This is a genomic window from Bacillus sp. JJ1122 (genome assembly GCF_036964885.1).
Lineage (GTDB): Bacteria > Bacillota > Bacilli > Bacillales > Cytobacillaceae > Mesobacillus.
This window is the reverse complement of the sequence record NZ_JBALQL010000020.1, coordinates 78916-126007: the sequence shown is the minus strand read 5'-3', so window position 1 is coordinate 126007 and position 47092 is coordinate 78916. Positions and strand designations below refer to the sequence as shown.

Annotated in this window: 37 protein-coding genes; 27 read left to right on the top strand and 10 right to left on the bottom strand. The window is 41.5% G+C overall.

Features of this window, described 5'->3' with window-relative positions; all coding sequences use genetic code 11:
• The first annotated feature begins 153 nt into the window (after positions 1 to 153).
• Entirely contained in the window at positions 154 to 978 is an 825-nt protein-coding gene (locus V7201_RS12160; protein ID WP_335377005.1) for a cupin domain-containing protein, read from the top strand.
• Positions 979 to 1151: 173 nt separating this feature from the next.
• Here the strand turns inward: V7201_RS12160 and V7201_RS12155 are convergent, their stop codons facing one another.
• Genes V7201_RS12155 through V7201_RS12145 form a run of 3 tightly spaced genes read right to left on the bottom strand, consistent with a single transcriptional unit; the run spans position 1152 to position 4832 of the window.
• Positions 1152 to 2237, bottom strand: a complete 1086-nt coding sequence (locus V7201_RS12155; protein ID WP_335377004.1) for a Ger(x)C family spore germination protein — start codon at positions 2235 to 2237, stop codon at positions 1152 to 1154.
• On the bottom strand, positions 2230 to 3315 hold the full coding sequence (locus V7201_RS12150) for a GerAB/ArcD/ProY family transporter (RefSeq protein ID WP_335377003.1): 1086 nt from the start codon (positions 3313 to 3315) through the stop codon (positions 2230 to 2232). Before V7201_RS12150 ends, V7201_RS12155 begins: the two co-directional genes overlap by 8 nt.
• A 20-nt stretch (positions 3316 to 3335) precedes the next feature.
• Positions 3336 to 4832, bottom strand: coding sequence for a spore germination protein (locus tag V7201_RS12145; RefSeq protein ID WP_335377002.1), 1497 nt, complete (start codon positions 4830 to 4832; stop codon positions 3336 to 3338).
• Positions 4833 to 5125: 293 nt separating this feature from the next.
• Between V7201_RS12145 and V7201_RS12140 the strand changes: the two genes are divergently transcribed.
• The 4 genes from V7201_RS12140 to V7201_RS12125 all read left to right on the top strand — a co-directional run bounded on the left by V7201_RS12140 (position 5126) and on the right by V7201_RS12125 (position 7106).
• A complete protein-coding gene (locus tag V7201_RS12140; RefSeq protein ID WP_335377001.1) occupies positions 5126 to 5359 on the top strand; it encodes a hypothetical protein in 234 nt (77 codons plus the stop codon).
• A 27-nt stretch (positions 5360 to 5386) separates the two neighbouring features.
• Positions 5387 to 5530, top strand: coding sequence for a hypothetical protein (locus V7201_RS12135; protein WP_335377000.1), 144 nt, complete (start codon positions 5387 to 5389; stop codon positions 5528 to 5530).
• Positions 5531 to 5928: 398 nt separating this feature from the next.
• Positions 5929 to 6105, top strand: coding sequence for an amino acid transporter (locus V7201_RS12130; protein ID WP_335376999.1), 177 nt, complete (start codon positions 5929 to 5931; stop codon positions 6103 to 6105).
• A gap of 350 nt (positions 6106 to 6455) precedes the next feature.
• Positions 6456 to 7106 carry a pyridoxamine 5'-phosphate oxidase family protein gene (locus V7201_RS12125; RefSeq protein WP_335376998.1) on the top strand — a complete coding sequence of 217 codons (651 nt, stop codon included), beginning with the start codon at positions 6456 to 6458 and terminating at the stop codon, positions 7104 to 7106.
• 124 nt (positions 7107 to 7230) lie between these two features.
• Here the strand turns inward: V7201_RS12125 and V7201_RS12120 are convergent, their stop codons facing one another.
• A complete protein-coding gene (locus V7201_RS12120; RefSeq protein WP_335376997.1) occupies positions 7231 to 7770 on the bottom strand; it encodes an MEDS domain-containing protein in 540 nt (179 codons plus the stop codon).
• A 471-nt stretch (positions 7771 to 8241) separates the two neighbouring features.
• On the opposite strand from V7201_RS12120, the gene V7201_RS12115 reads away from it, so the two are divergent.
• From V7201_RS12115 to V7201_RS12060, 12 genes are all read left to right on the top strand, one after another.
• Entirely contained in the window at positions 8242 to 9195 is a 954-nt protein-coding gene (locus V7201_RS12115) for an ABC transporter permease subunit (protein ID WP_335376996.1), read from the top strand.
• Positions 9188 to 10078, top strand: coding sequence for an ABC transporter permease subunit (locus V7201_RS12110; RefSeq protein WP_335376995.1), 891 nt, complete (start codon positions 9188 to 9190; stop codon positions 10076 to 10078). The genes V7201_RS12115 and V7201_RS12110 overlap by 8 nt, the downstream gene beginning before the upstream one ends.
• Positions 10079 to 10356: 278 nt before the next feature.
• The gene (recQ, locus tag V7201_RS12105) at positions 10357 to 12489 is read left to right on the top strand and encodes a DNA helicase RecQ (RefSeq protein WP_335376994.1); all 2133 of its coding nucleotides are present in this window, start codon (positions 10357 to 10359) and stop codon (positions 12487 to 12489) included.
• A 141-nt stretch (positions 12490 to 12630) separates the two neighbouring features.
• Complete coding sequence (locus V7201_RS12100) at positions 12631 to 13110, top strand: hypothetical protein (protein ID WP_335376993.1); 480 nt, start codon at positions 12631 to 12633, stop codon at positions 13108 to 13110.
• A gap of 186 nt (positions 13111 to 13296) precedes the next feature.
• Positions 13297 to 13719 carry a hypothetical protein gene (locus V7201_RS12095; RefSeq protein WP_335376992.1) on the top strand — a complete coding sequence of 141 codons (423 nt, stop codon included), beginning with the start codon at positions 13297 to 13299 and terminating at the stop codon, positions 13717 to 13719.
• Positions 13720 to 13873: 154 nt separating this feature from the next.
• Positions 13874 to 15226, top strand: coding sequence for a TrkH family potassium uptake protein (locus tag V7201_RS12090; protein ID WP_335376991.1), 1353 nt, complete (start codon positions 13874 to 13876; stop codon positions 15224 to 15226).
• 155 nt (positions 15227 to 15381) lie between these two features.
• The gene (locus V7201_RS12085) at positions 15382 to 15846 is read left to right on the top strand and encodes a BsuPI-related putative proteinase inhibitor (RefSeq protein WP_335376990.1); all 465 of its coding nucleotides are present in this window, start codon (positions 15382 to 15384) and stop codon (positions 15844 to 15846) included.
• Positions 15847 to 16035: 189 nt separating this feature from the next.
• Positions 16036 to 16380 (top strand): DUF3221 domain-containing protein, encoded by a 345-nt coding sequence (locus V7201_RS12080; RefSeq protein ID WP_335376989.1) that lies wholly within the window; start codon positions 16036 to 16038, stop codon positions 16378 to 16380.
• Between the two features lie 69 nt (positions 16381 to 16449).
• Positions 16450 to 17820: a 23S rRNA (uracil(1939)-C(5))-methyltransferase RlmD gene (gene rlmD / locus V7201_RS12075; RefSeq protein WP_335376988.1), complete on the top strand. Its 1371-nt coding sequence runs from the start codon at positions 16450 to 16452 to the stop codon at positions 17818 to 17820.
• 188 nt (positions 17821 to 18008) lie between these two features.
• Entirely contained in the window at positions 18009 to 21791 is a 3783-nt protein-coding gene (locus V7201_RS12070; RefSeq protein WP_335376987.1) for an AAA domain-containing protein, read from the top strand.
• Positions 21784 to 22542, top strand: coding sequence for a hypothetical protein (locus V7201_RS12065; RefSeq protein WP_335376986.1), 759 nt, complete (start codon positions 21784 to 21786; stop codon positions 22540 to 22542). The genes V7201_RS12070 and V7201_RS12065 overlap by 8 nt, the downstream gene beginning before the upstream one ends.
• A gap of 292 nt (positions 22543 to 22834) precedes the next feature.
• Positions 22835 to 23818: a tRNA dihydrouridine synthase gene (locus V7201_RS12060; RefSeq protein ID WP_335376985.1), complete on the top strand. Its 984-nt coding sequence runs from the start codon at positions 22835 to 22837 to the stop codon at positions 23816 to 23818.
• Between the two features lie 221 nt (positions 23819 to 24039).
• Here V7201_RS12060 and V7201_RS12055 read toward each other — a convergent pair whose 3' ends face one another.
• Positions 24040 to 25206 (bottom strand): hypothetical protein, encoded by a 1167-nt coding sequence (locus V7201_RS12055; RefSeq protein ID WP_335376984.1) that lies wholly within the window; start codon positions 25204 to 25206, stop codon positions 24040 to 24042.
• A 447-nt stretch (positions 25207 to 25653) separates the two neighbouring features.
• Positions 25654 to 27396, bottom strand: coding sequence for an ABC transporter ATP-binding protein (locus V7201_RS12050; RefSeq protein WP_335376983.1), 1743 nt, complete (start codon positions 27394 to 27396; stop codon positions 25654 to 25656).
• Between the two features lie 345 nt (positions 27397 to 27741).
• On the opposite strand from V7201_RS12050, the gene V7201_RS12045 reads away from it, so the two are divergent.
• Complete coding sequence (locus tag V7201_RS12045; protein WP_335376982.1) at positions 27742 to 28932, top strand: ABC transporter substrate-binding protein; 1191 nt, start codon at positions 27742 to 27744, stop codon at positions 28930 to 28932.
• Between the two features lie 174 nt (positions 28933 to 29106).
• Here V7201_RS12045 and V7201_RS12040 read toward each other — a convergent pair whose 3' ends face one another.
• Together V7201_RS12040 and V7201_RS12035 are read right to left on the bottom strand one after the other, a co-directional pair.
• Entirely contained in the window at positions 29107 to 29676 is a 570-nt protein-coding gene (locus tag V7201_RS12040; RefSeq protein ID WP_335376981.1) for a DUF6143 family protein, read from the bottom strand.
• Positions 29669 to 30211, bottom strand: coding sequence for a DUF6143 family protein (locus V7201_RS12035; protein ID WP_335376980.1), 543 nt, complete (start codon positions 30209 to 30211; stop codon positions 29669 to 29671). Before V7201_RS12035 ends, V7201_RS12040 begins: the two co-directional genes overlap by 8 nt.
• Before the next feature lie 417 nt (positions 30212 to 30628).
• Between V7201_RS12035 and V7201_RS12030 the strand changes: the two genes are divergently transcribed.
• The 3 genes from V7201_RS12030 (at position 30629) to V7201_RS12020 (ending at position 34260) form a co-directional block, all read left to right on the top strand.
• Positions 30629 to 32302, top strand: coding sequence for a M4 family metallopeptidase (locus tag V7201_RS12030; RefSeq protein ID WP_335376979.1), 1674 nt, complete (start codon positions 30629 to 30631; stop codon positions 32300 to 32302).
• A 446-nt stretch (positions 32303 to 32748) separates the two neighbouring features.
• On the top strand, positions 32749 to 33987 hold the full coding sequence (sstT, locus tag V7201_RS12025; protein ID WP_335376978.1) for a serine/threonine transporter SstT: 1239 nt from the start codon (positions 32749 to 32751) through the stop codon (positions 33985 to 33987).
• A 138-nt stretch (positions 33988 to 34125) separates the two neighbouring features.
• Entirely contained in the window at positions 34126 to 34260 is a 135-nt protein-coding gene (locus V7201_RS12020; protein WP_335376977.1) for a hypothetical protein, read from the top strand.
• A 450-nt stretch (positions 34261 to 34710) separates the two neighbouring features.
• Here V7201_RS12020 and V7201_RS12015 read toward each other — a convergent pair whose 3' ends face one another.
• On the bottom strand, positions 34711 to 37752 hold the full coding sequence (locus tag V7201_RS12015; RefSeq protein WP_335376976.1) for an efflux RND transporter permease subunit: 3042 nt from the start codon (positions 37750 to 37752) through the stop codon (positions 34711 to 34713).
• Positions 37753 to 37974: 222 nt separating this feature from the next.
• Here V7201_RS12015 and V7201_RS12010 point away from each other — a divergent pair, with 222 nt between their 5' ends.
• Positions 37975 to 38706, top strand: a complete 732-nt coding sequence (locus tag V7201_RS12010) for a sulfite exporter TauE/SafE family protein (protein WP_335377026.1) — start codon at positions 37975 to 37977, stop codon at positions 38704 to 38706.
• Between the two features lie 485 nt (positions 38707 to 39191).
• Here the strand turns inward: V7201_RS12010 and V7201_RS12005 are convergent, their stop codons facing one another.
• Positions 39192 to 40547: a helix-turn-helix transcriptional regulator gene (locus V7201_RS12005; protein ID WP_335376975.1), complete on the bottom strand. Its 1356-nt coding sequence runs from the start codon at positions 40545 to 40547 to the stop codon at positions 39192 to 39194.
• Between the two features lie 364 nt (positions 40548 to 40911).
• On the opposite strand from V7201_RS12005, the gene V7201_RS12000 reads away from it, so the two are divergent.
• The 5 genes from V7201_RS12000 (at position 40912) to V7201_RS11980 (ending at position 46946) form a co-directional block, all read left to right on the top strand.
• Entirely contained in the window at positions 40912 to 41631 is a 720-nt protein-coding gene (locus V7201_RS12000; RefSeq protein ID WP_335376974.1) for an EAL domain-containing protein, read from the top strand.
• A gap of 32 nt (positions 41632 to 41663) precedes the next feature.
• A complete protein-coding gene (locus V7201_RS11995; protein WP_335376973.1) occupies positions 41664 to 42119 on the top strand; it encodes a chemotaxis protein CheW in 456 nt (151 codons plus the stop codon).
• A gap of 26 nt (positions 42120 to 42145) precedes the next feature.
• Positions 42146 to 43843 (top strand): methyl-accepting chemotaxis protein, encoded by a 1698-nt coding sequence (locus V7201_RS11990; protein ID WP_335376972.1) that lies wholly within the window; start codon positions 42146 to 42148, stop codon positions 43841 to 43843.
• 550 nt (positions 43844 to 44393) lie between these two features.
• Positions 44394 to 46313 carry a ribosomal protection-like ABC-F family protein gene (gene abc-f / locus V7201_RS11985; protein WP_335376971.1) on the top strand — a complete coding sequence of 640 codons (1920 nt, stop codon included), beginning with the start codon at positions 44394 to 44396 and terminating at the stop codon, positions 46311 to 46313.
• 144 nt (positions 46314 to 46457) lie between these two features.
• Entirely contained in the window at positions 46458 to 46946 is a 489-nt protein-coding gene (locus V7201_RS11980; protein ID WP_335376970.1) for a TspO/MBR family protein, read from the top strand.
• The last annotated feature ends 146 nt before the right edge of the window (positions 46947 to 47092 follow it).

Here is a 47092-nt window from a genome sequence, read left to right as displayed (position 1 = left end):
ATGCTTCCTTTTTTTTTAGAAGTGATTCCTATACAACTATAACGCTGAGCTTTACGCAAAGAGAAGCGAAGGGTGCGTCCCTCTGCTTCTTTGGGCACATTCCCTTCAAAAGTGCATAGGATAAATTGATAATCTGTGAAGGGATTGAGAAGAATGTACAATAATCCATATATGTATTCATATCCGCAACAACAATATCAATATCCTTATAATGTGAATGTACCTGTTTATAACTATGGAAGTCAGCCTGTTCAATGGGGTTTTCCTAATGAGTATGCAAACTCTTACCGTTTTCCAAATGGTGACGGCAACATTGTATTAAAAGATTATGGTCCAAACCCATATTCCGTTAATATCAATGAAGCAACGAAGCAAAACAATACGTATCGAACCGCTTTATGGACAGGAAATCATTTGCAAGTTACGTTGATGAGTATCAATGTTGGGGATGATATCGGGCTGGAAATTCATCCTGCTGTTGATCAATTTTTACGTATTGAACAGGGCCAGGGAATTGTTCAAATGGGCAAGAGTAGAGATAACCTAACCTATGAAAAAAATGTCGCTGATGATTTTGCCATCATGATCCCTGCAGGAACATGGCATAACGTCAAAAATACAGGCAATATCCCGCTCAAACTTTATTCAATCTATGCTCCACCTAACCACCCGTTTGGCACGGTTCATGTAACCAAAGCTGATGCAGCGGCTGAGCATGGAAGCAACGGGAATGGCAATGGAAATACAGTTGCTTTTGGTAAGACGCCAGACGAATGGGTAAAGTACACCGAATTCCTGGTGAATGAAGGATTAGGGGATGTGAAAAGAGGAATAAATGCCTTACACATTCTTCAAGAATTCATTCTAATGGGAGTTCTCGTCGGGAAAGGGTACACTCCTGAAAAAGCATATGAAACAGTAGAAGCATGGGAAAAAACAGGAAAATCCAAACTCCTGCAGCAAAGCAAAAATCTGTAGAAATGACGGAAGCATAGGGACGTGCCTTATGCTTTTTTTTTATTGAAGCTTTCATCGGATCCTTTAATACTGTGACACTGAACTTTACTCTAAAAGAAGCAAAGAGTACGTCCCTCTGCTTCCTAAAGCTAGCGTTAACTACAGGGAATAGACAATTCCTTGACGGTGGTATATTAATCGATCGTTCCTGTTTGCTTAATTTCAACATTTGCGTTAACAGAAACTTTTACATCTGGATAATACATTTCCCATTGTTTTTTATTAAATGCTCGAAAATGTTCCTTATATTTTGCTCCTAAACCTAATGGATCAACTTGCTGTTCCTTGAGTTTTGTAATAATATGAACAGCTTTTTTTTCTAACTCTTGTTCTATCTCTTTTTGATATTTTTGTTTATCAAATGACTGCCTTTGTTTCTCTGATGGTGCAAATTCTTGAAGTTTTGATTTCATTTTAAGATTAATGATAAATTCCGGTCTGCCCTGAACAATTTTGACTTTATACTCAGGATTTGAATAAAGAGTTTCCAGAACCACCCTATCTCCATTTTTCAACATAAATTCTTGCATACCATTAGTTCTGTTTTTTTCAACTAGTGTCTTGAATATATATATATCTTCCATTGGTATAGAGGTAATATATTTATCATATTTAAAAATCCCAATGCCTGTAATTCTTATGCTGCCATTTACATTTTTTATTATGGGTAAATACGGATCCTGTCCTATTTGAAATAATTGAAATAAAAAAGTTTGTAAATTGGTTCGTGGAAGTTGCCCTAATTCCATGTTTTGGTCAAGCAATTCCTGGACGTAAAGGGAGATATTCTCATTCTTATATTTTTCCATGTTTAACAACTCTTTAGAATTGCCATCGACTATTGCCATTTGAACAATACTTCCGATAGATGGATCACGGTTTATGGTATCTACATAATCATTTATGCCGTTTTCCGCCAATGTTGTCCCATAAATGGCTAATCTAAGTTGTCCGCTAACTAAGCGATGTTGTGTTTCATTATTTATTTTAGTCCGCATTTCTTTACTGGAATGTCCGAAGGCTGATTTGACCTCAGTATGTGAAGAATTGTTTTTTTTATAAATTGGAAATACAAGCGTTCCCTCTATGCCTCCATCGTTTGTCAAATCATAGCCGACACCTTGTATGAAACCAACCTCATTTACAATATTGGTTGGGAGTAAAGAACAACCTGATAAAAAGATAATGATGAATATCCAAATTGCTGCGCGATTAACCACTTTGATTCCCCCTTTTAAGCAAAGTAAAATACATCAGGAGCAGAGGGATATATACATAAAATAGGCTTAAATTCATAAGTGTGACATATTTATCAAGCAATTCCCTGAGGTTATCGTTTGATAATTGACAAATCAATACACTTACAGAACTGAGAAATATCAAGGCATACTTCTGCTTTATATTGTATATTTTCTTTAATCCTCTGCTTGAGCACCATAACAAAAGTGAAATCAATGCAGTGACAATTATTAAATACATAGAGATATACAGATATTCAAATCGCTCTAAATAAGAGAATTTCATTATTTTTATAAGAGAAAGCTCAGGCCAAATCGTCGTTTTTAACTGCTCTTCACTATAAAAAGTAAAAGAAACAATAGTAGAAACTGTATAGAGTACTGTAGTAAAAAGTACACCAAGATGAGCATATTTTTTGGAATCATCTGGATTTCTAATAAATGGATAGTACATTAATAATGCCTCAGTCCCTGCTATGGTGTACATAGAGCTTTTAATCGAGTCAGCCATATCTATAAAAGAATGATTCATAATGGGCAGCAAGTTTGAAAAATGAGCAATCTTTAATGGGAAAAAATATAAAATCAGTATTAATAGTTGCGGAAATATAAATGACAAAAAGGACATACCGACTACAACCCGGAATCCTCCTGAAATACAATAATACACTAACAAGAGGATCAGCATTGAGAGGACCCAGGACGGTAACGTTGGAAACATCCAGACTTGAATAATCTCTATGAATTCAAGCAAAACAGATACACTTGCTAAACCGTAATAAATGATAATAAAAAAACTCAGGAACCTTCCAAGAAACTTACCGAAAGCAGCATTATGAACATCAATAATATCTCCATTTGCTTTTCCCAACAGTTTATACATAAACCAAACGGAAGCCTGGACCAAACACCCTGCGGCTAAGACACCGATCCATGCATCATATCCTGCTTTATCTGCGATCGTCCTTTGAAAACTTAAAATTCCAACACCGACCTGGGAATTGTATATGATAAAGAAAACTAAATAAGGGGAGACTTGGTGCCTTATACTTATTTTCAATATTTAATCACCCTATAAAATTATTCATAAAAATCATTCATTGGCTCAGGCTTTTTTTTGCTGTCTACGAATTTTTTCTTTTTTTGTGGTCTTAAGATTTGTGGATTAAATTTTTGCATGGAAAAAGGGAGTCTTACCCATAAATCTTGAAATGATGTTTTTCGTAAAGGATACTGGCTTAAATAAGGACGTCCAAGAGAGGTTAACCTTAGTAAATGTATCCCTGTATATATTAAGCATAGAAAAACACCTATTAAGCCCAGCCAGGCAGCAAGAAAAATGACCGGAAACTTAATAAAACGGATGGTATTACTAAATTTATATACAGGAGATGTGTACGAAGCTAATGTTCCCATCCCAACGATAATTAACAATACATTACTGGTTAATCCTGCTTCAACAACTGCTTGTCCAATTACAATACCGCCTACAACACCAAGTGATTGTCCAATTTTCAGTGGCAAACGAATTCCTGCCTCCTTTACCATTTCAATCATTAGTTCTAAAAAGAGTGCCTCTAGAAATGGGGGAAAGGGGACAGTTGCTCTTGATCCTACAAGCGGTTCAAGTAAATGAGCTGGTATCAATTCGTAATGATAGGTCATGATTGCCACGTACATCGGAGTGATGAGAGTTGAGATAAAAAAGGAAGCAAATCGCAATAGCCGAAAAAAATTGCTAATAATCCAAGAATAGCTATAATCCTCTATTGCAATAAAGGATTCCATAAAAGTGACTGGCAGGATAATTAAGTTTGGTGATCCGTCAACCGCAATAATAATTTTTCCTTCAGTTAGACCAGCTGCCACCCGGTCTGCTCTTTCCGTTGAAATGGACTGTGGAAACAAAGAATTTGAATTGTCCTCAATCATGGAAGTGATATAGGAACTATCCTGAATATGAACATATTGGATATCTTTGATCCTTTGGATTACTGTGTTTATATTTTCCTGATCAGCGATGCTTTTTACATATAATACTGCTACTCTTGTTTTTGATAATTTACCGACTTTCATTTCCTTGACGATAAGTTCTGATATAGGTAATCTTTTTCGGATTAGGTTAATATTTGTATCTAATTCCTCAATAAATCCAATCTGCGGACCTATTGCAGAGGCTTCTGTTGTTGGTATTCCTACGTCGCGAAATTTACTGTTTGCAATATTCACTAATAAACAATGATCATCATTAGGATGTATTTGAATAGCCATAAATCCATTCAGAATGTTTTGGATAATTTCATCTGTATCCCTGGTAAGGATGATTTCTTGAATTGGAATGATGCTCTTTAACTCTTTTAAGGAAAACTGCTCCTGTAAATAGGGAAGAACATCTTTATGCAAAATATCAGATGAAATAAGCGTGCGAAAATAAGATATCCAAAATGGATCTCCTTCTGTTGAAGATGTATGAGAATGGACGAAGTCATTTGAGTTAGAAAAACTTTCAACCCAATTTTGATTGTTTGTATTGTAGGGGCCCAATCCACCATTATTTCCGCCGCTTTTAAACTTCATAGAATAACCTCTGCAAATGATTTTTTCTTATTTTGTGTGAGGTGTGAGAATTTATACCAATTTATAAGCATGGGGACGTATCTTATGCTTCCTTTTTTATTGAAGCTTCCATCGGATCTTAAAATACTATGAAGTTGAATTTTACTCAAAAGAAGCGAAGGGTACGTCCCTCTGCTTCTTTTCTATCCCGTTGAACTTCACTCTAAAAGAAGTTAAATGGAAAAAGGAGGAATTCGAGTAAGGAATGGAGAATCGGAATGTTGAGAAGTTTTAAATGGTAAAGGAGAGTAAAAATGAAAGAATTGCTAGGGATTTTCATTGTGGTACAGGCAATACTTACTGGACTTATCCTTTATGGTCTGAATTCCATTTCAGATTCGATAATAATCTCAGCAGCACATCAAAAGCATCCACTCAATACACTCGCTTGGGGCGGTGGTTTAGAAACCAGCACCTACATTGTACTGGGGGCAATAGTAATAGTGGGGGTTTATCTAATTTTAACAAAAGATAATAAGGGCAAATGACAGCATAATACTTAAGGAGCTGATCAGATGGTCGATTTTTCAAAAGAACTGAAAAGACTAATGGAAAAGCATCCAGTCCTTACAACAATGGTGTTAACATTATGGATTTGGTATGCATCCTACCGTCTGGGAGGTAACGTTGGGGAGTTTATTGGCAATATAATGAACTAAACCCTGAAGTGCATTGTCAATGAAGGATGAAGAATAACGCTTTATTTGAAATGCTTATTAAGCTAAATTAATAGGTCGGATTGCTGAAAATGTCAGATTGGTGGAGGTGTGGGTGTGACCAAGTTTATAGATGATTTGGCTGGTGCAATATATGATTTCATAAAATTTATCCTCACCAGCATCAGTTATATTATAGGTGGTATGTTACTCGTTGGCACACTCATGTATCTAATTGCATTTTTGTTTATAAGACTTAATTAAACCTTATTTTTCGAAAATGGGTGTTTTGATCTAAGAAAGATTAAGGCACTTTTTTGTTGGAAATCTTATTGAGGTAAGTGCGGGTTAACTTAAGGTGGAATTACCTGGGGAAATATTGAATATCTAGGAGGGTTAACATGTCCGATAAAAAACCCATTAATGATGCAATGGAGCACATGAGCAATATCGAAGGATACCCTACTGATGTAGATTTAAAAAAGCTGCCAAAACCCTTAAGATATTTTGGATATTTCATGATAGGTTTCTTTTCACTATCAATACTCTTTATTATTATTGCTAAGTTATTGACATAACAATCGATTACTTACCGGCTGCTATATGTCGGCTTTCTTAATAAACAAATGATTCATCAAGCGATATTATTAGGAGGTTAAAATGGGAGTTATAATACCAATATTCTCTGTATTATTATCCGCGGGAGTCCACTATTATTTGGGTAAGTCAGGTTTTGGATGGGGGAAAAATATTGATGATGATTAGAAGCATGGGGACGTATCTTATGCTTCCATTTTTTTGTTGAATCTTTCACCGATTCCAAAAAAACTAGAAGCTGAACTTTACATATAAGAAGCGAAGGGTACGTCCCTCTGCTTCCGTTATTCAAAGGTTTTTACTATAGTATAAATAAATAGAAGTTTTAAAGGTGGTTTTTGAGATTAAGAAGTTTGAAGGTATTATCTCTACTGTAGAAGAATTTGAATTGTTCCGTACCTCTGTTGGAACTCCAAGTGAAAGGGCAGCGAATAAAGTGATTTCTTTTATCGACGAGCATGTCAGTGAATTCATTTCAAATTCGCCATTTTTGACGATGGCTACTGCTAACTCAGAGGGGCAATGTGATGTTTCGCCAAGAGGGGACCATCCGGGATTTGTGTCTGTGATTGACGAGCAGCACTTGTTCATTCCAGAGCGTCCAGGCAATAAGAGAATGGATTCAGCACAAAACATCATCACCAACCCTAATATCGGACTCATCTTTTTGATTCCTGGACTGGGAGAGACGTTAAGGGTAAACGGGAAAGCGTATATATGCCGTGATCCTGAGCTTCTTGAAATGAGTGCGGTAAATGGACGAGTGCCGCTATTCGGGATCCTGGTTGAAGTGCAGGAATGCTATGTACACTGTGCAAAAGCGTTAATCCGCTCATCCCTGTGGAAACCAGACTTATGGCCTGAAAAAGAAACTCTGCCATCCGTTCCACAAATGCTAGTCGATCATGCAAAAATACCGAATGTAACATCAGAGGAAGTGGCCAAGTCTTTACAAGAAGGTTATGTGAATAGGCTTTATTAAAGAAGCATGGAAAGGGGAAGCATGGGGACGTATCTTGTGCTTCCTTTTTTTATTAAAGCTTTTCTTGGTTCCTATAATACGATGACGCTAGAAGAAGCAAAGGAAACGTCCCTCCGCTTCTTCTTTATTTCTTCTCATTAATAAGAAGGTTGTGGCAAGTTAGGAGGCCTTCTTTAAACTCCTGACTGACTCTTTCTGAATCGTAGGCACAAACGGAAAGCAGTTTTGTTTCGGAAACAATTTTATCGGCTTCATTTTCTGAATCCAATAATTTTTTACTTACTTCCCGCTCATCACGCCATTCTATATGAGCCCAGCTTCGTACAACCAAATCGAGTACGGGATAACCTGCAATTAATTTCGGGAGATAGTCGAAAATAGAGTTAATTCTGAAGTCTCCCTTTGCGTAATAAAAGTCATAATTATTGACGAACGTCACGTTTTCGAGACGGTTTTTATTCACTAAGGCTGTGAGCTTTTTTTTAATCAATGGAGTAATTCGATCATTTTCTATAATGATACAATGTTCATTCAATTCTAAACCGGAAATGATAAAGTCCACAATATTTGAAACATACTGTTCCTGATCATCAAAAAAATACAAAGCATGTCCCTTGGTAAGGTTTTGTATTTCATCTATTTCTATTAAATGCGTACTTTCCAACTATGCACCCCATTGATATAGACATATAACGCCTGTCTATAAAGTTTAACATACATTGATATGGAAATGGGTTTATCCAGTAAATTTCCATTGCGGAAGCATGGGGACGTTTCTTATGCTTCCATTTTTTATTAAAGTTTATATTGGTTTCTATTATACGTTGACGATAAACAACATGCTTAAAGAAGCGATGGGTACGTCCCTCTGCTTCAAATTTTCTATTCCTTGTAATATGAAAAAAATGGTAATATGTATGTATGACTTAAGTAGGATGGTGGTGCATCCTTCTGTGATTTTTGGAGATTTTGATTGTATTAGCTATTTTCGATAGGGTTCTTGGACTCGGACTTAAAGGGGTCCATCAGGATTTGTTATAGAGGGTTTGTGAGGTTTTGAGTTTTAAAGTGTTTGAGAGCTTTCACGCATTAAAAAGACGAAAAATTATGTATATTCAGCGCAGCAGGAGGAAAAATGGTTTATTTGAAAAAAGCAGTCGAGCAATTTTTGTTATGGATTATTTGTGTATTTTTATTTATTGCGATTTTGTTTTTGCCGAATACGACGAAGTATGAGGTGGGGAAGGGCGGACAATTTGAATCGGCCACCTATGTATATGATGTGGACAAGCACATTGCGAATATTAAGGGTTTCTTTCAGTATATAAAAGAAAACCAGGGGTTGGGGGAAATCATCCCGGGCCAGTCTTACTCGGAAAAAATATTGCCCAAGGCTTGGAAAAGTTTGCTGCTGATAGTGCCAGCCTTGATATTGGCTTTTATTTTTGGTGTATTGAAAGGCATCTTTGATTTCCGGATGCAGAAGCGGAGGCTGAACTTTTTGGGGAACGAGACGACGTGGCTGTTCATCTCGATGCCGGATCTCTTTTTCATCATCATCACTCAAATCGGCTTGATGTATCTGTATGAAAAAGGGCTGTTTTTCCATGTCTCTTTGTATGGCAGTGATAATCTCGAAACTTATGTTGTTTGTATTCTATTTTTATTGATCTATCCTGTTTTTTACCTGGCAAACATCACCAATGTAAGTCTGCGCGAGCAGGAGGGGAATGACTACATCCGAACTGCGAGATCGAAAGGGACGTCTGGCACAAAAATATTGTTCCTGCATGTCTTGAAAAATTCCTTGCCCAAAATCCTTGCGCATGCAAATACCATCACACTCTATGTATTATCAAATCTATTTATCGTCGAAAAACTGACGGATTTCAAAGGAGCTGCCAGTGGGCTGTTCCAGGCAGTCTTTAGCGGAACAAATTTCAACATCGGGCTTGATATCGGGGTGGACGGAGTATCGGCGTTTGGCTATACGATTTTTTTTACATCGATTATTCTTGTTTCGAATTTAGTTGCGCAGATTTTCAGAAGTATCGTCACACCGGCTTCACAGGAGATGAATCATGAATAAATCACTGACAATAGGCTTACTCATACTATCTTTCCTGTTGGTTGTCGCCTTTACAGCGCCATACCTTCCGTTTGTTGACACATCTTTAAAAGAGCAAGTGATGAGGCAGAAAGAAGATGGCGGCTATGAACTGCCGCCTTTCGCCCTATCAAAAGAATACCCAATCGGCTCGGATGCGAATGGGGTCGATTTATTGAGCAAGGTGCTGCTAGGGACGAAGGAAACGCTGCTTACCATTCTGGCGATTGCCCTGATCCGGTATATTTTCGCCATACCACTGGCATTGGCGAGCTTTTATTCGCGATTTTTCCATAAAATCCTCATCGTTTGGAATCGGTTGTTTTCATTCATGCCGCCCATTTTCTTTATCATTTTAATCGTAGGCACACCGTTTATCGTTTTTTCGGAGAATCGGTACCTGTGGTTCATGATCGTTCTTGCACTGATTGAGGTAGGCAGGGTGGCGGATATCTTTTATCAAGGAATGCTGGATATCAAGAAAAAACCTTATGTGGAGGCAGGAATTGTCGCCGGCTCTTCAGCGCTGGCGATGCTGCGGAACTACTATTGGCCGCCGTTAAGACCGTTCTTCATCGTCCAATTTTTTTCGGACTTGGGAAGGATTCTCTTCCTGATCGGGCAGCTCGGAATCGTGGAAATCTTTTTTAGCGTCGAATTCGTTTCACAATTGAGCGGGGGGTATAAAGCCATGAACACCTCTAACATTTGGCCGACCTATTACCTGGATCTCACCAAGCATATCTGGTCGCACCCATGGCTGCCAATCACAGGTACCATTGCAATAGGGATCACGATTTTCGCGTTTTCACTCACAAGCAATGGACTGCAGCAATATTTTGATAAGAAATATAAAAGGATTTAAAGGAAGGAAGCATGGGGACGTACCTTGTGCTTCCTTTTTTTAATAGAAGCCTTCACCGGAGTCTATCATTCTATGGTGCTGAAATTCACTTTAAAAGAAGCGAAAGAAACGTCCCTTTGCTTCGGCGAGGAAGCAGGGGAAATGTCCCCTTGCTTCCAGAAAAAACGTCCCTTTGCTTGTTCTTTTTCCGTTGGGTTGCATCAGCGAATCTGTTACAATATGATTGTTACTCCTCTTAAATCCCCTCAAAATTTTACCTTGAAAGGAGCCCGCCTATCATGCTTCAAAAAGCCCGTGAGTTATTGCAAAATCATTTTGGATATTCTTCGTTTCGCCATGGCCAGGAACAGGCAATCAGTTCTGTACTTGACGGAAAAAATACGGTTTGTGTCATGCCGACTGGCGGTGGTAAGTCGATTGTCTATCAAATTCCTGCGCTTGTGCTGCCGGGTACGACTATTGTTATTTCGCCGCTCATCTCTTTAATGAAGGACCAGGTCGATACGCTTGTCCAGCATGGCATTCCGGCGACCTATATCAACAGCTCGCTGACTGCCGGGGAAGCGGCTGCCCGCATGAATGATGCGCGCAGGGGAAAGTACAAGCTGTTGTACATTGCACCTGAACGTCTCGGTTCGTGGGAATTCATGGACGATCTTCAGGACATGGACATCCCGTTGATTGCGGTCGATGAAGCGCACTGTATTTCGCAGTGGGGCCATGATTTCCGGCCGAGCTATCTGCACATCTCAAGTCTTGCTGACCGCCTGCCAAAGCAGCCAATCGTGCTCGCCTTAACGGCAACGGCTACACCAAAGGTTAGGGAGGACATCTGTGCCTCGCTAAAAATAAATCCTGAAAACACGATCATTACAGGATTTGAGCGGACAAACTTAAGTTTCTCGGTCATTAAAGGTCAGGACCGGCAAGCGTTTATGAAGGAATTTGTGAAAAAGAATGAAAAGGAAGCAGGCATCATCTACACAGCGACAAGGAAGAATGTCGACCAGCTTTATGAATGGCTGAAAAAAGAAGGAATCAATGCTGCCCGCTATCATGCAGGCATGAATGATGAAGACCGGAATAGCGAGCAGGAGCGATTTTTACAGGATGAAACGACAGTGATGGTCGCGACCTCGGCATTCGGAATGGGAATTGATAAAAGCAATATCAGGTACGTGATCCACTTCCAACTGCCAAAGAATATGGAGAGTTATTATCAGGAGGCAGGCCGTGCAGGGCGTGATGGGCTGGACAGCGAATGTATCGTGCTGTATTCGTCGCAGGATGTTCAGGTTCAGCGCTTCCTAATTGACCAGTCCGCTGATCGCGAGCGGATTGCGCCTGAGCTTGAAAAGCTGCAGCAGATGGTCGGATACTGCCATACCGAGGATTGCCTGCAATCGTACATTCTCCATTATTTTGGCGAGACTGAAACAACGCCGTGCGGCCGCTGTGGCAATTGTACCGACGCCCGCAAAACGCAGGATGTCACGAAGGATGCGCAGATGGTGCTGAGCTGCATCATCCGGATGGGCCAGAAATACGGGAAAGCGATGACGGCCAATGTCCTAACCGGTTCGAAAAATAAAAAAGTCATCGAGTTCCGTCTCGATAAACTGCCGACATATGGCTTGATGAAGGATCGGAACGCCAAGCAGGTGAATGACCTGATTGAATTTCTGATTTCCCAGGAGCTGATTGGCGTCGAGCACGGTTCATATCCGACAATCTATGTCCCAGCGAAAGGGAAGGATGTTCTTCTCGGTAAAATTCAAGTTTTCCGCAAAGAGGCAGTCCAGATCAAGCAGGTTACAAATGATGATCCATTGTTCGAGGAGCTGAGGGCCCTGAGGAAGACGGTGGCGGATAAGGAAAAGGTGCCGCCGTTTGTGATTTTCTCGGATTCAGCTTTGAAGGACATGTGCCTGAAGCTGCCGTTAACAGATGCAGAGTTCCTTAAGGTCAGCGGAGTCGGTGAGCACAAGCTGACGAAGTACGGAGCGCCTTTTATCGAGAGAATCATAGAGTTTTGCGAGGAAAACCCGGAGCGGCAGCCCGTGCTGAATGCTGTTGCCGAGCCACCTAAACCAGCAAGGAAGAAAACCGTAGGCGACTCCCATCTCGAAACGTACAAGCTGCATCAGGAAAAACTGTCTGTGAGCCAAATTGCTTCTCAACGTGAGCTCGCGGAAAGCACTGTGGAGAACCATCTGATCCAATGCATCCAGCAGGGAATGGAAGTCGATTATTCGCTGCTGATTCCAGATGAGTCCATCGGTGATCTTGAAAAAGCAGTTGCAGAAGCAGGACGTGACAAGCTGAAGCCGATTAAAGAACTGCTGCCGGATGAAGTCAGTTATTTTATGATAAAAGCATTCTTATATATGTCAAAGCAAAAAGTGAAGTAACAAGTAATCAGTAGAGACGGAACTGTTTAGATTCCGTCTTTTTTGTATTTGATAAAAATAAACACCTCCCAAATTTCGGTTTTTTTAATAAAAACTGGTTATTTTAATAAGAGTAGAATTCTTAGGATGGGTGGAGTGTTCATGACGTCAAGGCGGCACTTATTATTTAATCTAGCGATTACCATGATTCCGTGGTTATCGTTGTTATTTATAGGCAAGCGCAGTATAAAACGTTACAGTTTTGCAGGCGTATTTATTGTGATTTTTGAAATCATCAATCATCTGTATGGGCATAAGCGGAAGTGGTGGAAGTTTTATGATAAGCGGAAATCCTTCATAAAGGATGAACTACCGTTTAGTGTTGGTCCTTACATGCCGCTTTCCATGTGGCTGCTGAAATTTTCGTATGGAAACTTTAAAAAGTTTGTGTTGCTTAATGTAATCGCCGATGGTCTTTTCGCTTTTCTGTTCATTGATGTACTGAAAAAACTAAAAATCATCAGCCTAAACCGATTAAACCATTTTCAATTTTTCCTATATCTGCACTATAAAGCCTACCTGCTATATGGAGTCCAGTATCTAATCGAAAAGTTTAGATTATCAAGATATAGAGTGTTGTAATGGGGACGGTTCTTCTGCTTCCTTTTTCTGCTTTAAGCGAAAGACCATTCTATCCAGAAGGTCTTTTTTATTTTTCAATTAATAAAATGAAGTAGCGAAAAAATAGAATAAAATGGTAATGTGGAGAAAAGAGGTTTGCTTGATAGGAAGTCTCTCAAAAGCTGGTTTTTACGAAGGAGGATAGGCATGCACCCGATTACCATTATTGAAATTTTAATAGCTTTAGGGATTGCTGCAGGGTTCCTTATTCTTGCTTTTATCCTCCCGAAAAAATTCAGGAGGGTCGGCATGTATGTTGTCCTTGCGGCAGCCCTGGCGGAATTGTCTTTTTTCGCTATCAGGCCGATCTGGATCGACTATCATCTGGGAATCAAGATTGAGCAGCTAAATGAATATCTGGAAGATCAGTATCCCGGAGAGAAATGGGAAGTCAGCACAAGGACGAGCCGCAGCTATAATCCCTATCATCTGGAAGTGCGCTTTGCGAATGAAAAAGGCTGGATTTATGCTTATAGGGTGGATGGGGATAAAATAAAACAGGTTTCCGTGGGAGTCCCAGACGACCAATTCTATGAAAGTGGATTGCATTATGAGGGCCTAGGAGAATAATAGATAGGAACATGGGGACGGTTCTCCTGTTCCGTTTTTCTGAAAGGTTCAGTCATTTGAGAAGGACCTAAGCAAACCTGTTGAAGTTTATGCTTCAACGCTTTGTGAAATAATAAAGGAATAGTATATGACGTTATGATACAAGGAGAACAATATGTCTTTTTTTCAGCGAATTAAACGGCCGGGAATCGTAAAATTACACCCAGCCCATATTCTTTTACTCGGATTTCTAGCATTGATTATCATTGGCACCTTGCTATTCATGATTCCTGCTGCAACGAAAGACCGGCATCATTTAAGCTTAATAGATGCGCTGTTTGAAGCTACCTCTGCTGTCTGTGTGACTGGACTGGCAGTCGTCGATACGGGAACGACCTTTACTTTGTTTGGGCAGATCGTCTTGTTAGCTCTTATTCAAGTGGGGGGCTGGGGGTTTATGACCAGCGGAATTTTGATGTTCATTGTCATGGGGAGAAGAATTGGGTATAAACAAAGAATGCTTCTTCAGGAGTCAATGAACGCTTTTTCTTTGCAAGGGATTATCCAGCTGCTTAAGCGCGTGATCGTGATTACGTTAATAGTGGAAGCAATTGGCGCTGTTGCATTATCGATTCGCTGGGCGCAGGAAATGAGTATGGGAAAGGCTATTTATTATGGGATTTTCCATTCGATCTCGGCTTTTAATAATGCGGGATTTGGTCTGGAAGCTGATAGTTTAATGAAATGGGTAGGGGACCCTACCGTAAATATCGTCATTACAGGATTATTCATTATCGGCGGCATTGGATTCTTTGTCATAGCTGATGTTTTTGAAAAGAAAAAAATCACGAAAATCTCTCTGCATACGAAAATAGTTTTAGCGTTCACGTTATTGCTCAACGTTGGCAGCACGGTTCTTATATTTGCCCTGGAATATCATAACCCGGCAACGTTAGGCAGCCTGAGTATAGGAGACAAATGGTGGGCCGCTTATTTTCAGGGTGTCGTGACTCGTACCGCGGGTTTCAATTCCATTGATATCAGCCAGATGACGTTAAGCTCCCTTGTCTTGATGATGGGCCTGATGTTTATCGGTGCTTCCCCGGGTTCAACGGGCGGCGGAATTAAAGTGACCACCTTTGCTATATTGATTTTAACGCTCTGGGCAGTTGTCACGAATAAGGAAGATATCAATATTTTCAAACGGAGAATACCGAGTTCACTCGTATTCAGGGCTTTATCGATTGCTGTATCAGGAGTGATATTCATCTTTGTTATTTTCTTTTTGCTGACCATAACGGAGCGTGGTGCGGAGATGCATCTCATTGCTTTTGAAACCGTATCTGCATTTGGAACCGTAGGGATGAGTGCCGGGTTAACCCCCGACTTAAGTCCATGGGGGAAAATCCTGATCACTATCATGATGTTCATCGGCCGCGTTGGACCATTAACAATGGCCTTCGCACTCGCCATTCATTCCAAAAAGGCAAACCTCCGCTATGCCGAGGAAAAAATCCTCATCGGGTGAACATGGGGACGGTTCTCGTGTTCCAGGTTTTACGGTATATGTGGATGCTTCCTGTGAGTGGGATTTTTATTTACACATCCGTGTAACCTTTTGATCGCACTCTCTGACAAATAGAGTGAAGGATATTTTGATGCATTTATCAGGAGGAGCGGGCAATGAAAAATTTATCAATCATACTATTGCTGCTGGGAATTTTGGTTTCGGGATGCGGAACGGAGAACAAGGTTGCAAATGATGAACCAGTTAATGGTACTGGTGGAGGAGGGCATGGGATCGTGGCAGGAGAAGTGGCTGCAAGTTTGACACAGCAAAGTCCATTGGTTTTTCAGTACGAAGTGAAAAACCAGACGGAACAGGAAGTCACACTAGAATTCACAAGCTCACAGAGATATGATTATTCGGTTAAAAATAAGGACGGCGAAGAAATCTTTCTATTTTCAAGCACAGCCGCTTTCTTACAGGCTTTGGGTGAAGTAACGATCAAACAGGGAGAAACTTTGAGCTATGTCATTGATCTGAAAAAACTTTCCCTCGAAAAAGGAAAATACACACTGACAGTCTGGATGACACCAGCAGGAGGACCAAAATACAAAGCCGAACAGGAATTTTCCGTAGAATAAGGGAAGCAAGGGGACGTTTCTCCTGCTTCTTTTTTTTATGGCCGGGGACGGATCTTATGCTACTTTTTTATGAGCGTTTTGAAGCAGGGGGACGGATCTTCTGCTTCTTTTTATATGGGCGTTTTTAGGCTGGAGGGACGGTAACTTTTTTAACAAGGAATCGTCGAATTGGAAAAGGGGGAAATAGAGATGAGAGCGATGCAGTTCTTTTTTCTGCTGTTGGTAGCGATTTCGGTCATCGTGATTGGCTGTACAGGGAAGCTGGAGAATTCTGATTCGAAAGAGGGGTTTATTTTAGAGAAAAAAGAGGGCCGGATTCTGGTTGTACAGGAGATCAGCCAGGACACGTATAACGATATTAAAGATGTTTCGAGTGAAGCACTGATTGACCAGGGCGGGCTGAAACTCATCTGGCTCACGTATGACAAAGTAGATCAGTTTCAAAAAGGCGACCATGTGGTGTTCTGGACAGAGGGGTCTGTAGCGGAGAGTTACCCTGAACAGGGCCGGGCCAAGAAAGTGGAAGCCAGATAAGCTTTTCGCAATCCGCCCCTCATTATGATAAAATCTGACTTAGCTAATTCACTGCAAAGGACGGAAAACATGAGCAAAACGATACCGGTTAAAAAGAACGATTTTATAGATGTAGTATTTGAGGATCTGACGCATGACGGAGCGGGTGTGGCCAAGGTCGAGGGCTATCCGATTTTTGTGCCAGGTGGCCTTCCCGGCGAAAAAGCGCAGGTAAAGGTGGTCAAGGCAAACAAAGGATACGGCTTTGGGCGCTTGATGGAGATTATGGAAAAAAGTTCATTCCGAGTCGACTGTCCGGCAGAGGATGCCCATAAATACGGGGGCTGCCAGCTGCAGCACATCAGCTATGAGGGTCAGCTGAAGTATAAGGAAAATCAGGTGAAGCAGGTGCTGACGCGTATTGGCAAGCTTGAGGATGTAAAAGTGCATCCGATTTTGGGGATGGAGCACCCGTGGCATTACCGGAACAAGGCACAGGTGCCTGTTGGCGAGCAGGATGGCAAGCTGATTGCAGGCTTCTTCAAGCCGCGCAGCCATGAAATCGTTGATACGAATGAGAGTCTGTTGCACTTAAATGAGATTAACGAGGCTGTCCAGGTGGTAAAAGAAATCGCCAGTGAGCTGGGAATCCTGGCGTATAATGAGGAGTCGCACAAAGGAGTGCTTCGCCACATCATGGCCCGCTATGGAAGGCAGACCGGCGAGCTGATGGTCGTCGTTGTGACGAGAACGAATGAGATTCCTCATAAGAACAAGCTCGTCGAGGAGATTATTTCGAGGCTTCCTAAGGTAAAATCCATCGTCCACAATGTGAACTCCAAGAAAACGAATGTGATTATGGGTGATAAAACAGAGGTCCTCTGGGGAAGCGAGGTTATTTATGATTTTATCGGTGACATTAAGTTCGCCATTTCCGCTCGTTCCTTTTACCAGGTAAACCCTGAGCAGACAAAGGTGCTTTATGACAAGGCACTTGAGTACGCAGAGCTGACAGGTGAAGAATCCGTCATCGACGCTTACTGCGGCATCGGCACGATTTCATTGTTTTTAGCGCAAAAAGCAAAGAAGGTATTCGGGGTCGAGATTATTCCGGAAGCGATTGAAGATGCAAAAAGGAATGCAGAGCTCAATGAGATTACCAATGCAGAATTCGCCGTCGGTGAAGCGGAAAAAGTCATTCCAGCCTGGTATGCAGAAGGAAACAGCGCCGACGTGTTAGTCGTCGATCCACCGCGCAAAGGCTGTGACGAAGCACTTTTGCAGACCATTATTGATATGAAACCGAAGAAGGTTGTGTATGTGTCTTGTAATCCAGCTACTCTGGCGAGGGATTTGCGGATCCTTGAGGATGGCGGGTATAAGACGGTTGAGGTGCAGCCGGTTGATATGTTTCCGCAGACGACGCATGTGGAGTGTGTGGCGAAGATTGAATTACTTTAAGCGAAGAGCCTTATCCCTTTGACGGATAAGGCTCTTTATATCCAAATCCCCCCACCAAAAATTGGGCAATAAATCTGCCCTTTCACCCAAAAACATTATGCTATAATAACCTAATTAAAAAACTGTATATACTTATAGATTAATTGACTATTTCAAAATTTTTTTTGTTAAAAAAAGCAGGTGGATATATGAAAAGTTCTCAAATAAAGGCATATCGTTGTCCGATCGCTTTGACCAATAAGGCAAAGAGTAAAATGCGAGAGGCTGGGTTGGATGAGCGATCGTTTTTTTTATTGGAGAAATCGTTTTATGTTTATATAGAAAAGTATCCGCAATCGGCAGATGGTCTTGTTTCGGCTGCCTTGTTTTTTGACATTGAAAGAAACGAAAAACTGGGAAAGACATGCGGCAGATCTGTTGTCGTTTTACATTGTTTGGTAAAAGAGGATGGATTTGTTGCGACGAATGTAACGACGAGGCCGACACATATCCCATTGCCGTCTAATTGGCGCCTGCCGGCAAATCTTACTTTTGACTTAAATGTTCAGGGTAGCGGACCGTTACCGTTTGAGTTACTGAACTTAATTCACAACATGCCGGTTGCCCAGGAAAGTTCTATGTATGTGAAAAAGCGTATTGCGAGTTGGGAAGGCTATCTGAAAATTCAGGAGCAGTCCGCAGATATTCCTGATATAACCTCCCGATATTCCACGCTTTTATTCAATGATGACTTCAGTCAGGTAAAAATAACAGGCTGTGAGCTGAATGAAAAGGATTGGAAGTCGCTCAAGGATATGAGCGTCAAGCTAAAAGGGATTGACCAGGAAATAGGAAAAGTTCTGAAAGCGAATCGTTCGGCTTCTACGGTTGAGGTGGAAATACACAGTTATATGGAAGCTCAGGCCCGCAGGCAGCGGCTTGATGTACATCCTAAGGAAGTCATCTTTAGCAATTTTGCAACCTTAAGTCAGTTGAAAAGACTTCGGCAAGGATTTAAGCAATTGGAAAACGGTTTGGCCGCGAATCCTGAACTGGAACGCCTTTTATTTGAAAATAAGCCGCCGGTCAAAGAGGTCAAAGCCCAGGCAAAGCTGCAGTTTCACAATCGATTGAACGAGTTCCAGCAGGCAGCTGTAAAAGGCACTATGTCTGCTGAAGACTTATACGTCATCCAAGGGCCGCCGGGAACAGGAAAAACAACCGTTATTTCTGAAATCTGTCTGCAAAATGCGAAGGCGGGGCTGCGAACTCTAGTTGCGTCGCAGTCGAATTTAGCGGTCGACAATGCGCTTGGCCGATTGCTGGCGTCTAAGGATATCCGAATCCTCAGAGTGGGGCGGACGGAAAGCATAGAAGAAGAGGGTAAAAAGTTCATCGAGGAGAATGTCGGACAGTATTGGAAAGACCATACGCTGCAGGAAGTTTCCAGCCAAATCGAAGCTCGAAACCAACGGGAAACCGAAATAGAAATGGAATGGACTGCGAATGAACAGGAACAAGAGTGGCTCCAGCAACAACTTGCCCGACTGCTAGCGGAGCTTGAAGCAAAGAAGAAAGCGCAGCAGCAGTATAATGAAGTTCAGTCAATTATTGAAGAACATAAAAAGAACATTCATGGAGTTGAACAGGAGGGGCAAGTAGTTCAGCAGCTTATACAGAAAATCGAACAGTCCTTGCGTTTGTTAAATGAAACGATTGATAAAGACGAAACTTTTCTTGTCGAAGAGCCTGATCGTGACTTGATCCAAAAAGAGTTGGAGGCCAACCAGCAAGAGATTGTACGGCTGCAAGAAAGTGTAGCCCTTCAGGTGCTAGAAGAAGAAATGAATGAACTGAAACAAACGATCGACAAGGTTTCTGCTGAATGTGAGAAACGGAAAGAGGAAACGAAGCAGACGGAGGCTATGACAGATAGAATAACTGCCGCCAAAAAATTCGACAGTTTAAAGTGGATCATTCTGGAACAAAATCTGACACGCTCTCTACAAGTGCAGTCATTGATCGCAAAGCTCGAACACCTTCGCGAAAAAATCAACCAGCTGGAAAAGTTAAAGGAATATAATGAAAAATTAAATCCTGCGATTTCCTATCTTGAGCAGCTTTTGGGGGAGGAGAAGTACCAGGAACAATTTAAAAACATGCCTCCAGTTGTTACGACTGCTCTCGAAATTGACCAATTTCTAGAGAAACTGAGAAGTGAGTTAAAAGAAAAATCAACCATTCATCATAACAGGCTTGAAACCTTTCTTAAGGGCCTATATGGTCGGAGACATTTTATATGGCAAAAAGCGGACCAGCTAAAACTGAATGATGCAGATAAAAAAATGGCACAAGAAGCACTTCTGCATTTGAAACAGGAACTGATTCGCCAGCTTCAGCCTGAACTCGATGAAAGCAAGTTGATGCAACAAAAGTATCAGAGAGAGATGAACGAACAGACTGCCAAGCTTACTTTCCTGAAAAACAAGCACGCACAAAAGATAGTCACTGCAGTAATGATTCCAAGTGCAAAGGAATTGCTTCATGAAAAAGAAGCCAAAGCGTTTGAACTGCAAACTAAGAAAGAGCAATATGAGCAAGCCGAGCTCAGGGTAAAACTGAATCAGCAAAAACGGGAACAAGAATCACTCCAGCTGCAGCAAGCAATGCAGAAACAAACCGAAATCGGCGTCAGTCTTGCAAATCTCTCCTGCATAATCAAAGAAAAAGAAGCTGAACAAACGCCACTACATGAAATCCTTTCTTTAGAACCCGAAAAGGAGCACGAAGAGGTATTAAAGAAGCTGGCGAGCGTTTCTTTTACCCGGGAGTCGTTGAAACAGGAAAAGCAGAGACTACCGCTGTTCCAGGAAGTCCAGGGACTGTGGCAGTCATTGCTAGAAGAAGCAAATGACCATGACTTGAATGAAATCCGAAAGCTTTATGTGAAGCATGCAAATGTAATTGGAACAACATGTGTGGCCTCCGCCCGCAAAGATTTCATTGAGAGTTACCCAATTTTTGACGTGGTCATTATTGACGAAGTATCAAAAGCAACCCCGCCGGAGCTCCTTTTGCCGATGCTGAAAGGGAAAAAAATCATTCTGGTCGGCGACCATCATCAGCTGCCGCCTCTTTTGGGGAACGATACATTGGAGGAAACGCTGCAGGAAATGGCGGATGAAAGTGAAGACTTCGAAGGAAAAGCGGAACTTAAAAAGCTTTTAAATGAGTCGCTGTTTGAACGACTGTTTAAAAACTTGCCGAAAAACAATAAAACGATGCTTGCTATTCAATATCGGATGCATGAAAACATTATGGAAACGATAACGCCATTTTATCTGCAAGAAAACGAACAGCTCCAATGTGGCTTAATCGACTCCGATCTGGATCGGGACCACAAGCTGGAATCACTGCACATCAAGCGAAACAATCATCTCCTTTGGCTCGATATGCCGAACGAGCCTTTATTTTTCGAAGAGAGAATGAAAGGTGGAAAAAGCCTGTACAACCCGGCTGAATTGAAAAGGATTGGCGAATTGCTGAAGGAATTGGATGATGCAACTGCAGAGGCAAAGAGAGCTGGAAGAATGGAAACCAATGAGAAAAAAAGCATTGGAGTAATCAGTTTTTACGGAGAACAAGTGAAAAGGATCGACCGCATGCTTCAACAGGAGTTGCATTTGCCCCACTTAACGATCCGTACAGGGACAGTCGACAGATTCCAGGGCATGGAGATGGATGTAATCCTGTTAAGTATGGTGCGTAATCATGATAATAAGCAGGATGATATCGGATTTGCCAAAGACTATCGCAGGCTGAATGTGGCATTGTCGAGAGCAAGAGAGCTGCTTGTGATGGTTGGCAGCACGAAGATGTTCACCGAGCGGACGAAACATAGGGATGCAAGAAAAATGTATACTCACGTTTTTGAAACGGTCAAAAAGCACAATGGATTGCGAACTCTTGAAGAGGTGGGTATGAATGGATAAATTAAAAAAGCAGTTACATGCGAATTTACTTAAAAATCCAGCTGTCCAAATCAAGAAAACGGGGATCTGGCAATTCCCGGTGACGATTTATACTGTGGCGTTTAATCGTGTAAAACGGTCAAAAATGGACATTCTCATGAAAATGATGCTGCTCACTTTTGAAAAGGCCCAAATCCATCGCGCAGCCAATTTATCTCAACTGCTGCTGGTCGAGGAGCTGTTCATTGAAGATTTACTGAAGAAAATGCAGCGCACGGGTTTGATCACACTGGAAAAAGGAAGCTACAGGCTGACATCGAGAGGGCACGGGCAGTTGAAAACAGGGATTATGGAAGAGGAGTTGGCAGAAGAGTCGGCTGTGCTTTCATACAGCCCGATTCACGATGAGGTTTGGCCAGAGATGACCGAGCCTTTGCCTGAAACTGACGAAGAACTGCCGCTTTACCGGTATGATAATCATCAGAACATCTTAGAGAAGGAACGTATTCTGCAAGTTCTCGCTGAGAGCCGAAATGGCGAGGAGGAAGACGGCTTCCAGACAGTAGTGGCTGCAGTAAATAGCTTTGACGAACAGAAAGTTGAGCACATCCCATGCCTCGAATTTCAACTCTACAATAAAGAACAAGACAAATTCTATGCCCGTGTCTGGAATACCCAGCTCCAACGCTGGGATGAAACATTCGAAAAGCAAATAGAAGAAAAAGAACGTCTGATATGGCGGGATGGGGACGTACCTCATGCTTCCTTTTAACTGTGAGGCAGCGGTGAAGATTGTACTTGTGTAAATAGGAGAGCCTTATCCTTTGGTGGATAAGGCTCTTTTAGTGTCACGAATTCATCCTAGCTGATAGCAGTATTTGGATTCTAGATTGAAACGCGAGAACCGTCCCCATGTCTCTAAAGTTAAAATTACCATTCCAATCAGTTTGATAAAAAGTGCTTAAACATGGTATAAGTGTAAAAGGAGCAGGGATATTCTGCTTTTTAATTTTGGGATAAGGGGTTAGCCTGGTATCCCTTAATGAGAGGATTTGAATGGCACGATGAAAGAGAATTTCTGGCGTGATTTACCACGACCTTTTTTTATACTGGCACCAATGGAAGAAGTGACGGATGTAGTTTTCCGCCATGTAGTGAGTGAGGCAGCAAGACCGGATGTATTTTTTACGGAATTTACAAACAGTGAGAGTTATTGTCACCCTGAGGGAATAAAAAGTGTGCGGGGGCGTTTGACTTTTACAGAGGATGAACAGCCAATTGTCGCCCATATCTGGGGGGACAGGCCTGAAAACTTCCGGCAAATGAGTATTGGTATGGCGGAACTGGGCTTTAAGGGTTTGGATATCAATATGGGCTGTCCGGTACCCAATGTGGTTCAGAACGGGAAGGGAAGCGGCCTGATCTGCCGTCCGGAAGTGGCAGCAGAATTAATACAAGCAGCAAAAGCGGGAGGATTGCCCGTAAGTGTAAAGACAAGGCTCGGTTTCTCTGATGTGGACGAATGGAAGGTCTGGCTAAGACACATTTTAGAACAGGACATTGCGAATCTTTCCATCCATCTGCGTACAAGGGATGAAATGAGCAAGGTGCCAGCGCATTGGGAGCTGATCCCAGAGATTAAGAAACTTCGTGACGAGGTGGCACCGGATACCCTTTTGACGATTAATGGGGATATTCCTGACCGTCAAACTGGATTGAAGCTCGTTGAACAATATGGTGTTGATGGGGTTATGATTGGGCGTGGAATTTTCCATAATCCATTTGCATTTGAAAAAGAGAAGAAAGAACACAGCAGTGAGGAATTGCTTGACCTCTTAAGACTGCATATGGAGCTTCATGATAAGTATGCGCACTTAGAGCTGCGGCCGTTCACGGCTCTTCATCGCTTTTTCAAGATTTATGTTAAGGGATTCCAGGGAGCTGCTGGATTAAGAAATCAATTGATGAACACGAAGACAACAGATGAAGTGCGGGAATTGCTTGAGCAGTTTGCGTCCGAGAAACTGGAGGGAATTGGAGAGCAGTAGGAGTGACCCCACTTCGAACTGAAATTGATTGCCTCCAAAAAGTTAATTTTAATAGTAAGCAGTTAGTTGGCTGGTGTGGAGGCCGGGATAAAAACCGTTCTCCACACCAGCCATTTTTTTTATTCTTCAATCCAACTGCTCTCATTTCCTTATGTGAAATAAAGAATTTTAACCTCGGCGACCGTAATAGGGGCACAAAGTTGAAATTCCCTTTGCTTAGCTTAACAGGATGGAAGCTGGAACGTTCCAGATATTTCATAGATTTGATTTCCGCATGGATCTGTACCGGCCAGTCGCACGGTAATAGGGGTATTTACCGTTGTAGTATCAAAGAATCCTGGAGCACATGGATTCTCTTCATCGAGGCAAATGGAACAGATCACATTATCAACGCAAGTGACACTTTGGCAACAGAATGAAGCTATTGAGCCATTTTGATTATGTGTTCCCGTCACGGACACATAAAATGGGATGCACCCCACTGCTCTTACGGAATTGATATCAACATCACAGTTCAATGGACTTCCGCATGGAGTAGGGATTTCTACATTTACAAAGCAGGGCTCTACTACACATTGCAGGCAATTAGTTTCAAAACCAACTTGTGCAGATGCATTGTCAATCGTAAAGTTTGGCGGGATGACAACAGAGCAGCAGAAATTCACTGTATCATCACATGGTGCACAGCTCGTTTGAATACAGCCCTCAACTACCAGATTATCGATAAAGGCTGCACTGTCAAAGATACAGTCCGTTGTGTCTGCAACTTGGAAAGATAAAGTAATAACTTGATTTGCGAATGGAGAAAGGTCGAATGAAGCAGTCTGTATTGTTGGATTAATATTGTTAAAACACACATCATTTGGAGTGGGCGGAGCTAATACAACATCTTGTGGTGTAACTGGAAAACCGGGTATTGGTGTACCGTTTACAAGCACACTGAAAAAGTCAAGACGGCTTCTTGGATTCTCCTCGGTCCCGAACTTCCAATCAAAAGTTAAATTACCGGGATTCGATGAAAGTAAAAATTGAAGATTCAACGTTACTGTATCTACACCGCTCGAGTTATAACAGGTGCTGCAGAAATTTGATGCAGGACCCGCAATTTGCGATGCGTTCCCGTTGCTTAGCACTGCAAACGAAGTACCCTCCGTCGGGAATCCTTGAAGGGGTGTCGTGTGCACCGCTCCTTGCTCCGGGTTATTTGCTGTTAACACAGCATCGAGTAAACATTCTAGGGACTCCGGTGAAAGAATTGCTTCTGCGAGTTTTAATGCTGTTACCGGCGTTTGCTGAACCGAAATGGATTCCTTCTTTTTCGAATTCGCCTTTTCTTCGTGCATTCTTTGCCTTTCTTTTTTAAGTTTTTCCCAATCATTAGGATCCAAAGATAACACTCCTTATAATTTCTTTATAAAGTCATTCATAAATGGATAGGGAAGTGTAGTCATTTTTTCTTCTCGTGTTGGTTAACGGAGTATTCTTGCAGTTTTTGATTTTACTTGGATATTGAGTGTATATTTATGAATGATAGACTTGTAATTATGGTATTCTCATGATTGCTGCCTTGATTGTATGTTTGTCCTTCAATTGAAAAAACAAACTTTCGGCCAGTCGGATATTGATAGGTGTAATCTGGAGGGGAATGGGATAGCAGTAGGAGTGTCCCACTTGAAGGTAAAAGCGGAGTAAGGTAAGAGAAGGCAGCTGACCCAAAAGGGAGCTGCCTACTTTTTTTTGAATGATGGGTGAGTGAATCAGTACCTAGAATTTATATTTTTAAAAAGCTGAAAAAAATCGGCCCATTATAAGAGAGCCGATTTAAAAAACGAATACTACACTATTGATTCAAACTGCTTGGAATAGAGGTGAGAATAAGCTCCATCCCTTGCAAGCAGCGCATTATGTGTGCCTTCCTCCACAATACCCTCTTCCGTCAATACGATGATCCGCTGTGCGTTCCGGATGGTTGAAAGGCGATGGGCTATGACAATGGTTGTACGCCCTTTTGCAAGCAAATCCAGTGATTCCTTGATGATGCTTTCGCTTTCGTTATCCAGTGCGCTCGTTGCTTCATCCAAAATAAGGACTGGCGGATTCTTAAGGAAGACGCGGGCGATGCTAAGCCGCTGCTTTTGTCCGCCCGAGAGCCTTACCCCACGCTGTCCAATTTCGGATTGATAATCTTCCGGCAGCTTCATGATAAAGTCATGGGCATTAGCACGCTTGGCTGCCGCGATAATATCCTCATCACTCGCTTCCGGATTTCCGTAACGGATATTTTCCATCACCGTTCCTGCAAACAGGTAAACATCCTGCTGAACGATTCCTATGTTCTTTCTTAAAGAAGAGAGGTCGATATCACGGACATCGGTTCCGTCGAGCATTACCTTGCCGCCAGTCACATCATAAAAGCGGGGGATAAGCGAGCAGAAAGTGGTTTTGCCTGCACCTGATGGGCCAACCAAGGCAACATATTCTCCAGGCTGTATTTTCAGAGACATATTTTCAAGGATATGGTTCGAATGGTCATCATACCGGAAATGAACGTGTTTAAACTCAATTTCGCCACTGACTTCCCTTAGTGTAACTGCATTCGGTTTGTTTTCAATTGCTGGCTGTATATTCATGATTTCCGTAAAGCGCTGGAAGCCGGTGATTCCTTCCTGAAATAGCGTGCTCATTTGAACCATTTTTTGAATCGGTTCGAGCATAAAATTTATATACAGCAAAAAAGTGATCAAATCGGCTAAATCCAATGTATTTTTTACGATGCTTGAACTTCCGAAGATGATTACCGCGATTGTAACAAGCTGGATTAGCGTTTGGATCACATTGTAAAAGTTAGCCTCTGTCTTATAGAAGCTGATCCTGCTTTCAAGGAAACGGTTATTTTCACGGTTGAACTTCCCAATTTCTACCTGCTCGTTGGCAAAAGACGTAACAACCCGGATGCCAGCCAGACTATCCTCCACCTGGGCATTTACGTGTCCAATTCTTACTTTGTTTCTTATTAAGGCCTTGTTTTCCATCTTGTTGAAATATAAAGTAAAGAATCCCAGGATCGGCAAAAAGCAGAATATCACAATCGTCAATGGCGCGTTAATAAAGGACAAGATGACAAATGCTCCGATAAAGCGGACGAGATATTTTAAGTAATCTTCAGGGCCATGATGGTACAGCTCAGATAGCCAAAGCAAGTCGTTCGTAATCCTGGCCATCAGCTGACCGGTCTGTTCCTTATCATAAAAGCTAAAAGAAAGCTTTTGCATGTGTTCAAACAGCTCGGTGCGGAGGCTGCTCTCCATTCTGGCACCCAATTCATGGCCCTTATAGTCCACGATGTAGTTTCCGATATTCTGGATTGCAGTAAGCAAAAGCATCAGCCCGCCAATCCAGTACACCTTATTTAACGCCATTGACAGGTCACCCTCCAGCACATCCTTTGTAATATACCGGACAAGCAGCGGAAACAGCAAAGACAATGCTGATACGAGCAAAGCACATGCCAATATGGACAAAAACAATTTAAGATACGGTTTATAATACGAGAAAAATTTTTTAACTGGAAAATCCATGAGTTACCCCTTTATGTGTTATTTAAATAAACACATATAAGGGAGTACACCGTTACAATTAAAGAAGTGTTTCCCCCTTATATGTTTGTACGGTTTTGTTCATGATGTTTCTCATTGAAATTCCTCCTTAAACGTTGATATGAAAAGTATAAACTAAGTATTTGATTAAAGTACAGAATATTTGAATAATTATTGCTTAGGGATTTTTGAGTGTGCTTATAAACAAATTGATTCTAAGTATTATCACTTCTTTGAAAAAATGAGGATTTTGGATAAGCCATCTATTATATATTGAATAGAAATAAACAACTGACTTTTTCTTAAAGGTATAGGGAGGAAGAAGTAATGAAAGAGGGAAAAGAAATAAAAATTGGAGCCATCTATCCTTTTACAGGTTCTCTGGCAGCAGTTGGGAAGGATATTCGCCAAGCCATTGATCTGGCTGTTGAGATCGTAAATAATCGATATGATTTGCCTTTGCCTTTAGCTCGTACTAAAGGACTTCCCTTATTAGAGAATCGAAAAATCAAGGTTATTTATGGAGATTCTCAGGGTATACCGGCGACTGGCAGGGAGGAAGCCAAACGATTAATTGTTAAAGAGAAAGTTGCAGCACTGATTGGTTCTTATCAAAGCAGTGTGACTTTACAAGCTTCCGCTATTGCAGAAGCGGAAAAGGTTCCTTTCTTAACTCCAGATGCATCTGCACCGTCGCTTACAGAGAGGGATTTTCAGTACTTTTTCAGAACAGCACCCAACGATCATTTATATACCAATCTATTCTTTGAACTATTTCATTTTCTAAGATCAAGAGGCAAAGAGATCAGCAATTTTGCTATTTTGACCGAGGATTCTATTTTTGGATTAGAAGCAGCTGCGATCGAAAAAAGTCTTATTCGGAGGTTCTCAGGTGAGCTGGTAGCTTTTGAAATGTATACCCCGCCTGTTACATCGCTATTGAATGAACTCGCCAGGATTCGAAAAAGCAATGCGCAAGCCGTTTTTGGGCATCAATTCCTTTCTGATGCTATAAATGTGGCTCAAGGTCTTAAAAGGCTAAATTGGTTTCCAGATGGGCTGGTGGTTCAAAATGCAGGTTACACCATACCTGAATTTCTGGAAAGGGTAGGGGAGGATGGCAATTATATCATTAGTCGTGTTGCCTGGGCACTCGGTTTGGGCAGGGTCAAACCAATTGTAACGGAAGTCAATGAACTTTATCGCTCCAAATATAAGGAAGATATGAATGAAACCAATGCACGCGGCTTTACAGGTTTACTCGTCCTGGCTGATGCCATTAATCGAGCCGGAAGTATAAATAGAAATGAAATAAGAAGAGCTCTGCGTCAAACAAACATTCCCGGAGAAAATTTAATTATGCCATGGCGAGGCGTCCGCTTTGATTCAAACGGGCAAAATATATTGGCGGATGCATTATTGGCTCAAATTATCAAACAGGAATATAAAATTATATGGCCCTTAGAAGTTGCAGAAACAAAAGTAGTATGGCCAGCACCGCCATGGAATGAGAGATAGCACAATGAAGGCGTCTTTTTATGGTATGAAAAAGACGCCTTCGTTGTATGAAGTAATCTTATTTGTTCTAATATCTTCTATGCACCCTTAAATGAAACTTGATATTTCCCCAAGTCCTCAAATCCTCATACTTCTCCTAAATACATTCAAAGCCATAACGCTTTTAACCTTTTATTATACTTTTTCCTCCCACCAGCCAAACGCGACTCTTGCGTGTACCTGTCTTTTTCCCGGGGACAAAAAGAATAATGAAAAAGAATTTCCGGGAGGGATGATAAACATTCCTTGAAAATCATGTTTTGTAAGGGTCGTAATCGGCTCTACTCTTCTTAAAAATGCGTTGGTGCCGCCGCTCGGTTTTCCTGATATGAAGCTGGCATTCTGAATTTTCACCTTAGGCATTGGAGGCGGAACAATGGTTTGGTTCCCGGCAGCAAAATGTGGGGATGTTCTCCCGTTTCCGGGATTAATGCCGCTAAGCCAGGCTGCAGCAGTTAATGGCTCATTAGAATAGTTGCTAATGGTATAAGCGTTTATAAAGATATTTACCTTGGAGTCCGCCGGGTTGACCAATCCGCCCCATCCGTTTAATCCACCGCCGAAGGAAATGAGTTCTGTTTGACCGAGGAAATACTCACCGAGATAGGAATGATAAACATTTTCGGGCAATACAGTGACCTCATTAAGGTGTTTTTCGTTCTCCATAGACTCGAAGTTCATAGTTGCCTTCTCGTAATCATGCATTGGCCGCTTCCTCCCACCAGGTGAAAACGAGTGTCCCTGTGATGTATTGAAAACCCGGCACTTTTAGAAGTATTGAGAATGAGTCTCCGGGACCAATAATGATGGAGCCGTTGTGTGAATCACTTACAAGGGTGGAATTTTGAGCAACAATTCTATCAAATATATTCACACCTTTGGTCATGGGCTCAGCAATATAGCCGGCATATTTCATGACTGCTTTAGGAAGTGGAGAAGGTGAGATTGCCTGATTTGTTGGCGTTACATGGGACGATACTGCCGCATTTCTTGGGGGATTGGCGTTTAACCAGATTTCACTTATGAAATTTTGATTTGAAAGGTTTGTTATCGTAAAAATATCGATATATACATTAACTCCAGAATCAACCGGGTTTACGACCCCACCCCAGGCATGATATCCGCCGCCGAAATTCAATAATCCGGTTTTGCCTATAAAGTACTTTCCACGCCTTGAATTTAAGGCCGGACTTGTTATATTCACCACTTCAATTGGCTGTTTATCTATTTCATTTGGCATACCATTACTCCTAACTGTACTTTTTTCAGAATATATAATATGAAAAAGTGTGGGCAGGTGTTCCTGGAAGCATGGGGACGTACCTAATGCTTCCGTTTATTATTAAGAAAACCCAAAGAAGCAAAGGGACGTACCTAATGCTTCAACTATTAAGCTGTAATCCCAACTGCCTGAATGAAAGAAGGAAAATAGAAGCACATGATACGTCCCCGCGCTTCCTGCTATCAATCGCTAATCCAATCTACCTGAGCAAATGGAGGAAAATAGAAGCACAAGGAGCGTCCCTGTGCTTCGAAACTTAGGCTTATTTGTTCACTTTTTAATTTTATTCAAATAATTCAAATTATTCATGAAATTTCGATTCTGGAAATATATAATTAAACCCATTCAATGGAAATTGATGGGAGGAATGGGATTATGAAGAAGAAGTTTGTTTTGCCTGTAGTTCTGTCGTCGGCAATGTTGGTAGGTTCTATCCCGGTTAGCAGTGTATTTGCGCAGCCTGTTGATTCGAGTTCGATTAGCAGTGGACAAGCTTCCAAGGAGTGGAATGAGAAAGCAAATGTTCCTATATTTGTGAAGGAGCGATTTGCTGAGAAGTTTTCTTCTAGCACAGCTTCTAATGCATTAAATTATCTGAAGAAAAACCAAGACAAAACTGGTATTCCTCATCCTGATAAAAATCTCAAGGTAAAGAGTACACAAAAAGATAAAGTGGGCATGACACACCTTCGCTTTAATCAGTCGGTAAATGGTGTGAACGTAGAAGGATCCGAGGTTATTGTTCATTTTAATGAGAAAAATGAAGTCGTATCCGTCAACGGAAGAACCAATCAAACGATTACAGAGGGTTCAGTGGACACAAATGTGTCATTAAGCAGTGATAAAGCTTTGAGCGCAGCATTGGCTTCTGTCAATGCACCGGAAGAGCTGACATACGAGCCTACTTCGGAGCTTGTTGTCCTTCCTTTTGAAGGTAAAAATTACACAGCTTATAAAGTGAATGTTAACTTCATGGGAGATGAGCCTGGAAACTGGTTTGTCTTTGTGGATGCAAAAACGGGAAAGGTGATCGATCAGTATAATGGCCTAATGCATGCTGATGGGCAGACGCAAAAAGGTGCTGGAAAAGGTGTACATGGGGATCACAGGGAATTACATATTACCCAAGTAAAAGAGCCGAATTCTGGTACCAAGTTTGCGTTAGCAGATTACTCTCATGAGAATCTTGGAGGAATCGAAACGTATGACGCTAAAAATGATAACACTTCCAGTAACGATACGCTCTATTTGGGGAATTCTGCTGCATTTATCAGTGATTATGATCGCGCTGCTGTCGATGCCCACTATAACTCCGAAAAGGTATATGAGTATTATCTGAATGAACATGACCGCAATTCCCTTGATGGCGAAGGAATGGCCATCATTTCAAAGGTTCACTATGGAAATAATTACAATAATGCTTCCTGGAATGGGCGCTGGATGACCTATGGTGATGGTGACGGTAAATTCATGATCTCACTGTCAGCAGGTCTTGACGTTGCTGCCCACGAAATGACTCATGGGGTCATCTCTCATTCGGCTAATTTAGTATACCGCAATCAATCCGGTGCTCTAAATGAATCCTTTGCTGACGTCTTTGGTGCACTCATTGACGACAGCGATTGGGAAATGGGTGAAGATATCATGGCTCCGGAGGCTAAAGCTGCTGGTTCAACAGTACTGCGGAGCTTGAGCAATCCAAACGGTGTTATTGTCGCAAATGAGCAAAGACGGGCATACAGCACAAATGGAGGAGTCTATCCGGATCATATGGACGAGTTTTATAACATGCCAACTTCGGTAGATGGCGGTGGCGTCCATGTTAACTCTTCTATTACGAACCACGCAGCATACTTGATTGGTCAAGAAATTGGGAGAGAAAAGCTGGGGCAGATTTACTATCGTGCCTTAACTGTTTATTTAACTTCAAATTCAGATTTTAGTGACGCACGTCAGGCTATTGTCCAGTCCGCTACCGATCTTTATGGTGAAGGAAGTGTGGAAGAGGCTGCAGCTATTGCCGGATTTGATGGGGTGGGAATATATTAATTTTCAACTGAATATTTAAGTGAGTTTTATGATCCCTCAAATTGAATCGTTTGAGGGATTTTTTAATGGTCTAACTAGTATTATTGTGTTGGCGGAGGCAGCCTGTGGACGTATTACTATAAGAAGGGGGTAGTGGTATATTTTTTTCGGGGTAGGCAACTTCAGGGTTTCATTCCTGGGAAGATTTATCTATTAACAGGTGGGTGCAATTTAATGTATTATTGACTGAGTATTTAGATAGTTAAAACTTTTGGTAAATTCAAAGTTTTATATTGTAATATATCATTTTTGCATCTATAATACTCGAAACGAGGACAATTGTATTTTTACAGAGGACAAGGTGCCTTAAGTCTATTAGATAACTTTTGTCAGCCTCTTGCAAAATCAAAGCAAAAAAGTATAACAATGTACAAGGAAAAAAGAACTTACTGGTGGGGGAGACGTCGATGAAAGATTTACTGAAGAAGTTGAATCAAGTAAGCCTGGTGAAACAAATCATTGTGGGTATGTTAATTGGTATTATCCTTGCGGTAACAATCCCGGAACTTGCAAAACCAGTTGCCATTTTAGGGTCTCTATTTGTAAGTGCCTTGAAAGCAGTTGCCCCTGTATTAGTTTTATTCCTAGTTATGTCGGCCATTGCACAGCATAAACGTGGCCATAAAACAAATATGAAAACGATTATTTCTTTATATCTTTTTGGTACTTTCGCAGCCGGACTTATTGCCGTTATTGCAAGTTTTATGTTCCCGGTAAGTCTGAAACTTACAGCTGGAGCTGAGGGCATGACACCTCCTGGGGGTGTAGTTGAAGTTCTTAAAACGTTATTGCTCAACATCGTTGATAACCCTGTAAATGCTATCATAAATGCTAATTATATCGGTATTTTAGCCTGGGCGGTCCTTCTTGGCTTCGCTTTAAAGAATGCCGCTGATTCAACAAAAACGGTAATCGCGAATTTATCTGATGCAATGTCCAAAGTCGTTACGTGGGTGATCAAGTTCGCTCCACTGGGCATCATGGGCCTTGTATTTGAATCGATTACATCAAACGGGCTGGAATCATTGCTTGGCTATGGAAAATTACTTGCCATTCTGATTGGCTGCATGCTTGTTGTGGCTCTTGTGGTCAATCCGCTCATCGTGTTCACTTTGATCAGGCAAAACCCATATCCGCTTGTCTTTAAATGTTTGAAGGAAAGCGGTATTACTGCATTCTTTACACGCAGTTCAGCTTCAAATATCCCTGTGAATATTAAAATTTGTGAAGATTTAGGCCTGAATAAGGACGCTTATTCTGTTTCCATTCCATTAGGCGCAACCATCAATATGGCGGGAGCTGCCGTCACAATCTCTGTTATGACGCTTGCAGCAGTTCATACACTTGGTATCCAAGTGGATATCCCGACTGCCATCCTTCTTAGCTTAGTGGCTGCAATCAGTGCCTGTGGTGCTTCAGGGGTTGCTGGCGGTTCTCTATTGCTGATTCCGCTCGCATCCAGCTTGTTCGGCATCCCGAATGATGTCGCCATGCAGGTAGTTGCTGTCGGCTTTATCATCGGGGTTTTACAGGACTCTTTTGAAACAGCCCTTAATTCATCGACAGACGTACTATTCACGGCTGCAGCAGAATTTAAGGATTGGCGTAAAGCAGGAAAAACGATTGAAGTTAAAAAGGCAGCGTAGTTTTATGAAGCAGGAACCAATTTGGTTCCTGTTTTTTATTTAGCCAATTTGTTAAAAATAAGCCTGAAAACAATTTGTTTTTGGATATAGGAAGGGAATTCGGAAAATCTATTATCAATGTGAAAAGGAGGCAAACAAATGAAAGACAAAGACCAGGAAACTTCCGAAGGATTAAATCAAATTTTTGAGATTATAAATGCAAAAGGTGATGTCGGAGAAATAAAGGTGATTCTAGAGGAAAAAAGCGGTGATGCTGAAACCGACCATTCTTAAACGAGTAGAAAGATCCGGAAATGATTCCGGATCTTTCTATATTATTAAGGGATATCACAGGTATTATAACCATATGGACCTAGTCCTCACATCACTGTTGGTGAATCTTATAAGCTTATCTTTCTTCATGGAAGAAGCACAGGGTAGGTCTCTTAAATTTAATGCAGAGATAAAAAGTTTCACGAAAGAATTTTTTTTGCTCAATGGAAACCTTTTGTCGAATTCAGAGTATATATATAGAAAATGGAGTGATTCGTATGAGGAATTCACGTATTCAGAAGAAAATTTTGTTGTATTCAAAAATTTGCCGGAAGATAGGGATTTTAAGTGAGGACGAATACAACCGGATTATTGGAAATTCTTTTTCTAATTAGATTGAAGCAGAGGGTGCTTCCCGTGCTTCAAAGAAAAAGCAGAAGCACGAGGTACGTCCCCGTGCTTCCGCGAGCTTTACAAGGAAGAAGCAAAAGGTACGTCCCCGTGCTCCTTATACTGTTGTATCCGCTGCTTTTTGGATTTTCTGAAATGCAGCAGTTCGTAAATGACTGGGATGACGACGAGTGTTAGTATGGTGGCGACTGCGAGTCCGCCGATGACGACTACTGCAAGGCTTTGGGAGACTAGGTTTCCTGTCTCTGCTTTTTTATAAAGCAGCGGCACCATTGCAGAAATTGTTGCGACGGCGGTCATTAGAATTGGGCGCATTCTTGTTGCTGCTGCTTCGACAAGTGCATCGCGCATGATCATTTTTTCTTCGTTTTGTTTCACTCTGTCAAGAAGGACGATTGCGTTCGTTACAACGATTCCGATGAGCATCAATGCTCCAAGCAGTGCTGTGATATCAACAGGTATCCTGCTGATCAACAAGCCAAGGATGGCTCCAATGGCTGCGAGCGGCAAGGAGAATAGAATGGCGATCGGTGCGCGCATTGATTTGAACGTGATGACCATGATCAAGAACACAAGCCCGATGGAAACGGCCATTGTGATATACAGGTCAGTGAAATCATCCATTTGCTGTGCATTGGCACCGCCTACAAAGGCTTCAACTCCATCAGCAAATTCAAGGCCCTTGTCTTGTGGAGTACCGATTACGGCTTTGTTGATGGCTGCAGCCACTTCAGACAGATTTCTCGGATTCACTGTCGCTGTTACGCGGATATAAGTGTCACCGTCTTTATGAAATCTGCTTGTAGCCTCCTCGCTTTTTTCAAGAGTGGCAAGGTCTGAGGCCAGCGCTGGTCCAGCGGCAGTCATGACAGGGATATTCTTTAAATCCTCAGGTGATGCCGGATCCACAAAAGGCTCCAGGAAAACGGCTGTTTCTTTTTCATCAAGTGTAATCGTACCTGCTGGAGTCCGGTTCAGCATGCCAGCCAGCTGCCCGGCTAGTTCTCCGGCATTTGCTTTGGCAGGGTCCACTTTTAACGTGTAAACTGTTTTCTTGGCTTCCTGATTGGTTGAAACTTTTTCGACATGTTTAATGTCCTGGATTTCTTCTTTAATTTTTGCCGCTGCGTTTTCGATATCTTCTATCTTCTCGCCCACGACATCGATTGTTACTTCTGTACCGCCGCCGCCAATTAGAGATGCTGCTACGACAGAGAAGCCTGAATCAGGGTAATTCTCTTTTTGTGTTTCAATTTTTTTGACGATTTTATCCATATCTTCTTTGTTCTTTGGAATGACCATGAAAGAGCCGGTAGTCGGTGAACGGACTTCACCGAACTTTGCCTGTTCCTCGGAATTGCCAAGCTGTGTAAAAACATCTCTTACCTCGCTCAGCCCCAAAATATACTCTTCCATTTTAAGCGTATTTTCTTTTACTTCTTTCAAAGGGGTGTCATTTGGATAGTTCAAGTTGACGGATACAAGATCCTTTGTTGAATTGTCCACCGCGCCTTTAGGCATGACAGCATATGTTCCAATAGATCCCACAAATAAAAGAAATGAAAGCAGTAGAACAACCCATTTATGGTTGAGCGACCATCTAATAAAACTGGTGAATTTCTTTGATGGGTTATGCTCATGCAGTTTTGCGTTTTTCAAAAGTCCTGCGCTCATCAGCGGCACTACAGTCAGAGCCACCAAAAGAGAAGTAAGCAGGGAATACGTAAGTGTCAATGCGAACGGCAGAAGGAAATCCTGCAGCCCGCCGCTTACAAGCCCGATCGGTAAAAATACAGCAACGGTTGTAAGAGTGGAGGCGGTAATGGCCGGGCCAACCTCTTTTGTCGCTGTAAGAATCAATTCCGCCGAGAACTTTTCTTTTTGCAGCTTCCTGAAAATATTCTCGATGACAACAATACTGTCATCGACCAATCGTCCGACGGCAACTGCCACTCCGCCCAGTGTCAGGATATTCAAAGTGACTCCCGAGCGGGCTAAAAGGAATAAAGTCAGAGCCAGCGATAGCGGGATCGAGATAATGGTAATAAAGGTCGAACGGATACTCCTTAAAAAGACCATGATGACAATCGTTGCAAACAATGCACCTAGAAGTACTTCTTTCATCATGGAGCTGACGGATGACTTTACCATATCGGCAGTGGCAATGACCACTTCTGCCTTAGCGTCAGGGTATTTTTTATTGATTTCATTTGCTGTTTCTCTAAGTTCTTTCGTCACGGATACGGCATTTGCACTGCTTTCCTTCGTGACGATCAGAAGAATGCCCTCTTCGCCATTTACGCGCATCATGACGCCTTCTGCTTTTTTTGTTTCAATTTTGGCGACATCTTTTAAGAGTACGCCCGGAGCTACAGGCAGCTGTTCAAGGTCTGAAATTCCATCAATTGAACCCGAAACCTTTATATTGCTTGCTTTGCCATCTATTGTTTTTTCACTGATGGCAACAGATAAATTTTTGCCCTGGAGCACGCCCATCACTGCCTGTAGGGGAACCTGCATTTGGGCAAGGAGGCTATTATCCACTTTAATAGAAACATAGGAATTGTCTTTGCCAAAGGTTTGGATGTTGCCAACACCATCTATATCCTTAAAGCGGGGGAGAATATTCTTAGATGCGAATTCGAGATTTTCGGCTGTCGGGCCGTCCTCGAAAGTGATCGCGATATCAGCGATGGGAATCATAGAGGTATTAAGCTGGACCACGTTTGGTTTTGAAACATTTGCAGGGAGCTGGATTGAACTTAATAAATCCTGCACTTGCTGCTTTGCTTCCTTCATATTTGTACCTGATTCAAAGGTTACATCAATTTTGGCGTAACCATCTCCGGTTGTGGAAAAAATATTGCTTTTTCCCTTCACACCTGAAATAGCCGATTCTATTGGTGTTGTAACCTGCGATTCCATTGTTTGGGAATCAGTTCCCTGCCCCATGACGACCACCATTACCTGCGGTTGATCAGCAGCGGGAAGGAATTCCATTGGCAATGTAAAATAACTTGCCAGGCCAAGTAGCAGGATCAAGGTTGTAACTAATGTGACCGCTGCCTTGTTTCGGAACGCCCATTTGGTAATAAAACTCAAGTAAACCACCTCTTTATAGGTAAAATTGCCTATTATAGCATTTTGACTATATCACTTAGAAGAAAAAAATGGAATATGTTATTTGGATTTTGAAACAAGTAATTAGTTGCTTTTTTTAATTACGAAAACAGTCTTCACCTATTGAAGTTCTATAATAGAAATTAGGCTATTTAAATAGTAAGCTGTTTTGCATAGGGGGATGAAGCATTGATCACACTTACTATGTTGTTATTGGGTTTATTGGTAGGTTTTATTGGTGCCGGGGGTTCCGGTTTTATTATTGCGATTTTGACAGTTGGATTTGGCGTGCCCATTCATACGGCACTGGGGACTTCGCTTGCGGCAATGGTATTTACAACTCTCTCAGGGGCTTACAGCCATTATCGCCAGGGGAATATCGATTTGAAGACAGGGTTTACTGTAGGCGCCTTTGGAGCGATAGCATCTTTTTGGGGATCAAAAATTGCCGTATGGATTCCAGTTGAATCCTTGCACTGGCTGACTGCGGGAATGCTGTTCTTATCCGCCGTTATGCTGTTGTTCCGTCTTTTTATCGTAAATAAAATAACAGGTGCGGGAGTCGCAAATCCACAACGGGGTGTTCAGCTAATGCGGGCTGTCTTTGTTGGAGGTATTACTGGCATTTTATCAGGAACATTTGGGATTGGATCCGCGCCGTTTATCCAGCTCGGACTAATGATTGTTTTAGGGCTTTCCGTGCAGAAATCAGTCGGTACAACGATGCTGGTCATTTTGCCAATCGCTATGGCTGGCGGGGCAGGTTATTATTTTGAAGGATACTTTGATGCTATTCTCTTGCTGCAGGTATTAGCAGGAACCATGGTCGGTTCATACATTGGAGCAAAATTCACAAACAAAGTACCAATGCCCATTTTAAAAAGTGCCATGGTGCTTACCCCGTTGATGGCGGGGGCTATCTTGTTGATTAAGTGATTTGAAGGCACGGCAATTACCGTTGCAAAAATGTTCAGCATAAGTGCCCACCTGGTATATCATTACGCTTATTGATCAACAAAATCAGAATCCATGTCTATGTGAAATTTCGAATCTAAGAAGATATCCCAAAAGCAGCAATATTGAAGTGGAGAAAGTTATTCCGTGGACAATGTGGGTCAGAATTTAGGCTGTGACCTGGTTAAATATATTCTCTGAGGACTCAAGACTGTAAGAAGAAACCCTCTTCTTATGGTCTATTTTTTGGCTGATTTTTAGATATTTAGATTGAATTGTAAAAGGAGTTCTTCTTTGTCCTGTATAAGGAATTTTTGATAAAGACCCGTGCCGGGGAGGACATAAGTATAAAAAAGGCAAAAATAATAAGTGCCTGTAATTCCGAAAGTTGTATATTCATCGACCAAATTCAGGAGGTGCAGGCACTTTTCAGGGTTATTGGGAATGATTTATTTCGCTTTTTTCTTCTAGTATTTAAAAGATGGCATGGATAAGTCGTGAAAATGACTAAATAAAAATTGGTTTTCTAAATGGCTGTGGTACAGCTCTAATGCAATTAATGCATCGCTTTCTACTGATTTTATTTTACAGATTTCAAATAGAATATCTGCCTTTAAAAGGCCCTCGTACCAATCGTCTAAAGTTTCGAGGGCGGTTTGAAATAGCTCTAGTGCATGAGTAGAGTCCTTTTGAACCTCTTTGTAGAATTTACCCTCAAGATAATAGTTCCTTGCATGCAATAATGGGTTGTCTGTTTGGAGCAGCAGTGGTTTTGTTTTATTGAACATTTCATGGATAATGCGTGAGTCTATATTTTTTGTTAGAGAGACGTAGATTCCTAATTGAAATAGGGAAAGGCTTGTTTCTTTTAAACTGTCAATTTGACTGATCATTTCTGTATCAGACCAAAATGGTTGCTTTAATTTTGCAATTAGATTTTCTTTTGGTAAGGAAGTCATTAGCGTATAGACTGTTAAAGCCCAGCCTCTAATAATTCCTTCATGGTTATTTATTTGATGTAACTTCTCTCTAAGTGATAATAAATCTTTCCGTACTTCTGTGCTAGAAGTGTTTTCAAGGAAGCGAATAAGTATTTTTATGTACTCTGTCTCAATAGGAGAAATTAAATAATGGTTTACACTATTGATACTTTTTAGGGCTTTTGGTAAAGATCCAATATATAGATTGAGAATGGACAGATTGTAAAAAATATTGTCCCTTTCTTCTTTTGTAATAGTAGGGCTTTCCTTGGAAAGTTCCAATGCTCTTTCAAGCAGTGCAGTACTTTTGGATACCTTTTTATCAGAAAACCCTATGCTGGCTAAAGCGTTATATGCTCTTAGTTTTAACTTTAAAATATAATTGTTACTCTCGTTTGAATCAATTACCCTTTGGAACGACTTCTCTGCTTTCGGCTGTTGATTCGTTTTCAAGGATAAAAGTCCAGTAAGAAAAATATAATCAATGTCTCTGCTTGGAATATCGTATTCTTTTATTTTCTTCTCGAAGGATTGCAGTTCCGATTTTGCGCCAATCCAATTTTGGAGGCTAATCAAATCGTTGATCTTTTGTTTTTGATAATCAAGTTCTTGGATCTTGTTTTCGATATATGGGTCAGAAAAAAAGTTAGAAGATGTGTTCAATTTTTCACTAATCAACTTAAGGTCTTCAGCTGAAATTGGAATATGACCATTCTCAATATTGCTCATTTTTCCTACTGAACAAATCCCTTTTGCCAACTCTCCTAATGTAATCCCTTTTTCTTTTCTCTTGGCTCGAATTTTCTCTCCGATATCATTATGTCTGGGAATCTGGGTTTTCATAGTTACTCCTAATCAAATATGCTTTTAGTGGTCCCATTGTACTACATGAGAGGAACGAGGGAAAATTTTAAGTGATTAAAATGAATATTTTTTACATTTTTTCTAAAAAAACCATTGAAAGTTTCATTTTCCCTGTTATAATTTAGGAAGTTAGTAACAACATCATGTATATACAACTAGGTCTAATGATGGATATAGGGTAGAGAACCTGTCACTAATTCGCATTTTGAACAGTCTTAGTTAGGAACTAATGGAATTTTGGCAGCGCTCCTGCCATAAACCTAAACACTTCCTTTTCCCGGATTTTATCTGGATAAGTAAGTGTTTTTTTTATGGAGTTTAATAAGGGATAGGAGTTAGAGAAATGGGTGAACCTGCATTAAATATTTTGGGATTAATAAGGAAGCGGTCTTTTTTTCATGAGTTTCAGCCTTTATGGAATACAGAAACCGAAGAAATCTTTGCCTATGAGGCTTTGATTCGTACTGAACCACGAATAAATCCAATCTTACTATTTCAATACGGGAGAGAGCAGGGTACTCTTTTTGAATTTGATGCGGTATCTATTTCAAATGCAATTTACGAATATCCCGAATCTTACTTTGAAAAGTATTTTCTCTTTGTAAATATTTTTCCTTCAACCATGGTGCACCGTGAATTCTCTGCATTCGTAGAGGAGTTAGTTAAAACTTATCCAAAGATAAAGGGAAAAGTTGTATTCGAAATAAATGAGGATTTAGTCGAATCTCATTTATGGGAAGAAGAAGCGTTTGTTTCAGGCTTAGAGCTGTTAAAAAGCAGGGGGTTTCAGATTGCATTGGATGATTTAGGACTAACAGCAGCCTCTGTTGAAAAGATTGCTAGAAATAAACCTGATTTTGCCAAATTAGACCGTTCATGTTCTGAGAACTTAGCAAATTCCATCAATAAGCAAAAAAACATTTATTCCATACTGTCGAAGTCAGACCGTGATATGGTGGTCGTTCTTGAAGGAATCGAAAAAAAGGAAGACTTAATCATGGCTTCTCGTTTAGGGGTGCGAGCGGTTCAAGGATACTATATCGCCAAACCACATCGGCTGTAAGGAATAAATAAAGATTCTCAAGGAGAAACAGAATGAAAAGAACATTTATTTTATTTAATGCCAAGCAATCAGTTTATGGAATTGAAATTAATAAAGTTGTCTCCATCGAAAGGATTAGTGAAGCAACGAGCATCCCGCAGGAACCTGATTTCATGATTGGGGTCGTGAATATCAGGGGGAAAATCGTACCTGTGGTCGATAGTCATTTCGTTCTCTATCATGAGCATCTCAAGATTAATGAAGAGACGAGATATATTCTATTGGAGGTTCAGGGATCAAACATTGCTTTCATGGTTGAAAATACAAATGAAATAATCGATATCGATGATGACTTGATAAAACCTGTTGGAATGATAGAGAGCAGCCACTTTGTCGAAGGGGTTTCCCTTATTGATGGCCGAATCATTTCTATCTTAAACAGTGAAGGAATGATTTCGTCCATGAAGGGTTCTGAAGATTTTACAAAAGATGATGCTATTATCATATAAACATAGACAAAAAAGGGGAAAATGTAATGAGAAAGGTATTAAAATTGAAACTGGGAATGAAGATTAATTTAATCGTTCTTAGTATTGTCCTGCTGCTTTCTATTATTATAGGTGCTGTTGTGGTAAATGAAGTAACAAAGGGGATTAAGGCCTTCGCGATTGAAAAGGCGAAGGGAGATCTAAGCTTAAGTGATCGATACATAAGAAATAAATTCCCCGGAGAATGGGTAATTAAAAATGATCAGTTATACAGAGGGGAACAGGCATTTGACGAAAACTTTGAATTAGTAGACACAATTGGAAAGGATACGGGTGATACCGTAACCATTTTTAAGGGGGATACACGAATCGCTACGACTGTCATCGTAAATGGAGAAAGAAATATCGGAACACAAGTGTCTCCTGAAGTAGCCAGCGTGGTCTTAAAAGAAGGCAAAAACTATTATGGAGAAGCTGAAGTAGCTGGCAACAGGTATCAAACAGCCTATATGCCATTGAAGAGTGGAAATGGAGAGGTTGTTGGAATCCTCTATGTAGGTGCGCCTCAATCCATTATTGAAAAGATTTTATCTGGATTCATGTTGAAATTCTTGATTCTTGTCGTTATTGTTATTATTCTTTCATCCCTTGTGGTCTTATGGTTTACGAGAAGGCTGCAGAAAAGGCTAACTTCTATTACTGGAGCCTTGGAGCTCGCAGGCAAGGGTGATTTTACAACAAGCGTGGCTGATCATACGGGGGATGAATTAACCGATCTATCTAATAGTTTCAACCATATGAAGGAAAATTTAAGCAGGATGATTAAAACGGTGTTGGAAACATCTGAACAGGTAGCAGCGTCTTCCGAGGAGTTAACAGCCGGCGCAGAACAAACAAGCAAGGCGACTGAACAGATTACAGAGTCCATCCAACAAATTGCAAGTGGATCGGATACACAAACCCAAAGCATTGAAGAAAGTGCGAAAGCTTTGGAGGAATTAACACTTGGTGTTTCCAACATTGCAGAAGCTTCCGCGGCAATAGCTGAGAACGGAGCCGAAACAAGTGAGCGTGCCGAACAGGGCGGGAAGTATGTTGAACAAACAGCTCAACAAATGAATATGATCCACTCATCTGTAAATAATACGAGCCAGGTAATTCGGGCATTAAATGAAAGATCTAAACAAATCGGTGATATTTCAAAAGTAATAACAGACATTGCGAATCAGACTAATTTATTAGCTCTCAACGCAGCAATTGAAGCAGCAAGGGCCGGAGAGCATGGGAAAGGCTTCGCCGTAGTGGCAGATGAAGTCCGAAAGCTGGCAGAACAATCCCAAGGCTCATCTGCCCAAATATCTGATTTAATCAGGCAAATCCAGCAGGATATGGACCAATCAAATGAGTCGATGCAAATGGTCAAGCAAGAAGTTCAAAATGGACTAGGTATCGTTGTTAAAACACAGGATCGTTTTGAAGAAATCTTAAAATCGATGGCGGAAATGGGCGAGCAAATAGATGGGATGGCCGCAACGGCCCAACAAATGTCAGCAAGCACCCAGCAGGTATCCGCCACGGTATCCGGTATCACAGCCATTTCTAAAGAATCCTCTGCACATAGTCAAGGTGTAGCTGCAGCAGCAGAAGAACAGCTGGCGTCAATGGAAGAAGTATCAGCTTCATCCTACAATTTATCCAAGATGGCTGAGAATCTTCAGGATACAGTAAGTCATTTTAAAATTTAATTTTAATAGATTGAAATTGGCACCCTGAGAGCTTTTGGGGTGCTTTTTTGTGGTGAAAATTTGTTTAGAAATTTATTTACAAATTTATGCAAACCTGAGATAATAAAGAAAATTTCAGAGGAGGGAAAGTAAGTTTATGGAACCAACATCTAATTGCTAATCATTAATTTTTTAAAAATTAATACGCGTTTTGTAATGAGTGTAAATCCACCTAATTTGGTTAGGTTTATTTGTTATGCTCTTATGGAATGAAGGCAATTAGAAGGTAACTTACTTTACTGAACTCGGAATGATGATGGGGACTCCAAGAGGTTGTGGAGATGGCATGGCATAAGAATGTGCTTTTTTAGGCATGTGATTTTTGCAGGCTGACCCAGATGGATGATATTCACTGAGTATTCAAGACTGTAAGAAGATGCCCTCTTCTTATGGTCTTTTTTAGTTTAATGACTGCTCGCAAAGTCATTTTAAAAATGAATAGTAAAAGAAGTTCTTCTTTGTCCTGTCCATAAAAGCGTAGCTTACTATATGGATGAAAGAAGGAATTTGTATGTTTGAATTAAAGGTGCATGGCATTAAAAAATATATGGAAGCGACGCTTGTCGTTGAAAATTTTACATTAGAAGCATTTGAAGGAGACCGGATTGGAATCGTTGGTGCGAATGGCAGCGGGAAGAGTACGATTCTCAAGCTGATTGCGGGGGTTGAACCGATGCACTATTATCCTGGATACCCGCAAACTTCAAGCCCTGGATATGATGAAGGCTTGATTCACAGGCCAAGAGGGGCGACGATCGCCTACCTTGAGCAAATCCCGTGCTATCCGGAAGGGCTGAAAGTTATTGATGTCCTGAATCTGGCGTTTGAAGAGGTTCACGAAATTGAGGCGCAGATGCGAGAAATCGAGGTGCAGATGCAGGTATTAGCAGATGCTGCTCTGGAGAAAGCGTTGAATAAGTACAGTGATCTCGTGCAGTTATATGAAGTGAAAGGCGGATATGACCAGGAAGAAAAGATGAGCAAGGTGTGCACGGGCTTGAAATTCAGCGAGAGCTTTTTAAATAAGGATTTTGATTTGCTGAGCGGCGGTGAAAAAACGACGGTGGGTCTGGGGAAGATCCTGATTCATCAACCGGATATCCTATTGCTCGATGAGCCGACAAACCACCTAGATATGGACTCAATTGAATGGCTTGAGGGCTTTTTGAAAAATTACAAGGGAATCGTGCTGATTGTCTCCCATGACCGCTATTTCCTCGATCATGTCGTCAATAAAATCGTCGAGATTGAGGATATGGAGTCCATTTCCTACAAGGGCAACTACTCCGCTTTTATCAGCCAAAAAGAAGAAAATATGCGTATCCAATATGAGCATTTCCGCGAGCAGCAGAAAAAGCTTAACAACATGGAGAAGCAGGTCATGAGCTTGCGCGACTGGGCGATGCGGGCGGACAACAACAAGTTTTTCAAGAGAGCAGCCAGCATCCAGAAGAAGATGGATAAAATGGATCGCATCGATAAGCCAGTATTTGAACGAAGGAATATGAGGCTTCATTTTAATGATGCTGTAAGGTCGGGGAATGAGACGATCAAGGCGATTGAGTTGTCTAAGCGGTATGAGGATAAGGTGATTTTTGACGGTGCGGATTTGATGATTCATTACGGTGAAAGAGTCGGGCTCGTCGGTCCGAACGGCAGCGGGAAGACGACCTTCTTGAAGATGCTGTTGGGCGAGGAGCAGCCAGATAGCGGTGTGGTGGAGCTAGGTGCGAATGTGATGGCGGCCTACCTGCCGCAGAAGATTGTTTTCGAGAATGAAGAGCTTACAGTGCTTGAATGCTTCCGCGAGGATATTTCAATCGTAGAAGGCAAGGCGCGCGAATATCTGGCGAAGTTCATGTTTTATAAAAAGAGCGTCTTCAAAAAGGTGATGTTTTTATCAGGCGGCGAGCGGATTAGGCTTAAGCTTGCGATGCTGATGTTCCAGGATATCAATCTGCTGATCCTCGATGAGCCGACGAACCACCTTGATATTGATTCTATCGAGACGCTTGAGGCTGCGCTCGAGAATTTCAAAGGCACGATTTTCTTTATCTCGCATGACCGTTATTTTATCAATAAGATTGGTGAACGGGTCATTGCGGTAGAAGATTTCGGGTTGAGAAGCTATGCGGGGAATTATGATTTTTATAAGAGTGAGAAAGAGAAGTTCACTGTTGTTGAAGAGCCGGTTGCTGTAAAAGTGAAGCAGGAACGGGTTCGGCCTGTTGATGGTAAGGCGGAAGCTGCGAAGGAGAAGGCGCTGACTAAGGTTGAGAATTTGGAGAAGGAAATTTTTGAGCTGGATCTGGTAATGGCGCTTAATACGGTGGACTATGAGGAGCTGAATAGGTTGTATTCTCGGAAGCAGGACTTGACTTCGGAGCTGGATTCGGCGATGGAATTGTGGATGGGTTTTGGGGATAGTTAAGATAACATACCTGCGTTTGGCGGGATATTGAGGAAAATGTTTTTTAGATGGAATGCGCTTCTCCTAGGAGGAGCGCATTTCTGTGTTTTTCTTACAGTGAATTAGGAAAAAGTATGAGAAACGAGGAAAGCAGGTGCATGGCGAATGAACATATTAGCAGTGGACGGCAAGATCGAAAAAGGTAAATTGCTCAAGGAGATTTTAATTCCGGTTGTAGGCGGGATGGTGACCGGCATGGTTGCCACGAAAAATGCGAAGGAGATTTACAGCAGGCTTAAGAAACCTGCATATGCACCGCCATCCTGGGTGTTTCCAGTTGTGTGGACAGGCCTTTATGCAACGATGGGCATAGCGAATTACCGGATTTCGGTGAAAAAGAAACCAACCTCCACAGCGAATGCCCTCTATGATATCCAGCTTGGCTTGAATTTCCTCTGGTCGTTTTTGTTTTTCAGATGGGGATTGCGAGGAGCCGCCTTTGCCGAAATCGCGTTGCTACTGGGCATGATTACAATGACCACCTATCAATATTTTCAGAAGGACAAAATCTCAGGCCGGCTGATGATGCCTTATGTGGCTTGGGTTGCTTATGCGATGGGGCTAAATTATGGGGTTTGGCGGTTGAATGGGTAGGGAGTACTAAAGAGCCAATTCAAGCGAAGACCCCCGTGGTAATGGTTATAATAGGTGTTCTAACGACCATTCAAGCGAAGAACCCCGGGGTGAATGGTCATAATAGGTGTTCTAACGACCGTTCAAACGAAGACTTCCGTTGTGAA

Excerpts from the sequence above, each read along its gene's own strand:
- V7201_RS12135 (WP_335377000.1), top strand. The coding sequence starts at position 5,387 with ATGGTCGATTTTTCAAAAGAACTGAAAAGACTAATGGAAAAGCATCCA.
- V7201_RS12045 (WP_335376982.1), top strand. The coding sequence starts at position 27,742 with ATGAAAGAGGGAAAAGAAATAAAAATTGGAGCCATCTATCCTTTTACA.
- V7201_RS12060 (WP_335376985.1), top strand. The coding sequence starts at position 22,835 with ATGAAAGAGAATTTCTGGCGTGATTTACCACGACCTTTTTTTATACTG.
- recQ (WP_335376994.1), top strand. The coding sequence starts at position 10,357 with ATGCTTCAAAAAGCCCGTGAGTTATTGCAAAATCATTTTGGATATTCT.
- V7201_RS12030 (WP_335376979.1), top strand. The coding sequence starts at position 30,629 with ATGAAGAAGAAGTTTGTTTTGCCTGTAGTTCTGTCGTCGGCAATGTTG.
- V7201_RS12080 (WP_335376989.1), top strand. The coding sequence starts at position 16,036 with ATGAGAGCGATGCAGTTCTTTTTTCTGCTGTTGGTAGCGATTTCGGTC.
- V7201_RS12065 (WP_335376986.1), top strand. The coding sequence starts at position 21,784 with ATGGATAAATTAAAAAAGCAGTTACATGCGAATTTACTTAAAAATCCA.
- V7201_RS12095 (WP_335376992.1), top strand. The coding sequence starts at position 13,297 with ATGCACCCGATTACCATTATTGAAATTTTAATAGCTTTAGGGATTGCT.
- V7201_RS12070 (WP_335376987.1), top strand. The coding sequence starts at position 18,009 with ATGAAAAGTTCTCAAATAAAGGCATATCGTTGTCCGATCGCTTTGACC.
- V7201_RS12020 (WP_335376977.1), top strand. The coding sequence starts at position 34,126 with ATGAAAGACAAAGACCAGGAAACTTCCGAAGGATTAAATCAAATTTTT.
- V7201_RS12145 (WP_335377002.1), bottom strand. The coding sequence starts at position 4,832 with ATGAAGTTTAAAAGCGGCGGAAATAATGGTGGATTGGGCCCCTACAAT.
- V7201_RS12100 (WP_335376993.1), top strand. The coding sequence starts at position 12,631 with ATGACGTCAAGGCGGCACTTATTATTTAATCTAGCGATTACCATGATT.
- V7201_RS12085 (WP_335376990.1), top strand. The coding sequence starts at position 15,382 with ATGAAAAATTTATCAATCATACTATTGCTGCTGGGAATTTTGGTTTCG.
- V7201_RS12160 (WP_335377005.1), top strand. The coding sequence starts at position 154 with ATGTACAATAATCCATATATGTATTCATATCCGCAACAACAATATCAA.
- V7201_RS12115 (WP_335376996.1), top strand. The coding sequence starts at position 8,242 with ATGGTTTATTTGAAAAAAGCAGTCGAGCAATTTTTGTTATGGATTATT.
- V7201_RS12050 (WP_335376983.1), bottom strand. The coding sequence starts at position 27,396 with ATGGATTTTCCAGTTAAAAAATTTTTCTCGTATTATAAACCGTATCTT.
- sstT (WP_335376978.1), top strand. The coding sequence starts at position 32,749 with ATGAAAGATTTACTGAAGAAGTTGAATCAAGTAAGCCTGGTGAAACAA.
- V7201_RS12130 (WP_335376999.1), top strand. The coding sequence starts at position 5,929 with ATGTCCGATAAAAAACCCATTAATGATGCAATGGAGCACATGAGCAAT.
- V7201_RS11980 (WP_335376970.1), top strand. The coding sequence starts at position 46,458 with ATGAACATATTAGCAGTGGACGGCAAGATCGAAAAAGGTAAATTGCTC.
- V7201_RS12005 (WP_335376975.1), bottom strand. The coding sequence starts at position 40,547 with ATGAAAACCCAGATTCCCAGACATAATGATATCGGAGAGAAAATTCGA.
- V7201_RS11990 (WP_335376972.1), top strand. The coding sequence starts at position 42,146 with ATGAGAAAGGTATTAAAATTGAAACTGGGAATGAAGATTAATTTAATC.
- V7201_RS12010 (WP_335377026.1), top strand. The coding sequence starts at position 37,975 with ATGTTGTTATTGGGTTTATTGGTAGGTTTTATTGGTGCCGGGGGTTCC.
- V7201_RS12140 (WP_335377001.1), top strand. The coding sequence starts at position 5,126 with ATGAAAGAATTGCTAGGGATTTTCATTGTGGTACAGGCAATACTTACT.
- V7201_RS12040 (WP_335376981.1), bottom strand. The coding sequence starts at position 29,676 with ATGCATGATTACGAGAAGGCAACTATGAACTTCGAGTCTATGGAGAAC.
- rlmD (WP_335376988.1), top strand. The coding sequence starts at position 16,450 with ATGAGCAAAACGATACCGGTTAAAAAGAACGATTTTATAGATGTAGTA.
- V7201_RS12000 (WP_335376974.1), top strand. The coding sequence starts at position 40,912 with ATGGGTGAACCTGCATTAAATATTTTGGGATTAATAAGGAAGCGGTCT.
- V7201_RS12090 (WP_335376991.1), top strand. The coding sequence starts at position 13,874 with ATGTCTTTTTTTCAGCGAATTAAACGGCCGGGAATCGTAAAATTACAC.
- abc-f (WP_335376971.1), top strand. The coding sequence starts at position 44,394 with ATGTTTGAATTAAAGGTGCATGGCATTAAAAAATATATGGAAGCGACG.
- V7201_RS12110 (WP_335376995.1), top strand. The coding sequence starts at position 9,188 with ATGAATAAATCACTGACAATAGGCTTACTCATACTATCTTTCCTGTTG.
- V7201_RS12035 (WP_335376980.1), bottom strand. The coding sequence starts at position 30,211 with ATGCCAAATGAAATAGATAAACAGCCAATTGAAGTGGTGAATATAACA.
- V7201_RS11995 (WP_335376973.1), top strand. The coding sequence starts at position 41,664 with ATGAAAAGAACATTTATTTTATTTAATGCCAAGCAATCAGTTTATGGA.